50 protein-coding genes (2 of these 50 running past the window's edge) are annotated in these 55,816 nt (G+C 71.1%); 21 read left to right on the forward strand and 29 right to left on the reverse strand.

Annotated features, from left to right (window positions below; genetic code table 11):
• The 7 genes from CRP50_RS16690 to CRP50_RS25230 all read right to left on the reverse strand — a co-directional run.
• On the reverse strand, nt 1–836 hold the 5' portion of the coding sequence (locus CRP50_RS16690) for an FAD-binding oxidoreductase (protein WP_097280308.1). Its footprint begins 31 nt before the window's first position; 836 of the gene's 867 nt are visible here — the first part of the coding sequence; its start codon is at nt 834–836; the stop codon falls past the left edge of the window.
• 66 nt (nt 837–902) lie between these two features.
• The gene (locus tag CRP50_RS16695; RefSeq protein ID WP_097280309.1) at nt 903–1,718 is read right to left on the reverse strand and encodes an inositol monophosphatase family protein; all 816 of its coding nucleotides are present in this window, start codon (nt 1,716–1,718) and stop codon (nt 903–905) included.
• Nucleotides 1,719–1,917: 199 nt separating this feature from the next.
• Nucleotides 1,918–2,229 (reverse strand): cupin domain-containing protein, encoded by a 312-nt coding sequence (locus tag CRP50_RS16700; protein ID WP_097280406.1) that lies wholly within the window; start codon nt 2,227–2,229, stop codon nt 1,918–1,920.
• 41 nt (nt 2,230–2,270) lie between these two features.
• Nucleotides 2,271–2,861: a GNAT family N-acetyltransferase gene (locus tag CRP50_RS16705; RefSeq protein WP_097280310.1), complete on the reverse strand. Its 591-nt coding sequence runs from the start codon at nt 2,859–2,861 to the stop codon at nt 2,271–2,273.
• Complete coding sequence (locus CRP50_RS25225; protein ID WP_097280311.1) at nt 2,858–4,069, reverse strand: hypothetical protein; 1,212 nt, start codon at nt 4,067–4,069, stop codon at nt 2,858–2,860. The genes CRP50_RS16705 and CRP50_RS25225 overlap by 4 nt, the downstream gene beginning before the upstream one ends.
• Before the next feature lie 112 nt (nt 4,070–4,181).
• Complete coding sequence (locus CRP50_RS16715; protein ID WP_097280312.1) at nt 4,182–4,787, reverse strand: DUF4870 family protein; 606 nt, start codon at nt 4,785–4,787, stop codon at nt 4,182–4,184.
• A gap of 70 nt (nt 4,788–4,857) precedes the next feature.
• Nucleotides 4,858–5,151 carry a hypothetical protein gene (locus tag CRP50_RS25230; protein WP_141415183.1) on the reverse strand — a complete coding sequence of 98 codons (294 nt, stop codon included), beginning with the start codon at nt 5,149–5,151 and terminating at the stop codon, nt 4,858–4,860.
• Between the two features lie 516 nt (nt 5,152–5,667).
• Between CRP50_RS25230 and CRP50_RS16725 the strand changes: the two genes are divergently transcribed.
• The 3 genes from CRP50_RS16725 to CRP50_RS16735 are packed head-to-tail and all read left to right on the forward strand — an operon-like array spanning nt 5,668 to nt 9,046.
• A complete protein-coding gene (locus CRP50_RS16725; RefSeq protein ID WP_217992063.1) occupies nt 5,668–6,189 on the forward strand; it encodes a molybdopterin-dependent oxidoreductase in 522 nt (173 codons plus the stop codon).
• Nucleotides 6,186–7,982, forward strand: coding sequence for a sensor histidine kinase (locus CRP50_RS16730; protein ID WP_176525223.1), 1,797 nt, complete (start codon nt 6,186–6,188; stop codon nt 7,980–7,982). Before CRP50_RS16725 ends, CRP50_RS16730 begins: the two co-directional genes overlap by 4 nt.
• Nucleotides 7,979–9,046 carry a response regulator gene (locus tag CRP50_RS16735; protein ID WP_097280315.1) on the forward strand — a complete coding sequence of 356 codons (1,068 nt, stop codon included), beginning with the start codon at nt 7,979–7,981 and terminating at the stop codon, nt 9,044–9,046. The genes CRP50_RS16730 and CRP50_RS16735 overlap by 4 nt, the downstream gene beginning before the upstream one ends.
• 13 nt (nt 9,047–9,059) lie before the next feature.
• On the opposite strand, the gene CRP50_RS26370 is transcribed toward CRP50_RS16735, so the two are convergent.
• The 3 genes from CRP50_RS26370 to CRP50_RS16750 all read right to left on the reverse strand — a co-directional run bounded on the left by CRP50_RS26370 (nt 9,060) and on the right by CRP50_RS16750 (nt 11,319).
• On the reverse strand, nt 9,060–9,848 hold the full coding sequence (locus tag CRP50_RS26370; protein WP_097280316.1) for a DnaJ domain-containing protein: 789 nt from the start codon (nt 9,846–9,848) through the stop codon (nt 9,060–9,062).
• A gap of 5 nt (nt 9,849–9,853) precedes the next feature.
• Complete coding sequence (locus CRP50_RS16745; protein ID WP_097280317.1) at nt 9,854–10,576, reverse strand: hypothetical protein; 723 nt, start codon at nt 10,574–10,576, stop codon at nt 9,854–9,856.
• Between the two features lie 71 nt (nt 10,577–10,647).
• Nucleotides 10,648–11,319: a trimeric intracellular cation channel family protein gene (locus tag CRP50_RS16750; protein WP_097280318.1), complete on the reverse strand. Its 672-nt coding sequence runs from the start codon at nt 11,317–11,319 to the stop codon at nt 10,648–10,650.
• A 167-nt stretch (nt 11,320–11,486) separates the two neighbouring features.
• Between CRP50_RS16750 and CRP50_RS16755 the strand changes: the two genes are divergently transcribed.
• The 5 genes from CRP50_RS16755 (at nt 11,487) to CRP50_RS16775 (ending at nt 16,015) form a co-directional block, all read left to right on the forward strand.
• Nucleotides 11,487–12,659 carry an ABC transporter substrate-binding protein gene (locus CRP50_RS16755; protein WP_097280319.1) on the forward strand — a complete coding sequence of 391 codons (1,173 nt, stop codon included), beginning with the start codon at nt 11,487–11,489 and terminating at the stop codon, nt 12,657–12,659.
• Between the two features lie 63 nt (nt 12,660–12,722).
• Nucleotides 12,723–13,607, forward strand: coding sequence for a branched-chain amino acid ABC transporter permease (locus tag CRP50_RS16760; RefSeq protein ID WP_097280320.1), 885 nt, complete (start codon nt 12,723–12,725; stop codon nt 13,605–13,607).
• The gene (locus tag CRP50_RS16765; protein WP_097280321.1) at nt 13,607–14,599 is read left to right on the forward strand and encodes a branched-chain amino acid ABC transporter permease; all 993 of its coding nucleotides are present in this window, start codon (nt 13,607–13,609) and stop codon (nt 14,597–14,599) included. Before CRP50_RS16760 ends, CRP50_RS16765 begins: the two co-directional genes overlap by 1 nt.
• Entirely contained in the window at nt 14,583–15,329 is a 747-nt protein-coding gene (locus CRP50_RS16770) for an ABC transporter ATP-binding protein (protein WP_097280322.1), read from the forward strand. The genes CRP50_RS16765 and CRP50_RS16770 overlap by 17 nt, the downstream gene beginning before the upstream one ends.
• The gene (locus CRP50_RS16775) at nt 15,323–16,015 is read left to right on the forward strand and encodes an ABC transporter ATP-binding protein (protein WP_097280323.1); all 693 of its coding nucleotides are present in this window, start codon (nt 15,323–15,325) and stop codon (nt 16,013–16,015) included. Before CRP50_RS16770 ends, CRP50_RS16775 begins: the two co-directional genes overlap by 7 nt.
• Here the strand turns inward: CRP50_RS16775 and CRP50_RS16780 are convergent.
• Both CRP50_RS16780 and CRP50_RS16785 read right to left on the reverse strand, forming a co-directional pair.
• Nucleotides 16,000–16,683 carry a potassium channel family protein gene (locus CRP50_RS16780; protein WP_097280324.1) on the reverse strand — a complete coding sequence of 228 codons (684 nt, stop codon included), beginning with the start codon at nt 16,681–16,683 and terminating at the stop codon, nt 16,000–16,002. The two genes, CRP50_RS16775 and CRP50_RS16780, sit on opposite strands and share 16 nt — an antisense overlap.
• Nucleotides 16,684–16,686: 3 nt before the next feature.
• Nucleotides 16,687–18,156, reverse strand: coding sequence for a TrkH family potassium uptake protein (locus CRP50_RS16785; protein WP_176525224.1), 1,470 nt, complete (start codon nt 18,154–18,156; stop codon nt 16,687–16,689).
• A 117-nt stretch (nt 18,157–18,273) separates the two neighbouring features.
• On the opposite strand from CRP50_RS16785, the gene CRP50_RS16790 reads away from it, so the two are divergent.
• Nucleotides 18,274–18,792: a D-glycero-alpha-D-manno-heptose-1,7-bisphosphate 7-phosphatase gene (locus tag CRP50_RS16790; RefSeq protein ID WP_097280326.1), complete on the forward strand. Its 519-nt coding sequence runs from the start codon at nt 18,274–18,276 to the stop codon at nt 18,790–18,792.
• Here CRP50_RS16790 and cowN read toward each other — a convergent pair.
• The 8 genes from cowN to CRP50_RS16830 form a co-directional block, all read right to left on the reverse strand.
• Nucleotides 18,789–19,094 carry a N(2)-fixation sustaining protein CowN gene (gene cowN / locus CRP50_RS16795; protein WP_097280327.1) on the reverse strand — a complete coding sequence of 102 codons (306 nt, stop codon included), beginning with the start codon at nt 19,092–19,094 and terminating at the stop codon, nt 18,789–18,791. The genes CRP50_RS16790 and cowN overlap by 4 nt on opposite strands.
• Before the next feature lie 142 nt (nt 19,095–19,236).
• Nucleotides 19,237–19,935 (reverse strand): PAS domain-containing transcriptional regulator, encoded by a 699-nt coding sequence (locus CRP50_RS16800; protein WP_097280328.1) that lies wholly within the window; start codon nt 19,933–19,935, stop codon nt 19,237–19,239.
• Between the two features lie 85 nt (nt 19,936–20,020).
• Nucleotides 20,021–21,355: an RsmB/NOP family class I SAM-dependent RNA methyltransferase gene (locus tag CRP50_RS16805; RefSeq protein WP_097280329.1), complete on the reverse strand. Its 1,335-nt coding sequence runs from the start codon at nt 21,353–21,355 to the stop codon at nt 20,021–20,023.
• A 113-nt stretch (nt 21,356–21,468) separates the two neighbouring features.
• Complete coding sequence (gene guaB / locus CRP50_RS16810; RefSeq protein WP_097280330.1) at nt 21,469–22,932, reverse strand: IMP dehydrogenase; 1,464 nt, start codon at nt 22,930–22,932, stop codon at nt 21,469–21,471.
• 148 nt (nt 22,933–23,080) lie between these two features.
• On the reverse strand, nt 23,081–23,881 hold the full coding sequence (locus CRP50_RS16815) for a heme ABC transporter ATP-binding protein (RefSeq protein ID WP_245913507.1): 801 nt from the start codon (nt 23,879–23,881) through the stop codon (nt 23,081–23,083).
• Nucleotides 23,878–24,942, reverse strand: coding sequence for a FecCD family ABC transporter permease (locus CRP50_RS16820; protein ID WP_097280332.1), 1,065 nt, complete (start codon nt 24,940–24,942; stop codon nt 23,878–23,880). Before CRP50_RS16820 ends, CRP50_RS16815 begins: the two co-directional genes overlap by 4 nt.
• The gene (locus CRP50_RS16825; protein ID WP_097280333.1) at nt 24,939–25,865 is read right to left on the reverse strand and encodes a heme/hemin ABC transporter substrate-binding protein; all 927 of its coding nucleotides are present in this window, start codon (nt 25,863–25,865) and stop codon (nt 24,939–24,941) included. Before CRP50_RS16825 ends, CRP50_RS16820 begins: the two co-directional genes overlap by 4 nt.
• Complete coding sequence (locus CRP50_RS16830; RefSeq protein WP_176525225.1) at nt 25,862–26,947, reverse strand: hemin-degrading factor; 1,086 nt, start codon at nt 26,945–26,947, stop codon at nt 25,862–25,864. The genes CRP50_RS16825 and CRP50_RS16830 overlap by 4 nt, the downstream gene beginning before the upstream one ends.
• Before the next feature lie 170 nt (nt 26,948–27,117).
• On the opposite strand from CRP50_RS16830, the gene CRP50_RS16835 reads away from it, so the two are divergent.
• Nucleotides 27,118–29,163 (forward strand): TonB-dependent hemoglobin/transferrin/lactoferrin family receptor, encoded by a 2,046-nt coding sequence (locus CRP50_RS16835; protein ID WP_097280335.1) that lies wholly within the window; start codon nt 27,118–27,120, stop codon nt 29,161–29,163.
• 84 nt (nt 29,164–29,247) lie between these two features.
• Here CRP50_RS16835 and CRP50_RS16840 read toward each other — a convergent pair whose 3' ends face one another.
• From CRP50_RS16840 to CRP50_RS16850, 3 genes are all read right to left on the reverse strand, one after another.
• Nucleotides 29,248–30,609 carry a TRAP transporter large permease gene (locus tag CRP50_RS16840; RefSeq protein WP_097280336.1) on the reverse strand — a complete coding sequence of 454 codons (1,362 nt, stop codon included), beginning with the start codon at nt 30,607–30,609 and terminating at the stop codon, nt 29,248–29,250.
• A gap of 21 nt (nt 30,610–30,630) precedes the next feature.
• On the reverse strand, nt 30,631–31,221 hold the full coding sequence (locus CRP50_RS16845; RefSeq protein ID WP_097280337.1) for a TRAP transporter small permease subunit: 591 nt from the start codon (nt 31,219–31,221) through the stop codon (nt 30,631–30,633).
• Between the two features lie 132 nt (nt 31,222–31,353).
• Nucleotides 31,354–32,436 (reverse strand): TRAP transporter substrate-binding protein, encoded by a 1,083-nt coding sequence (locus tag CRP50_RS16850; RefSeq protein ID WP_097280338.1) that lies wholly within the window; start codon nt 32,434–32,436, stop codon nt 31,354–31,356.
• Between the two features lie 489 nt (nt 32,437–32,925).
• Between CRP50_RS16850 and CRP50_RS16855 the strand changes: the two genes are divergently transcribed.
• Nucleotides 32,926–34,089 (forward strand): ATP-binding protein, encoded by a 1,164-nt coding sequence (locus CRP50_RS16855; RefSeq protein WP_176525226.1) that lies wholly within the window; start codon nt 32,926–32,928, stop codon nt 34,087–34,089.
• 317 nt (nt 34,090–34,406) lie between these two features.
• On the forward strand, nt 34,407–35,882 hold the full coding sequence (locus CRP50_RS26375; protein WP_097280340.1) for a methyl-accepting chemotaxis protein: 1,476 nt from the start codon (nt 34,407–34,409) through the stop codon (nt 35,880–35,882).
• A 22-nt stretch (nt 35,883–35,904) separates the two neighbouring features.
• On the opposite strand, the gene CRP50_RS16865 is transcribed toward CRP50_RS26375, so the two are convergent.
• The 4 genes from CRP50_RS16865 to CRP50_RS16880 all read right to left on the reverse strand — a co-directional run bounded on the left by CRP50_RS16865 (nt 35,905) and on the right by CRP50_RS16880 (nt 42,288).
• Nucleotides 35,905–37,791 (reverse strand): PTS fructose-like transporter subunit IIB, encoded by a 1,887-nt coding sequence (locus CRP50_RS16865; protein WP_097280341.1) that lies wholly within the window; start codon nt 37,789–37,791, stop codon nt 35,905–35,907.
• 26 nt (nt 37,792–37,817) lie between these two features.
• Nucleotides 37,818–38,780, reverse strand: a complete 963-nt coding sequence (gene pfkB, locus CRP50_RS16870; protein ID WP_097280342.1) for a 1-phosphofructokinase — start codon at nt 38,778–38,780, stop codon at nt 37,818–37,820.
• 17 nt (nt 38,781–38,797) lie between these two features.
• The gene (ptsP, locus tag CRP50_RS16875) at nt 38,798–41,320 is read right to left on the reverse strand and encodes a phosphoenolpyruvate--protein phosphotransferase (protein ID WP_097280343.1); all 2,523 of its coding nucleotides are present in this window, start codon (nt 41,318–41,320) and stop codon (nt 38,798–38,800) included.
• A 191-nt stretch (nt 41,321–41,511) separates the two neighbouring features.
• Nucleotides 41,512–42,288, reverse strand: a complete 777-nt coding sequence (locus CRP50_RS16880; protein ID WP_097280344.1) for a hypothetical protein — start codon at nt 42,286–42,288, stop codon at nt 41,512–41,514.
• 213 nt (nt 42,289–42,501) lie between these two features.
• Between CRP50_RS16880 and CRP50_RS16885 the strand changes: the two genes are divergently transcribed.
• Nucleotides 42,502–43,923, forward strand: coding sequence for a cytochrome ubiquinol oxidase subunit I (locus CRP50_RS16885; RefSeq protein WP_097280345.1), 1,422 nt, complete (start codon nt 42,502–42,504; stop codon nt 43,921–43,923).
• A gap of 16 nt (nt 43,924–43,939) precedes the next feature.
• Nucleotides 43,940–44,953 (forward strand): cytochrome d ubiquinol oxidase subunit II, encoded by a 1,014-nt coding sequence (locus CRP50_RS16890; protein ID WP_245913508.1) that lies wholly within the window; start codon nt 43,940–43,942, stop codon nt 44,951–44,953.
• Between the two features lie 44 nt (nt 44,954–44,997).
• On the opposite strand, the gene CRP50_RS16895 is transcribed toward CRP50_RS16890, so the two are convergent.
• Entirely contained in the window at nt 44,998–46,704 is a 1,707-nt protein-coding gene (locus CRP50_RS16895) for an AMP-binding protein (RefSeq protein WP_281257943.1), read from the reverse strand.
• 191 nt (nt 46,705–46,895) lie between these two features.
• Here CRP50_RS16895 and CRP50_RS16900 point away from each other — a divergent pair, with 191 nt between their 5' ends.
• Nucleotides 46,896–47,342: a GNAT family N-acetyltransferase gene (locus CRP50_RS16900; protein WP_097280346.1), complete on the forward strand. Its 447-nt coding sequence runs from the start codon at nt 46,896–46,898 to the stop codon at nt 47,340–47,342.
• A gap of 31 nt (nt 47,343–47,373) precedes the next feature.
• Here CRP50_RS16900 and CRP50_RS16905 read toward each other — a convergent pair whose 3' ends face one another.
• Nucleotides 47,374–50,226 (reverse strand): cache and HAMP domain-containing protein, encoded by a 2,853-nt coding sequence (locus CRP50_RS16905; protein WP_097280347.1) that lies wholly within the window; start codon nt 50,224–50,226, stop codon nt 47,374–47,376.
• Nucleotides 50,227–50,662: 436 nt separating this feature from the next.
• Between CRP50_RS16905 and paaA the strand changes: the two genes are divergently transcribed.
• From paaA to CRP50_RS16935, 6 genes are all read left to right on the forward strand, one after another.
• Nucleotides 50,663–51,631 carry a 1,2-phenylacetyl-CoA epoxidase subunit PaaA gene (gene paaA, locus CRP50_RS16910; RefSeq protein WP_097280348.1) on the forward strand — a complete coding sequence of 323 codons (969 nt, stop codon included), beginning with the start codon at nt 50,663–50,665 and terminating at the stop codon, nt 51,629–51,631.
• A 52-nt stretch (nt 51,632–51,683) separates the two neighbouring features.
• Nucleotides 51,684–51,971 (forward strand): 1,2-phenylacetyl-CoA epoxidase subunit PaaB, encoded by a 288-nt coding sequence (paaB, locus tag CRP50_RS16915; RefSeq protein WP_097280349.1) that lies wholly within the window; start codon nt 51,684–51,686, stop codon nt 51,969–51,971.
• 14 nt (nt 51,972–51,985) lie between these two features.
• Nucleotides 51,986–52,750, forward strand: a complete 765-nt coding sequence (gene paaC, locus CRP50_RS16920; RefSeq protein ID WP_097280350.1) for a 1,2-phenylacetyl-CoA epoxidase subunit PaaC — start codon at nt 51,986–51,988, stop codon at nt 52,748–52,750.
• Nucleotides 52,751–52,757: 7 nt separating this feature from the next.
• The gene (gene paaD, locus CRP50_RS16925) at nt 52,758–53,255 is read left to right on the forward strand and encodes a 1,2-phenylacetyl-CoA epoxidase subunit PaaD (RefSeq protein ID WP_097280351.1); all 498 of its coding nucleotides are present in this window, start codon (nt 52,758–52,760) and stop codon (nt 53,253–53,255) included.
• Nucleotides 53,256–53,272: 17 nt separating this feature from the next.
• Nucleotides 53,273–54,346 (forward strand): 1,2-phenylacetyl-CoA epoxidase subunit PaaE, encoded by a 1,074-nt coding sequence (gene paaE / locus CRP50_RS16930; protein WP_097280352.1) that lies wholly within the window; start codon nt 53,273–53,275, stop codon nt 54,344–54,346.
• 381 nt (nt 54,347–54,727) lie between these two features.
• A protein-coding gene (locus CRP50_RS16935) for an FAD-dependent oxidoreductase (RefSeq protein ID WP_097280353.1) crosses the window boundary here: on the forward strand, nt 54,728–55,816 show its 5' portion. Its footprint extends 543 nt past the window's final position; 1,089 of the gene's 1,632 nt are visible here — the first part of the coding sequence; its start codon is at nt 54,728–54,730; its stop codon lies beyond the right edge, outside the window.

The raw sequence follows: 55,816 nt of genomic DNA on the forward strand, positions 1-55,816 counted from the left end.
CCCAGCCCGCCGAGGCGCGCCGCCGCCGTCTCCACCATGCCGGTGTTGCCGCAGGCATAGGCGGTGGTGTCGGCGGGCGCGAGGCTGTGGCGGGCGATCACCGCCTCGATCAGGGCATCGGCCCGGCCGCGGGCGCCGCGCCAGCCGGCGTTGCGGGGCTCGTCGGGACGGCTGACGGTGGGAATATAGGTCAACAGGCCGGGATGCGCCGCCGCCAGGGCCGACAATTCCTCATTGTACCCGAACTCGTCGGCGTAACTGGCCCCATGCACCAGCACCACCCGCAGATCCGTGCGCCCGCGGCGGACGGCGTCGCGCAGGATGCTGACGAAGGGGTTCACGCCGGTCACCGTCGCCAGCATGAGGTGACGCTTGGCCCCCGTGTCGAGGGCGATGCCGCCCTTGGGGTCGCCGGCGATGCCGATGGCCGCCCCCGGCCGCAGGCCGCGCAGGCGGGCCGACATGCGGCCGCCCGGCACCAGCTCCACTAAGAACTCGAGCGCCGGCTCGTGCGGGGCGGAGACCATGGTGTAGCGCCGCCGCGTGCCCTCCAGCTCCAGCCGCACCGACTGGCCGGGGGCGTAGGAAAAGCCCGACGGCTTGGCGACCGTGAAGCGCCGCAGGTCGGGCGTCGGGGCGTCGAGGGTCAGCACCGTGCCCGGTGCGGCGCCGGTCGGCGCTGCGGCGGCCGGACGCGGCTCCGAAGCCGCCGGGCGGGCCACGGGGGCGACGCGGCGGGCCGTCAGGCGGCGGCGCGCGGCGATGCGGCGGCGCTCCACCCACAGCAGCAGGTCGCGCAAGGACAGGTCGTCGGGAAGAATGGGCGGGCCTCTCATGACGCGGATGCCGGCGGACGATACCGCCCTAACAACCCGTGAGGCGGGTGGATCGTTGCGCCGCCCCTACTCCGCCGCGCACCGCAGCTCCACCGCCTCGGGATCGCCGAGGATCAGGGCGTGCTTCCAGGTGCCGAGGTCGCCCGCGAAGCGGCTGAAGGGGTGCCAGCGGCCATCGCCGTCGCGCCAGCGGACGACGCCGCCGGCCGCCAGCACCAGCGGAATGCCGCCGGCCACGTCCCACAGGTTCGGCGTCTCGAAGCGGGAGACGCGCAACAGCCCGGCCGCCACGAAGGCGCAGTCCACCGCCGCCGAGCCGGTCTTGCGGGAATCCCACGGCAGGGCGCCACGCGCCAGCGGCCGCGGCTCGCCCGCCAGCCGCCGGCGCAGGCCGAGGCCCGAGCGCGTCGTCGGGTCTTCCTTCTCGAAGCGCAAGGGGCCGCCGCGGCGGGCGTGGTAGACGCCGGGCCGCAGGGCGTGGGTGGAGGCGCACCACACGGCGCCGCACACCGGCACGCCGTCGTGCAGCACCCCGATCGAGGCGGCGAACAGCGGGAAGCCGTTGACGAAGCTGGCGGTGCCGTCGATGGGGTCGAGCGCCCAGGCGACGGAATGGCTGCCGCCGCCCGGCTCGGCCACTTCCTCGCCGATGATGCGGTGGGTCGGGAAGCGGTCGGCGAGGCGGGCGCGCAGCATGATCTCGACGGTGCGGTCCACCTCCGACACCGGGTCGAGGCCGGCCATCTGGTTCTCGGCGTCGCCCTTGTAGCGGACGCTCAGGGTCTGGCCGAACATGGTCGAGGCCTCCGCCCCCGCCACGCGGGCGAGGTCCACGGCCAGCAGTTCGATCTCGCGCAGTTCGGGGTCGGTCAGGCCGGTCATGCGGTCTCTCCTTCTCCGTCGGGCATGAGGATCCCGATGCCGCGGGCGAGGGCCGCCGTCACCGTCGCCGGATGGGGCGGCGGCGGCAGGACGTCGCCGGCCGAGACTTTGGCCTTGCCGGCCTTCGCGTTGTGTGCAGAAGGAGCGTCGTCATGCCGGAAGCAACAGCGCAGGCAGGGGCGCGGTTGCCGCGGTGCGATCAGCGGCGGAAGTTGACCTCGATCAGCACCGTCGCCGTTTCGAACACCGCCGCGTGCCAGGTACCGGCGCCGATGTGCAGCACGGTGCCGGGGCGCAGGGCGACGGTGCCCTCGGCGGTGGTCAGGCGGCCCGTGCCCTCCAGCACCAGGACGAACTGCTCGTGCGGGTGTTCGTGCCGGTCGGCGGTGGTGCCGGCGGGGATTTCGACGCGCTTCAGGTCGCCGCCCTCGCCGGCGATGAGCATGCGACGGACGCCGCCCGCGACGTCGGCGGGAAGCTCGTCCCAATGGTAGGTGCGGCAGGCGGACATGGGCGGCGGCTCCTCGGGCGCGAGGGGATGGCGGGCCGCGATCATGACACGTCGGCGCCGGCCGCGTCAGCCACCGGCGAGGCCGGGCTCGCCCTTCGCGTGCGCCGACCGAACCCCGCCGGCAGCACCAGCCGCAGGCGGCGGCCGAGCGGCGTCACCTCCACCACCACCGCATGGCGGCGCCACCCGGCCTTGGCGAAGGCACGCAGCGAGGCGCGGTTGCTGTGCCAGACGCGGGCATAGAGGCGGTCGAAGCCGCGCCGCGCCATCTCGTGCCGGGCGAAGGCGACGAGCTGCGGCGCGATGCCTCGGCCGCGCGCCTCGGCGCGAGTCTCCAGGCTGATGAGCTTGGCCTCGGCCGGGCCGAGGGGCCAGAAGTTGCGGTCGCGGCGGTAGCGTTCGCCGTACCACACCCAGCACCACGCCAGCCGCCGGCCGTCCTCGCGCCACTCGAAGCCGATGGCGTCGGGGCCGGCGTAGCCTGAGCCCGCCGCCGGCGCCTCGGGCGTGGAATAGACGCCGAGATGGTCCGCCGCCGCCCCGTCGGGCGGCGCGGCGCCGGCGCAGTCGACGGCCAGGACGACGAAGACCTGGTAGTCGCCGAGCAGGGCGCGGGCGAGGCGGCGGATCACGGCAGCGGGTCCTTCCCGAGGGGCGCCACCGGCGTCGCCCGGTCGGCGGCGCGGGCCGGCGTCAGGCGGTCGAGCAGGTAGGCGAGCGTCGTCACCGGCCAGGTCGGGCGCCACGTCTCCTCCCGCCACGCCACCAGCCCGGCGGCGGTCTCGGCCAGGGTGGCGGCGCTGGAGCGCAGCGGATAGTCGAGCGGGTCCTGGCGCCCCTGCAGGCGCCGCAGGGCCGCCTTCACCAGCGCCTGCTTGCCGGTCGCCCAGCCGGACGCGAGGCGCAGGCGGTCGTCGCGCAGGGCGGGCACGAAGGACGCCAGCAGGTGGCGCGGCTCGTCGTAGCCGAGGGCGAAGACCTTGCCCGTGGTGCCGCCGAGGCGCCCGTTCATCTCCAGGAACCAGGGGCGCCCGTCGGCGTCCTCGATGAACTCGAAGTGGAAGCAGCCGGTGACGCCGATGGCTTCGGCGAAGCGGCGGCAGCCCGCTGCCAGGGCGGGGTCGAGGGCGGTGGCGCCCATGCGCAGGGTGACGCCCTCGAACTTGCGGTCGACGCGGAAGGCGGCGAGCGCGAAGACCTCTCCCGTCGCCGCCGCCCGCGCCCCGTGCACCACCAGGTTCGGGCCGACGATCAGCCGCTGCGCCACCAGCGGCCGGTCGAGCCGCCGCAGGCCGGACAGTACCGCCGCCAGCTCCGCCGGCGTGTGCAGCAGCAGGGCCTTGAAGTCGGGCGCCACGGTGGCCGGGTCGTCGGGGCGCAGCACCAGGGGGAAGGCCTCGGGCGGCAGGACGGTGTCGCGGGAGACGGCCATGGTGGGCAGCACCGGCAGGCCGCTCGCCGCCGCCATGTCGGTCTGCACCGCCTTGGAGGCGAGCCGCGCCAGCGCGTCGGGCGGCGCCACCCAGGGCGCGGCCGGCAGGGTGCCGGCGGCATGCAGGCGGTGCAGCCAGCCGGCCAGGCTTTCGGACAGGCAGGTGATGCCGTCGGCGCCGTGCTCCCGCAGCGCCGCCGCCAGCCGCGCCGCCCCGGCGGGGGTTCCGGCCAGGTCCGGCGGCAGGGTGACGGTGCGCGCCGCGACCCGCTGCCCCAGCGGCAGCGGCCGGTCGCCCAGGTGGACGAACAGCACCGGCAGCCCGAGCCGCCGCCAGCTGCGCAGGCAGGCGATCTGCGCCGGTCCGTAAGGCCCGATGAGGGCCGGCCGCGTCGTCGTCTCGGTCATGGCCGTCCGTCCGTTGTCCGCTTCCGCAGCATGACGGCGGCGGCGGCGGCCGGATAGTCGACCAGAAGGCGCGACGCGGGCCGGGCGGCGTAGTGCGGACGGCGCAGCCGGCTTACGGCGGCGGTTCGCCGCGCGGCCCCGGGCGCTCCGCCCCGCCGCCGCCGAACAGCCAGCTCTGCGGCTCGGGCACCGGCTCGCCACGGCCGGCCCAGGTCATGCCCTTGACGGCCCGGATGACGATCCAGAAGGCCCACAGCACGAGGATGAGGAACCCGACGTAGGCGTAGCTCAGCAGCGCGCCGATGACCACGGCGGCCAGCGACCCCCAGAACGTGCCGATCTGGAAGGTGTAGTGGCTGGCTTCCACGGCCGTCGCCCGGCGGCGCTCCAGGCCGGCCCAGACGGCGCCGGCGGCGGTGACGATCGGGATGAAGACGCCGATCAGGTACAGCACGTAGATACACGTCACCGCGCGCGACACGCCGCCGTAGACGGGGCGCCCGACGTGCGGCCCATGGGCGTCGCGCGGCGAGGTCGGCAGCGGCCGGTCGGCCGGCGGCGGGGGATGATGGTCTGGCCCCGGGCCCGTATAGCCGCCGCCCGCAGCCGGGTCGGCGTGCGGACCGTGGGCATCACGGGGCTCGGGGGGTGGATCGCGGTCGTCCCGCTGTTCGGGCGGCACGCGATCCGACGGCGGACGACGGTCGTCCTGCGGCATGCGGACCCTCCTGGGTCGTGTGGTCACTCCCAGGACCAACACTCGCGGAGGGGCAGCGGTTGGCGGCGCCTTACGCGCGCCGCACCGTCGGCAAGGCGTCGAGCAGCTTCAAAAGCGCCGGCGGCACCGGCTCGTCGAGGATGTCCCGGCCGAGGTTGCGGAGAGCGATGTCGAGGGAATCCCGGCCGTCGCCGGGTCCTTCCAGCGCCGAGGCTTCGGCCTCGCGGCTGCTACGATGGTCGTGGAGGATCATGCCGAACGTTCTGTTCCCTGCGTCTTCCGGTGTGGATCGCACCCATGAGGATGCTCCGGAGGCATTAGAACCGTGGGACCGAAGGATGGTCAACGCCTCGTTGAACAGCATGCACAAAAAAGGCACCCGCCGCGTTCGTCCGCGGCGGGCTCAGGTGCTTCGTTGACGCGAAGGGGAAGAGAGAGAGTGCCGCCGTCTGCCGGGTGAAGGTGGCGGGTCGCCGGCAGACGGCGGACTTACCGACGACGGTGGGTCCACGCGGGGGGCGGGCACCGTCGGCGGATTCCTCGGCGGGTAGACCGGCTTCGCCCCGTTTCCCCCTGGACGAAGCCGATCCCCCGAACCCGAAGCCGCCGTGATGGGCGCGGCGGCGCCGGACATCTGAACCTCGAAGCCGTCTCTGGTCGGCGTCGATGAACCCAATCTGCCAAGGCGACGGGGCATCGGCCCCGTTCGGATGAACAGGCGGCGCGATTATTTTTCGTCGCGCTCGCGCCGACGGGATGGCGGGAGAAGCCCCGGCGGGCGCTTGCAAGTCTCTACTACTGGTTCCATAATCGCCGCCGTTTTCCAGCCTTTCGATCGGCCGCCGCCCTGCCCAGGCCGGCCCTGCAGGAGGTCGTGCGCGTGCGCAGTGCGGTGTTCGCCCTGATGGTGCTGATCGGCGTCGCGGCCGCGGCCCTTCCCTCCGCCCCCTCTTCCGCCGCCGGGCCGCTGCCGCAGCCGTCGGGGGCGCCGCTGCTGACGGTCGACGGCGCCATCGACGCCACCAACCGCGACGGCAAGGCGGTGTTCGACCGCGCCATGCTGGAGCGACTCGGCATGCACGCGCTGCGCACTGGCACCACCTGGACCGACGGGGTCAATACCTTCGAGGGGGTGCTGGCACGCGACGTGATGGCGGCGGTGGGGGCGCGCGGCGATACCGTCATCGCCATCGCCATCAACGACTACCGCATCGACATTCCGGTCAGCGACTTCAGCGACTACGACGTGCTGTTCGCCCTGCGCATGGACGGCAAGGACCTGACGGCGCGCGACAAGGGACCGCTGTGGATCGTGTACCCGCGCGACGACCACGCCGAACTGCAGGACGGCCGCAGGGATCATCGATGGGTATGGCAACTGAACGCCCTGCGGGTCGAGTGACCGCCGCACCCGGACGCTGGACCTACCTGCTGTCGCTGGCGGCGGTGGTGGTCTTCGTCGTCAGCATCGTCGTGTCGGGCGCCCGCCTCGCCGAGATGGAGCAGGACATCGCGCGCGGAGTGCCGGAAAACCTGGTGTGGATGGCCGCCCAGGCGCAGTTCGAGGCGGTGCGACTGGCCGACGCCGTCGGCCGCCATGCCGCCGGCGACCCGGAGGTGGACGCCGAGGTCCTGCGCACCCGTTTCGATGTCCTGCTCAGCCGCATCGACATCCTGCACCAGGGCAAGCCGGGCGAGTACCTGCTCGAATTGGGCGAAGGCTCGGCCGTGGCGGCCGTGCTGCGCGACGCCACCGCCATCGAGGCGCGGGTCGGAGAGGCCTTGCTCGGGGTGCCGACCGCCGCCGAGGCGCTGCGCCACCAGGCCCACGGGCTCGCCATGACCCTGCGCGACATGACCAACCGCGTCATGCTGGCCGATCGCTCCCGCTCCCTCGAACTGGCCGACCGGCGCCGGCAGGTGATGCTGGAACTGCTGGCCTACGGCGTCGGCATCCTGGCCAGCGGCACGGTGCTCGCCCTCAGCCTGCTGCGCGGCCTGCGCCACCGCGCCGCCGCCGAGGCCGAACTGGCCCGCCACCGCGACCATCTGGAAGACATGGTGGCCGCCCGCACCGCCGACGTGCTGGCGGCGGAGGAACGGCTGGTGTCGGCCATCGACACCGCGCCGGACGGCTTCGCCGCCTACGGCCCCGACGGCCGGCTGGTGCACGCCAACGGCGGCATCCAGACCCTGCTGCCGGCCCGCCGCGGCCTGTTCGCCGCCGGCGCCCGTCTGTCGGTCCTGGCGGCCGAGCTGGCGGCGTTGGGGGTGCCGGGACTCATCGAGGCGCACGACGACACCGACGTCGACGTCCGCCTGCCCGAGGACCGCTGGTGCCGCGTCTCCATCCGCCGCATGCCCGACGGCGGCACCGTCGTGCGCGTCGCCGACGTCACCCCCTACATCCACGCCACCCAGGCGCTGGAACAGGCGCTGGCGCGGGCGCAGGGGCTGACCGACCTCTACCGCAGCTTCGTGTCCATGGTGTCGCACCAGTTCCGCACGCCCATGGCCATCATCGACGCCGCCGCCCAGCGCCTGCTGCGCCGCGCCGACTCCATCCCGCCCGAGGAACTGCGCGACCGCGCCGGCAAGATCCGCTCCGCCGTGCTGCGCCTGACGGCGCTCATGGACAGCACGCTCAACGCCGCCCGCCTGGACGCCGGCGAACTGGCGGTGGAGCCGCAGCCGAGCGACCTCGCCGCCCTCTTGCGCTTCGTCGCCGAACGGCAGCGGGAGATCGCGCCGGACCGCGCCGTGGTGGTGGATCTGGCCGGCCTGCCGGCGCTGGTGCGCATGGACGCCACCATGATGGAACAGGCGCTCGCCAACCTGGTGTCCAACGCCGTGAAGTATTCCGCCGCGCCGACGGCGGTGGAGATCCGCGCCGTCGCCGTCGGCACGGACGTCACCGTGTCGGTGCGCGACCACGGCGTCGGCATTCCGTCCGACGAGCTGCCGCGCCTGTTCGAGCGCTTCTTCCGCGCCCGCACCGCCAGCGGCATCGCCGGCACGGGCATCGGGCTCGCTTTCGCGCGCCACATCGTGCGGCTGCACGGCGGCGACATCACAGTGGAGTCCCGGGAGGGCGAGGGCTCCACCTTCACCGTGCGCCTGCCGGGGGCCGCGGTCGCACCGGCCCCCGCCACCGCGGGCGCGCCGGGACATCTGCAGGGGGTAGACGGGGAATGACCAAGAAGATCCTGTGCGTCGAGGACGAACCGGGCCTGCGCGCCGACATCGCCGACGAGTTGCGCGACGCCGGCTACGACGTGACCGAGGCGGGCGACGGGTATGCCGCCCTGGCGGCGCTGGAGACCCTGACGCCCGACATCGTGCTGTGCGACATCACCATGCCGGGCCTGTCGGGCTACGACGTACTGAACGAGGTGCGCGCCCGCCGCCCCGACCTCGCCGACATGCCCTTCGTGTTCCTGACCGCACTGGCGGGGCGCGCCGACGTCATCGCCGGCAAGCGGGCGGGCGCCGACGACTACCTCACCAAGCCCATCGACTTCGACGTCATGCTGGCGACCATCGAGTCGCGCCTCGGCCAGGTCGAGCGCATGCGCGAGAAGCAGAAGAGCGAGACCGAGAAGGCCCAGGAAGCCTTCGAGGCACTGATGGAAAAATCCGCCCGCATCACCTTCGAGGTGGCGACGGAGGCGTTCAACCGCGTCTCGCTCGGCATGTTCCTGCTGGATTCGGAGCGGCGCGTCGTCTTCGCCAACCAGACCGGCCGCGCCATCCTGGACGAGCAGGACGGCCTGCTGCTGTCGGGCGGCCTGCTGCGCGGGGCGACGCCGAAGGAGACCAACCAGCTGAAGGCCCTGGTGGACGAAGCCCTGGCCGCCGCCCAGCGCGGCGCCGCCCCCGGCGACGGCGAGGGCGGCGTCGCCCTGCCGCGGCCCTCCGGCGCGCGGTCGCTGGTCACCCTCGTCTGCCCGCTGCAGCGCCCGGCCGACGCCGGACCGGACCAGCCGGCGGTGGTGGTCTTCGTGTCCGACCCCGAGCGCAAGCCGCGCATCCCGACCGACCTGCTGGCCCGCCTCTACGGCCTGACGCCGGCCGAGACGCGCCTCGCGGTGGCGCTGGCGGAGGGTCAGCGGCTGGACGAGATCGCCGAGAACTTCGGCGTGGCGCGCACCACCATCGCCTTCCACCTGCGCAGCCTGTTCCGCAAGACCGACACCAACCGGCAGGCCGACCTGGTGGCCCTGTTCACCGGCAACCCGGTGACGCTCGGGACGGAGTGAGGGGCGGGCGCCCCTATTCCCCCAGCAGGACCTTCTTCGCCTCGTTGAGCTTGGCGGCCATCCACGACGAGCCGCCGTGGTCGGGGTGCATCTGGCGCATGAGGCGGCGGTAGGCGCTCTTGATTTCGGCGGCGTCGGCACCTTCGGTCAGGCCGAGGATCTTCAGCGCGTCGCCCCGGGTCATGGGGCCGTCGTCGGGCGGCGGGGCGTCCTGAGCACCACTGCCGCCGGCCGCCCGCCAGTCGGGATCGGCGCGGTCGAGCCAGGCTTCGTAGATGCGGGCGGAGTCGGCGTCGGCCTGCACCTGGCGCCACAGGTCGAGGCGTTCCTCGGGCGACAGGCTGTCCAGCTCCCGCCCGAGGTAGGGGCCTTGCAGCACCCGGCCGGCCATGGCGCCGGTGTCGTGGTCGAGGGTCATGCTGAGCCACGCGGTCATCACGTCCGACGCCTGCCCGCGCGCCCGGCCCGAGCCGCCGCCCGGCATACCGAAGCCGAAGCCGCCGCCGCCGGGGGTCGAAAACCCGCCCGGCCCGCCGAACAGGCCGGAGCGGCGCAGCAGGTGGCCGAGGAACAGCAGCCGCAGGATCTTGCCCGCCCACGGCGCCAGGCCCGCCAGCAGCGCCAGCGCCCAGCCGAGCCGGCCGGTCGCCGCCAGGGCGACGACGCCGAGCAGCAGCAGCACCACCGCGGCCCGCTTCAGGCCGCGGATGATGTCGCGCGGCTGGGCGTTCACGTACCACTGGCCGAGCAGCAGGAAGGCCACCAGCAGGCCGACGCCGAGGATCACCGCACCGAGCAGCATCGGCCTCAGCCCCCCATCTGGTGGGTGATCTGCAGGACCGTGCGGCTGCCCGAGCGGCGGCCGTAGTCCATGAGCGCCTTGCGGCCGCCGGCAGCGAACACCGCCACCGCCTCCAGCAGGTCGCGCAACTCGCGCGGGGCGTTGACGTCGAACCGGCAGCAGGCGCCGCCCGACAGCTTGGCAGCCTGGCGGAAGATGTCGTAGGCCGCCATGTCCGGCCCCTCGTGGAACAGGAAGGCAGGCAGGCCGTTCAGGCCCATCTCGCCGGCCAGGTGGCAGATCTCGTCGGGGTTCTCCTCCAGGCAGTCGCCGACGAAGACCAGCGCCGCCACCTTGCGCTCGCGGGTCTGGTTGAGGGCATGGCGGAGGACGCGGGCGATCTGGGTGTGGCCGCCGACGCAGGACACCTTGCTCATGCGGCGCAGCAGGTCGTCGCCGTCGGTCAGCCAGGGCGTCGCCTTGAACTCGCCGAAGCCGCGGTAGAAGGCGACCTGCATCTCCAGCCCGCCGAGCCCGGCGGCGACCGAGAACATCTCCATCTGCAGCCGGCTCGCCTGCGCCCAGGTGGGCTGGCGGCTGGCGGTGGCATCGAGGGCGAACAGCAGGCGCCCCTTCTGCCCCGCCTTGGGCTGCGGTGCCGGAGTCGCGGCGACGCGCTTCAGGAAGGCGTCGACGCCGGACCCGGTGGTCCGCGGCGCTGGCGTGTGCATGTCGTCGTCTGCGGTCATGGCGTCGTCCCGGCCGTCTGCGTTCCGTTCAGATAGGGCGGCGGAGCCTCCGCTTCCACCATGTCGGGGCGTCACTCGCGCCATTTCGGCGGGCCGTCCAGGGGTTTGTCGGGGCGGCGGTAGTGCGGCAGCGACCAGCCGCGCAGGATCGCCAGGGCGCGGACGGTGAAGGTGAGGGCGAAGGCGGCGAGCGCCTGCACCTCGCGCGGCGCCCCCAGTTCCTGCAGCACCACGAACAGCGATCCGCCGGCCAGGGCGGCGGTGGCATAGATCTCCTTGCGCAGCATGAGCGGGCTCTCGCCGCACAGGATGTCGCGCACGACGCCGCCGAAGGCCGCCGTCATGATGCCCATGGCGATGGCGACCGACGGCGCGGCGCCGGCCGCCAGGGCCTTCTGCGTGCCGGTGACGGTGAACAGCGCCATGCCGAGGGCGTCGGCCCACACCAGCGCCTTGTAGCGGCTGTCGAGCAGGCGGGCGAGCCAGAACACCGGCAGGGCGGCGACGATGCAGGTGATGAGGTAATGCGGCTTGGCCACCCAGAACACCGGCAGGCCGAGCACCAGGTCGCGAATCGTCCCGCCGCCCACCGCCGTCGCGACGCCGAGCACGATGAAGCCGAAGGGGTCCATCTCCTTGCGCGCCGCCGTCAGCGCGCCCGAGATGGCGAAGACGGCCACCCCCAGCACTTCCAGGACGGCGATGAGGCCTTGCAGGGCGACGGCGGACGGCAGCTCGGGCATGGGGGAGACTCGGACGGTGACGGGGTCTTCGACAATGCCCTCTCGCACCGCCGGGTGGAAGCCCGTGCAGGCCGCAGACTTCCGTCATCCCGCTGAAATCGTTTTCAACCTAGCGCTAGACTCGGGTACAACTGGAGAAGAACAAGGAACCGGGAGGTCTTTCGCCGATGCTGAAACACTCCGTCGTCGCGGCTGCTGCCGCCGCCGTTCTCGCCGCCGCCGCCGGCTCCGCCCTGGCGGCCGATCCGGTGAAGATCGGCATGGTCACCACGCTGTCGACCGGCGCCGGCTACCTGGGCGACCACGTCCGCAAGGGCTTCGAGCTGGCGCTGGAACAGGGCGGCGTCGCCGACCGGGTGCAGTTGCTGGTGGAAGACGACGGGCTCGAGCCGGCCAACGCCACCCAGCTGACCGAGCGCATGGTGGAACGCGACGGCGTGAAGATCATGACCGGCTCCATCTTCTCCAACGTCGCCATGGCGACCATCCCGAAGCTGGTGCGCAACTACGACATCCTCTACGTCAGCCCCAACGCCGGGCCGGCGCCGCTGGCCGGCAAGGGCTGCCACCCGCGCTACTTCAACACCGCCTACCAGAACGACAATTTCGCCGAGGTGATGGGCGACTACGCCAACAAGCAGGGCTACAAGCGCGTCTACCTGATGGCCCCCAACTACCAGGCGGGCAAGGACTCGGTCGGCGGCTTCAAGCGCATGTTCAAGGGCGAGGTCGCCGGCGAGGTCTACACCAAGCTCGGCCAGACCGATTACGCGGCGGAAATCGCCGAACTGCGCGACGCCAACCCCGACGCCGTCTACTTCTTCTATCCCGGCGGCATGGGCATCAACTTCATGAAGCAGTTCGCCCAGGCCGGCCTCGCCGACAAGGTGGTGGCGCTCGGCCCGGCATTCTCCTTCGACGACACGCTGCTCGACGCCGTCGGTGACGCGGCACTCGGCTTCTACAACGGCTCCCAGTGGTCGCCGGACCTGGACAACGCCGCCAACAAGACGTTCGTCGAGGGCTACAAGGCCAAGTACAACGAGTACCCGACCCTCTACGCCGCCCAGGGCTACGACACCGCCAACGCCATCGTCGCCGCCCTGAAGCAGACCGACTGGTCCACCGACGACCTGGACAAGCTGGCCGCCGCCATGAAGAAGGCCGACTTCCAGGCCGTGCGCGGCGACTTCAAGTTCGGCAACAACAACCACCCGATCCAGGACGTCTACGTCCGTCAGGTGGTGAAGGACGACAGCGGCAACATCACCAACCGCGTCTCCACCAAGGGCTTCGAGGACCACGTCGACGCCTATGCCGCCGAATGCGACATGAAGTGAGCATGACGGCCCCCTGCCGGCCGGCCCCTCGCGGGATCGGCCGGCGGCGCCGGTGATGCCGCCATGCTGCTTTTCCTCGAACAACTCCTCAACGGCGTCCAGCTGTCGGTGACGCTGCTGCTCATGGCCTCGGGCCTGACGCTGGTGTTCGGCATCATGAACCTGCTGAACCTGGCGCACGGTTCGCTGTTCATGGCCGGCGCCTACGTCGCCGCCTGGACCACCGGCGTCACCGGATCGTGGCTGCTCGGCCTCGTCGCCGGCGCCGGGGCGGCCTTCGTCACCGGCGTCGCCATCGAGCTGGTGGTCATGCGCCGGCTCTACACCCGCGACCACCTGGACCAGGTGCTGGCGACCTTCGGCCTGATCCTGTTCTTCAACGAGCTGGTGCGCCTGATCTGGGGCATCCGACCCATGCGGCTGGACGTGCCGGAGGCGCTCAACGGCTTCGTCGAGATCGTGCCCGGCGCCCCCTACCCCGTCTACCGCCTCGCGGTCATCGCCGCCGGCGCGCTGGTCATGCTCGGCCTGGCGTGGCTGGTGCAGGGCACGCGGGTCGGCATGCGCATCCGCGCCGGATCGGTGGACCGCGAGATGATTGGCGCGCTCGGCGTCGACATCGGCCGGCTCTACACGCTGGTCTTCGCCCTCGGCGCCCTGCTGGCGGGGCTGGCCGGCGTGCTGGCGGGGCCGTTCCTCGCCATCCAGTCGGGCATGGGCGAACCCATCCTCATTCTCGCCTTCGTGGTGGTGGTGATCGGCGGCATCGGATCCCTGAAGGGCGCCGTCGCCGGCTCGCTGCTGGTCGGCATCACCGACACGCTGGGCCGCGTCTACCTGCCCAAGGTGAGCGATGCCGGCACGGCGCTGTCGTCCATGCTCATCTTCCTGGTCATGGCGGTGGTGCTGGCGCTGTTCCCGACCGGCCTTTACGGACGGAAGCCCTGATGCGCGCAGTTCTCCGCGACGCCCTGCCCTTCGCCGTGCTGGCGGCCGCACCCGTCGCGGCGACCCTGGCCGGCGCCGACTGGCTGGTGCCGGTGTTCACCCGCATGGCCGTCTTCGCGCTGGCCGCCATGGCGCTCGACTTCATCCTCGGCGTCGGCGGCATGGTGAGCCTCGGCCATGCCGCCTTCTTCGCGCTCGGCGGCTACGTGGTCGGCATCGGCTCGCACCACGCCTACGACGGCAGCCCGACGCCGTTCTTCGGCCTGCCCGGCTGGAACGATCTGCTGATAAGCCTGCCGCTCGCCTTCGTGGTCGGCGCCGTGATCGCCCTGCCCTTCGGCTGGGTGTCGCTGCGCACCCGCGGCGCCTACTTCATCATGATCACCCTGGCGCTGGCGCAGATGGTCTATTACGGCCTCGTCGGCCTGACGTCCTACGGCGGCGACGACGGCATATCCATGTGGTGGGGCCACAACACGCTGGCCGGCTTCGAGACGGCCGACCGCATCGTCCTGCACTTCCTCTGCCTCGCGCTGCTGGTGGTCGCCTTCGTGGTGCTGAAGCGCCTGCGCGCCGCTCCCTTCGGCCGGGTGCTCGACGGCGCCCGCCAGAACGAGGCACGCATGCGGGCGCTCGGCTACCGGCCTCTGGCCTATCAGGTGGGCGCCTTCGCCGTCTCGGGCGGCATCGTCGCCGTCGCCGGGGCGCTCATGGCCAACGTCGACGAGTTCGTCTCGCCCGGCATGGGCCACTGGACCATTTCCGGCGAGCTTCTGGTCATCGTCATCCTGGGCGGCATCGGCAGCCTGTCGGGCGCGGTGTGGGGCGCCGTCGTCCTGCTCGGCCTGGAAGAGGGCCTGCGGGAGATCACCGAGCACTGGCCCATCATCCTCGGCCCGCTGCTGGTGGTGATCGTGCTGTTCGCGCGCGGCGGCATCGCCGGCCTGGTGGCGCGCCTCGGCAAGGGAGGCGGCCGTGCTGGAAGCCCGTGACCTGCGCAAGAGCTTCGGCGCCATCGTCGCCACCGACGGCCTGTCGCTGACCGTCGAGCATGGCCGCATCCACGCCCTCATCGGCCCCAACGGCGCCGGCAAGTCGACGGCGCTGGCCCAGCTCGGCGGCTCGCTGACGCCCGACGAGGGGCAGGTCCTGCTCGACGGCCGCCCCATCGGCGGACTGGACGAGGCGTCGCGGGCGCGGCTCGGCATCGCCCGGTCGTTCCAGATTTCCGCCCTGTTCCCCGAAATGACGGCGCGCGAGAGCGTCGCCATGGCGGTCATGGCCGCCCGGCCCCACCATGCCCGCTTCTGGCGCCCCGCCGCCACCGACCGCGGCCTGACCGACCCGGCGCAAGCGGCGCTCGACCGCCTCGGCATCGGCCACCTCGCCCATACCCGCGCCGGTCAGCTCGCCCACGGCCAGCGGCGCCTGCTGGAAATGGCCATGGCGCTGGCCTGCCGGCCGCGCGTGCTGCTGCTGGACGAACCCATGGCCGGCCTCGGCGCCACCGAGACCCGCAGCCTGACCGAGGTCATCCGCGGCCTGAGGCCCGACATGGCGATCCTGCTGGTGGAGCACGACATGGACGTGGTGTTCGAACTGGCCGACGTGGTGACCGTGCTGGTCGACGGCCGCGTCATCGCCAGCGGCCCGCCCGCCGCCATCCGCGACGATCCGGAGGTGCGCCGCGCCTACCTGAGCGAGGGGGACGAGGCATGCTGATCGAAGCCGCCGGCCTGTGCGCCGGCTACGGCGACGCCCGCGTGCTGCACGGCGTCGACCTGAGCGTCGGCGAAGGCGAGATCGTCGCCCTGCTCGGCCGCAACGGCATGGGCAAGACCACCACCGTCAAGGCGCTCATGGGCCTGCTGCCGGCCATGGCGGGGCGCATCCACATGGGCGGCACCGACGTCACCGCCCTGCCCGCCCACCGCCGCGCCCGCCTCGGCCTCGGCCTGGTGCCGGAGGGGCGGCGGGTGTTCCCGACCCTGACGGTCGAGGAGAACCTGCGTGCCACCGCCGTGCCCGGCGGCCGCTGGAGCCTGCCCGACGTCTACGCCCTGTTCCCCCGCCTCGCCGAGCGCCGCAGCAACTTCGGCAACCAGCTGTCGGGCGGCGAGCAGCAGATGCTCGCCATCGGCCGGGCGCTGCTCACCGATCCGCGCGTGCTGATCCTCGACGAGGCGACCGAGGGGCTCGCGCCCGTCATCCGCCGCGAGATCTGGGCGACGCTCGCCCGCCTGAAGGACGAGGGCCAGGCCATCCTGCTCGCCGACAGCCGCCTGCAGGCGATCCTGGCGCTGGCCGACCGGGCGGTGATCCTGACCAAGGGCGAGATCGCCTGGACCGGCGCCACCGCCGCCCTGCAGGCCGACGCCGAGTTGCAGCGCCGTCACCTGGCGGTCTGACGCTCCTCCCGCCGGCGCACGTGGCGCGGCGGGAAGCGCTGGCGCAGGTCGGTCAGGTGCTCGGCCCGCGTCACCAGCAGCACCCGGTCGCCCGGCCGCAGCCGCGTGTCCGGCTCGCACAGGCGGGCATCGTCGCCGTGCTGCGCGACGATGGGCCGCGTGCCCGCCGGCAGGTCGAGGTCGCCGCAGCGCCGGCCGGTCTCCTCCGTCACCTCGAAGGAGAAGAACCGCACATTGCCGCCAACGAACCCGGCGAGGTCGGCATCGGCGCCGCAGGTGACCAGGTCGACCACGTGGCGCGCCATGGTGCGGGTGGGCAGCAGCACGTCCTCCAGCCCCAGTTCCTCGCAGATGGGCAGGAACCCGGCGTCGCGGATGGCCGGCACCACCCGCTTGAAGCCGAGCGAGCGGCCGACCAGGGCGGCCAGCAGGTTGTCGTCGTCGTCGTCGGACAGGCAGACCAGCACGTCCGATCTCTCCGGCTGGGCGTCGCGCAGCACGTCGGGGTGGCTGCCGCTGCCGTGCAGGAAGCCGGCGTCGAGGCCTTCGGCGATCTCGTCGATGCGCTCCCGCCGCTTTTCCACCAGCACCACGTCGTGGCCGCGGTCCAGCAGCATGCGGGCGATGGCGAGGGCGAGGTCGCTCGCGCCCATGAGGACGACGCGCATGGATCAGCCTCCCTTCCAGGTGTGGGGCATGAAGACCACGAGCAGCGCCAGGAACTCCATGCGCCCGAGCAGCATGCAGGCGGCGAGCACCATCTTCACCGCCGTCGTGGCGTCCGGTCCGGCGACGCCGGCGCTGAGGCCGACGGTGGAGGTGGCCGACACCGCCTCGAACAGCGCCGGCAGGGGCGGCACGGCCAGGGCGGTCAGAAGGCCCCAGGCGACGGTGACCGTCGCCACGTAGAGGCACACCACCAGGAGCGCCGAGGTGATGGTCGCCGGGTCCACCGGCTTGCCGCGCAGGCGCGGCGGCGCCACCGCATGCTCGGGCAGCGAAGTTTCCAGCAGGGCGCGCCGCACCACCACCAGCAGCACCAGGAAGCGCGCCACCTTGATGCCGCCGCCGGTGGAGCCCATGTCAGCGCCGACCATCATCTGGCCGATGAGCACCACTTGCGTCGCCGGCGCGAAAGCGGTGGCCGGCACGATGGAAAAGCCGGTGGTCGACTGGGCGCTGGCCGAGGCGAAGGCGACGGTGCCGACCAGGCTCCAGTCTATGCTGCCGAGGCCGCCGGTGCGGGCGCTCACTTCCGTCAGCAGGGCCAGCAGGGCGCCGGCGACGATGAGCGCGATCAGCATTTGCGCCTCGCGGTCGCGCAGCAGGTGGCGCCAGCCGTCCTCGGCCAGCCGGTACCAGAACAGCAGCGACACCGCCCCGGCGACCGAGAAGACGATGGCCAGCGCCTGCGCCGTCGGGTTCCAGCCGGCGAGGCTCGACGGCTGGGTGGCGAAGCCGGCGGTGGAAACGGCCGTCAGCCCGTTCATCAGGCCCTGCCGCCACGAGCCGGTGGCCGCCCACAATACGGCGATGCACAGCACCGTAAGGGCGACGTAGATGACCAGCACCCGCATGGCGCGGGACCGGGTCGAGCCCAGGAAGTCCTGCCGCGCCGCCTCCTGATTGCCGAGCCGCACCGCCAGCCCGCCCGGCCGCACGGTCAGCGCCAGGGCCAGCACCAGGATGGCGAGGCCGCCGTACCACTGCCCCCACGACCGCACGAACTGCACGGCGACGCCGCGGTCGTCGATGTTGCCGAAGGTGGAGAGGCCCGTCGAGGTGATGGCCGACACCGCCTCGAACACCGCCGAACCGGGCGGGATGCCGGGCGGCATGAGCGGCCAGACCAGCGCCGCGCTGGCCAGCAGGAAGCACAGGGCGGCGATCACCAGCGCCTCGTTGCGCCGCACGTCGGGGCCGGGGCTCGGCCAGCGGCGGCGCGCCACCGCCCACTGCAGCAGGATGACCGCCACCGACAGGGCGCAGCGCCCGGCCGTGCGCCAATCCGCCGCCAGCAGCGCCACCGGGATCGGCACCCCCGGCGCCAGAAGCAGCGACGGCGCGAACTCCCCCAGCGCGCCGAGCACGACGGCGGGGCGAATGGGCCGGGCCAGCGTCGCCGCGCCCTTGGTCGGCATGAAGCCTCGCATCCGTCCGTGGTGGAACCCTTCGCGTCTGCAACGGAAGGCAGGCTTGCGCGGTTGCCGCCGCGGCAGCTAGAACCGGAGGTCCCGCCAGCAGAGAGCGCCGCCCCCATGCCGCCGACCGACCCCCGCCGCCCCGCCGCCTTCCTCGACCGCGACGGCGTGCTGAACGTCGACCACGGCTACGTGCACCGCTGGGAGGACTGGGAGTGGATGCCGGGCGCGCCTGAGGCGGTGCGCCTGTTCAACGAGGCGGGTTGGTTGGTCTTCGTCGTCACCAATCAGTCGGGCATCGCGCGCGGCATGTACAATGTGGCGGCCATGCAGGCCCTGCACGACCGCGTCGGCCAGGATCTGGCGGAGATCGGCGCCCACGTCGACGCCTGGGAGTTCTGCCCCCACCTGAAGACCGGCAGCGTACCGGACTTCGCCGTCGACTGCTCCTGCCGCAAGCCGAAGCCTGGTATGATCCTGCGCCTGCTGGAGACCTGGCCGGTGGACCGCGCCCGCAGCCTGCTCATCGGCGACAAGCAGCGCGACCTCGACGCCGCCGCCGCCGCCGGCATCGCGGGGCACCTCTACACCGAGGGCGATCTGGCGGCGGTGGTGCGGCGGCTTCTGGCGGCCTAGCAGCACTCGTTCTCGATCCGCTCCAGCAGGGCGACGCCCTCGTCGTCGTCGTATTGCTCGAACAGCTCGTAGAGGATGCCGACGCGGGCGCAGACCAGGCATAGGCCGTCGAACTTGCGTTCGTGGACGTCATCGGCGGCCTGAACCTCGGCGCGGAACTTCTCCCAGAAGGCGTTGGTCTTGGCCGGGTCGTCGATGTGGTGGAAGACCCGCGCCAGCAGCTTGGCCGTGTTGCCCTCGCAGTCGATGCCGGAGAAGCTGACGTAGCGGTCGGTGGCGGTGGTGTCGGTGGTCGTGCTCATGGTGCCGCGATCCCTGATGAGGCGGTGTCCGGGGCGGGGGCCACGAGCACCTTACGGGCCGCCCGACGCCTGACAAGACACCGCCGCACGACCGGCGCACCCGCTGCGCGAGCGACCGCCCGCCGGCACGAACGGCGGCGGCTCACACCGCCAGCACGTCCTTCAGGGCCGCCACCCGCGACCGGCTGACCGGCACCGCCTGCCCCTCCGGGCGCGCCAGCACCAGCTCCGCCCCCGTCTCCCGCCGCCGGAACCCGCCGACGTGGCGCAGGTTGACCAGATAACTGCGATGCGGCCGGAAGAAGACGGCCGGATCGAGCCGCCGTTCCAGGTCGGCGAGCGGCAAGGTGCAGAAATGACTACCACCGGCCGCATGGACCCGGCTGTAGTGGCCCTCGGCCTGGATGAAGAAGGCCGCTTCCGGATCGAGGAACAGGGTGATGCCGCCGCTCTCCACCGGCAGCTTCAGCAGGAAGCGCCCCGGCTGCGGGTCGGTCGGCCGCAGACCCGCCGCGTCGTCGTCCAGCCCGTGCAGCACAACCACGAACCCCGCCTCGCCGCCTGCCAGCGGGCAGACCCGCACGTGGATGGTGCGGCCGGGATAGGGGACCATCATGGAGGCCGCCGCCTCACGCGCCTGCTGCGCCTGGGCGAGCAGCAGCTCGACGCGGGCGCGCGCCTCGCCGGGGTGCATGTCGAGCAGCGGGCGCCCGACCAGCCGCTCCGGCGCGACGCGCAGGAGCGTCGCCACCGACCCGCTCACCGACCGCACGGTCAGGTCGGCGGCCAGCACGATGGCACCGATCTCGGTGGTCTTCAGACGGTAGGCGAAATCACTCACGGTGCGGCCCCCTGCCCTGCCCGGCGCGACGCCGCCATCATGGGCGGCGCCGGGCGCGAAGGGAAGCCCTACCGACCGTGTGGACTCAAGCCGTGCGTTCCAGCACCGCGACGAAGAAGCCGTCGGTGTCGTCGCGGCACGGCGTCAGGCGCAGCGTCTCGCCGTCGCCCGGACAGGTGGGGGAGCCGATGACCTCGGCCCACACCTCACCGACCGACTTGAGGCGGAACGTCTCGGCGTGCTGCGCCAGGAAGGCGTCGATCTGCCCGCGGTTCTCCTCGGGCAGCACCGAGCAGGTGGCGTAGACCAACCGGCCGCCCGGCTTCACGAGGCGGGCGGCGCTTTGCAGGATGCTCGCCTGGCGGCCCTTCAGGTCCTCCAGATGCTCGGCGGTCAGGCGCCAGCGGGCATCGGGGTTGCGGCGCCAGGTGCCGGTGCCGGTGCAGGGCGCATCGGCCAGCACGCGATCGTAGGTGCGGGCCTGGCGCTTCACCCACTTGTCCTGCTCGCTCGACAGCACCCGGCGCGTCACATTGTGGGCGCCGGCCCGCTTCAGGCGCACGGCGGAGCGTTCCAGCCGCCCCTCGGACACATCGCAGGCCACCAGCCGACCCTTGTTCGCCATGGCGGCGGCGAGCCCGAGGGTCTTGCCGCCGGCCCCGGCGCAGAAGTCCACCACGGCCATGCCGGGGCGGGCGTCGGTGAGCAGGGCGACCAGCTGCGAGCCTTCGTCCTGCACCTCCACCAGTCCATCATTGAACAGTTTGAGGCCGCCCAGGTTCACCCGGCCCGACCGCACCCGCAGGCCGAGCGGCGACAGGCGTGTCGGCTCCACCCGCACGCCCTCGGCCTCCAGGGCGGCGGCGGCGGTGGCGCGGTCGGTCTTCAGGGTGTTGACGCGCAGGTCGACCGGCGCCTCGTCGAGCATGGCGGACAGTTCGCGCTCGGCCTCCTCGCCATACAGGCCGGCGAAGCGGCTCCAGATCCAGTCCGGCACCTCGAAGCGCACCGCCGGCGGCATGTCCTTGGACCACTGCGGGCGGCCCTGGATGGCGCGGGCGATGGCCATTTCGCTGTTGGACAGGCGGTCCGGGCAGTGGCGGTCGCTGGTGAACAGGCCGATGAGGTCCTCGTCGGCCTTCAGGTGGTCGGTGATCATCAGATCGGCGAGCACCCGGTGGCGCGCCGTCAGCTTGATGTCGCGGCCGGTGCGCATGGCGCCCCAATGCAGCCACCACGTCAGCTTGGCCCAGCGCCGCAGCACGCCCCACACGCGGTCGGAAATGGCGCGGCGGTCCTTGGACCCGATGAAGCGGCGGTCGCGGAAATAGGCGGATGCCGTCCCGTCCGCCGGCCGCGGCACGGCCTCGATCTCGGCCAGCAGTTCGATGGCGGCTTGCAGGCGGGCGGCGTTGTGCATGAAAGGGGAACCGTTTCGACAAAAGGAGATGGAAGGCGGGATGTAGGGCATCCCGCCCGCGCCGTCACGCCCCCGCACCGGGCGGGGCATGACGGACGATGCTCATACGCCGCTCAGGTGCTGATGCGGTAGTTGGGCGCTTCGGCGGTGATGGCGACGTCGTGGACGTGGCTTTCGCGCAGGCCGGCGTTGGTGATGCGGCGGAAGTTGCAGTTGCGCTGCATGTCGTGGACCGTCCCGTTGCCGGTGTAGCCCATGGCCGCCTTCAGACCGCCGAGCAGCTGGTGGATGATGCCGCTGACCGGACCCTTGTAGGGAACGCGGCCCTCGATGCCTTCCGGCACCAGCTTCAGGTTGTCGCGCACTTCCTGCTGGAAGTAGCGGTCGGCCGAGCCGCGCGCCATGGCGCCGACGGACCCCATGCCGCGATAGGCCTTGTAGCTGCGGCCCTGGTAGAGCACCACCTCGCCCGGCGCCTCGTCGGTGCCGGCCAGCAGCGAGCCCACCATGCAGCAGTCGGCGCCGGCGGCGATGGCCTTGGCGAAGTCGCCCGAGAACTTGATGCCGCCGTCGGCGATGACCGGCACGTCGTGCTTGCGGGCTTCCGCCACCACTTCCAGGATGGCCGACAGCTGCGGCACGCCCACACCGGCGACGATGCGGGTGGTGCAGATGGAGCCGGGGCCGATGCCCACCTTCACGGCGTCCACGCCGGCCTCGATCAGCGCCTTGGCGCCTTCGGGCGTCGCGATGTTGCCGGCGATGATCTGGGCGGTGTTGGAGGCCTGCTTGATGGTGCGCACGGCATCGATGACGCCGCGCGAATGGCCGTGGGCGGTATCCACCACCACCACGTCGACGCCGGCGGCGATGAGCGCCTCGGCCCGCGTGATGCCGTCCTTGCCGACGCCGGTGGCGGCGGCGACGCGCAGGCGGCCGCTGGCGTCCTTGCAGGCGTTCGGGTAGGTGGTGGCCTTCTCGATGTCCTTCACGGTCACCAGGCCGATGCAGCGGTAGGCCTCGTCGACCACCAGCAGCTTCTCGATGCGGTACTTGTGCAGCAGGCGCTTGGCTTCGTCGCGGGTCACGCCCTCACGCACGGTCACCAGGTTCTCGTGGGTCATGAGGCTGGAGACGGGCTGCGCCATGTCGCTGGCGAAGCGGACATCGCGGTTGGTGAGGATGCCGACCAGCTTCTCGCTGCCGCGCTCCACCACCGGGATGCCCGAGATGCGGTTGTCGGCCATCATCTGCAGGGCGTCGGCGAGGCTGGCGTCGGGGGTGATGGTCAGGGGGTTGACCACCATGCCGGACTCGAAGCGCTTGACGCGGCGGACTTCCTCGGCCTGGACCTCGATGTCCATGTTCTTGTGGATCACCCCGATGCCGCCGTTCTGCGCCATGGCGATGGCGAGCTGGTTTTCCGTCACCGTGTCCATGGCGGCGGACACCAGCGGAATGTTCAGCTCCACCCCGCGGGTCAGGCGGGTGCGGGTGTCGGCTTCGGCGGGAAGCACGCTGGATGCCGCGGGCACCAGCAGCACGTCGTCGAAGGTCAGGGCTTCGGGGAAGATCATGGCACCTCTCCAGGGGGACGACTCAAGGTGCGCGCCAATATACACAGAAACACCCCCGCCTCAAGCAACTGGAAAATGATCTGTCAAGCGTTTCGCGCAGGGCTGCCGGCACGCAATGAAACACCGGCGGCGGCGGCGGGCGGCGCGGTCAGGCGGCGGTCGCCGGCTCGCTGACGGCGACATGGCCGCCGGTGACGGGGTCGGCCAGCAGACGCACGCGGCAGCGGTAGGTGGCGCTCAGGTGCGCCTCGGTGAGCACCGCCGCCGCCGATCCGCCGGCCAGCAGCCGGCCGTCCCGCAGCAGGAGGGCGTCGTCGCCGTAGCGCAGCGCCAGGGTCATGGCGTGCAGCACGGCCACCACCGCGACGCCGTCCGCCGCCACCCGGCGGGCGACGGCCATCACCGCGTGCTGGTGGGCCGGATCGAGCGCCGCCGTCGGTTCGTCGAGCAGCAGGACGGCCTCGTCGCGCACCGCCGGCGGCGGTAACTGGGCCAGGGCGCGGGCGAGGCTGACCCGCTGCCGCTCGCCGCCCGACAGGCTGGCGACGACGCGGTCGGCGAGGTGTCCGATCTCCGCCTGCTCCAGGGCTTCGGCCACCACCCGGGCATCCTGCGCCGCCGAGGACTGCCGGCGGTGCGGCGCCCGCCCGAGCGCCACCACTTCGGCGACGCGCAGCGGCAGGGGGCGGGTCTGCTGCGGCATGACCGCGCGGCGCCGGGCGAGGTCGCCGGGCCGCCAGGCGGTGAGCGGCAGGCCGGCGAAGGTCGCGGAGCCGGCGGTGGGGGCCAGGTCGCCGGCCATCAGGCGCAGCAGCGTCGACTTGCCGGCACCGTTGGCGCCGAGGATCACCGTCACCCGGCCGGGGCGCGGGGCGCAGGTCACGTCCTCCACCAGGGCCTTGCCGCGCAGGCGCAGGCTGACGCGGTCGAGGTGCAGGGTCATGCTCATGCCCAGTCCCCCCGGCGCCGCGCCACGATCAGCAGGCCGACGAAGAACGGTCCGCCGACGCCCGCCAGCACCAGCCCCACCGGCATTTCCGCCGGCAGCACCACGGTCCGCGCCACCAGGTCGGCGAGGCACACCATGGCCGACCCCAGCAGGGCGGCGCCCGGCAGCACCAGCCGATGGTCGGAGCCGCCGAGCAGCCGCACCAGATGCGGCGCCACCAGCCCGACGAACGCCACCGGCCCGGCGGCCGCCACCGAGGCGCCGACGCCGATGGCGACCAGCACCACCGCCACGGCCTTCAGGCGGTCGACGGCGACGCCCAGGTGGAACGCCTCCGCCTCGCCGAGCAGCATGAGATTGAGCGGCCGCCACAGCAGCACCCCGCCGAGCGTCGACACCAACATGAGCGTCAGCGCGGGCGTGAGCGTGCCCGGCGCGGCACTGCCGAGGCTGCCCATGCTCCACATGGACAGCTGGCGCAATTGCTGGTCGTCGCTGAGGTAGCTCATGAGCCCGACCACGGCACTGGCGACGGCGTTGAGGGCGATGCCCGCCAGCAGCATGCCGGCCACCGAGGTGCGGCCGTTGCCCTGGGCCAGGGCATAGACGGCCGCCGTGGTGACGAGGCCGCCGAGGAACGCCGCCACGGGCATCTGCCAGGCGCGCGGCAGGGGGAGCAGCGTGCCCGCCACCTCCGTCAGCACGATGGTCACGGCGACCGCCGCCGCCGCGCCCGCCGACACGCCGATGAGGCTGGGATCGGCCAGCGGGTTGCGGAACAGCGCCTGCATGACGGCGCCGCCGACCCCGAGCGTCGCCCCGACACAACAGGCGAGCAGCACGCGCGGCACGCGGATCACTTCCAGCACCGCCTGGGCCGCCGGGTCGACCGGGTCGCTCTCGACCAGACCCACCCAGTCGCCGAACACCGCGGCGACGTCGGCCAGTCCGAGGGTCACGCCGCCGAACAGCACCGCTGCCACCGCACTGACGGCGGCGACACCGGCGAGCAGGGGCAGCAGGCGGGTCGGTTGCCGCAGCAGGGTGTCGCCCAGGATCATCGCGGCGCCCCCGCGGTCGCGGTTCCGAAAGCCTCCGCGAGCCGCCGCGCCGCCTCGGGCATACGCGGCCCGAGGCCCTGGAGCAGCGCCGACGGTACCGCGACCACCGGCCGTGCCGCGATGTCCGCCAGCGGTGCCAGCACCGGCTGCGCCAGCAGGCCGGCCTTGCCGCCCAGCATCTCCAGCGTGCGCTCGGACACGATCAGCCCGGCTGGGGCCGCCGCCAGCAGCGCCTCGGTGGAGATCTGCTTCCATCCCGTGGCGGCGGCGAAGGCATTGCGCAGGCCGGCCGCCTCGATGAGGGCGTGAATGGGCGTGTCGCGCCCCGCCGCCATGGGCGCGCCGCCGTGGCCGATGAGCAGGAACAGGACGGCCGGCGCATCGGGCGCCGGCGCCGTCGGCAGCCGCGCCACGTCGGCCCGCAGCGCGGCGACCAGCTCCGCCCCGGCGGCGGGCGTGTCCAGGATGGCGGCGATGCGCCCGATGACGTCCTCCAGCGCCGCCAGATCGTTGGCGGGCGGCAGGCGCAGCACGGGCACGCCGGCCGCCGCCACCTGCGCCAGCACCTCGTCGGGGCCGGCGTCGTTCTGCGCGATCACCAGGTCGGGGCCCGGCGACAGCAGGCCCTCGCCGCCCAGCGCCCGCAGGTACCCGACGCGCGGCAGGCCCTCGTAGACGGCGGGATAGGTGGTCGTCGAATCGACGGCGACCACCGTGTCCGCCTTGCCGAGGCCGGCGATGATCTCGGACACCGGGCCGCCGATGCTGACGACGCGCGCCGGCGCCGTCACGCCAACGGTATGCCCGGCGGCATCGACGGCGGTGCCGGCGGCGACCGGCGACGACAGCCCGCCCGCCACCAGGGCGACGAAGGCGAGGGTGACGGCATGGCGCTGCAGCCCGGGACGGAGGACAGCCATCATGCGGCCGCCGTCCGCCCGCCTTCCGGAAGGCGCGGCAGCGTTTCCAGCACCGCCCGCCAGGCGTCGCTCTCCGGCACACCGGCGGGACGCACGCCATAGAGGATGGCGAAGTTCCGGCCGTCGGCGTCGTAGAGTTCGAGCGCCGTCACCACGCCGTCGGCCTGCGGCTTGCGGACCACCCAGGCGGTGGCGGTGGCGGCGGTGACGACGTGCAGGTTGAAGCCGGGGTCGAGCACGTTGGTCCAGCCGCGCATCTCGACGATCTTCTTCACCGGGCCGCTGTGGATCTGCACGCAGCCGCGGTTGCCGACGAAGACCATGATGGGAACGGCCTGATCGGCCGCCAGGGTCAGGGTGCGCGACAGGGCGTCCGGCGTGACTTCCTCGGCGAACTCGGGGCCGATGAGGCGCAGCGCCTGGTGCCGCGACGCGCCCGCATCCTTCAGCAGCCGCCGGAAATCGTGGACGTCCTGAAGGTCGCGCCACCCGGTGCGCAGCACCTCCATGTCCACCGCGTCGTCGGGTGGCGGCAGGTCGCGGGCGGGCGCCGGGTCGAGGGTCAGCAGGGCCGGCCCCGCCTCGGCGTCGTGGAACCGCCCGCACAGGGCGTCGAAGGCCGCCGCGTCGGTGTTGGCGGTCCGGTAGATCTTGATGACGGCATCACCGTGGACGTCGAAGATCTGAAGGCTGCGGCGCTCGCCGTGCAGCCCCGTCGTGGTGACGTCGAAGCCGCTGTGCCAGACCGACAGGAACAGGCGCAGGTCGACGGCGTCGTTCAGCACCAGCATGGCGCCGCCCATTCCCCGCACGTTGCCGAAGCAGCCGGTCTTTTCGTGGACGGCGTGATCGTTGCGGGTCAGGACCATGACCTCGCCGACCTCCGGCAGGGCGTGGATCAGCTCGGCCCAGCGCCCCCCCTCCAGACGCCGCACGCCGGTCGCCGGCGATCCTGCCGCGACCAGTTGCGCCTCCGGATGGCCGAGGCTCGCGGCCAGGTCGCGCGGCCGCTGCTCGGCCGTGCCGGCGTGAACGGAAGACCAGGCCTCACTCAAGGCCGCGAGGCTGGCGGGGTGCATGGTCATGGTCGCACTTCTCCTGTGGCAGTTCCAGGCGCCGGCGGGCACGGCTTCGACGGCCGGCGCGGCGCCTCCTGCATTCGACATACTGCGAATGAGAATGCGTTGCAATTGCGAATTTGCGCGCTATCAATAGGGGCAGTGTTGTCCGACATTGCGTGAAGGAGCAGGAGGATATGCCCGCTTTCAGGACCCTTTTGGCCGGAAGCACCGCCGTCGCCTTGGTGCTGGCGCTGCCGGTAATGGCCGAGGCCGAGGAGGCCGCCGCACCGGCGTCCATCGTGCTGGACCCGGTGATGGTATCGGCCGAACGCACCGAAAAGCGCCCGGTCGACTCGCTGGCACCGGTTTCGGTGCGGACTTCCAACGACTTCGCCCGCTTCCAGCCCCTGTCGGCGGGGGATCTGCTGGACGGTGTTCCCGGCGTCACCACATCCGTCTCGGCGGTCAGCGGCCCCGGCACCAAGATCGGCATCCGCGGCATGGAGAACTTCGGCCGCGTCAACGTCATGGTCGACGGCGCCCGGCAGAACTTCCAGCGCTCCAGCCACGGCGAGAACACCATGGTGTTCATCGATCCCGAACTGATCGGTCAGGTGGACGTGGTGCGCGGGCCGTCGGCGGCCATCTACGGCTCGGGCGCCGTCGGCGGCGTCGTGAACTTCCGCACCAAGGACGCCGCCGACCTGCTGCGGCCCGGTGAAACCTTCGGGGCCTCCCTCACCGGCACGGTCGGCACCAACGGCGACGGCCGTCGCGGCACCGCCACCGCCTATGGCGCCGTCGACTGGGCCGACGTGGTCGTGTCCACCTCCCTCGGCCGGCTGGAAGACTACGAGGACGGCGACGGCACCAAGGTGGTGAACTCGGGCTGGGACCAGCAGAGCGCCCTCGCCAAGCTGACCCTGACACCCAACGACTCGCATATGTTGCGAGTGAGTCTCATTCACAATAAGTTCGACTTCGAGAGCGGCACCGCCACCGTCGACGACCTGACGACCACCGCCAACACGGTCACCGGCACCTACCACTTCACGCCGGAAGACACGCCGCTGGTCGACCTGACCGTCAACGCCTACTACACGACCACCGAGCAGGAAGAAACCCGCATCAGCGGCTCGCCGCTCGGCCGCGAAACCCGGCTGGAGGTGGAAACGCCGGGCTTCGACGTGTTCAACACCTCGCGCTTCGACCTCGGCGGCACGGGGCACGCGCTCACCGTCGGCGTCGACGGCTTCCAGGACACGGTGGAGGCGACGCGCGCCGGCGGCCCGCTCGAATTCACCCCGGCCGGCGAACGGCGCGTCCTCGGCGCCTTCATCCAGGACGAGATCGCCCTCACCGACCGCTGGTCGCTGGTCGGCGCCCTGCGGTTCGACGACTATACGCTGGAAAGCGGCGCCCTCGAGTCCTCCGACAACGCCGTGTCGCCCAAGGTCACGCTGGGCTACGAGCTGCTCGACGGCATCACCGCCTACGGGTCGTGGGCCAACGCCTTCCGTGCGCCGTCCATCACCGAGACGCTCATCAACGGCAGCCACCCGCCGCCGGCGTCCTTCCGCTTCGTTCCCAATCCGAACCTCCAGCCGGAGACGGCGGAGAACTGGGAAGTCGGCCTCAACGTCGCCCAGGACGACCTGTTCCTGCCGCAGGACAAGCTGCGCCTGAAGGCGTCGGTGTACCAGGCGAGCGTCGACGACTACATCGCGGAGTACTTCAATCTGGTGATGGGCCGCTTCGGGCCGAACTTCGCCGCCTCCACCTACGGCTACGAGAACATCCCGGAAGCGCACCTGCGCGGCGGCGAGCTGGAACTGTCCTACGACGCCGGCTTTGCCTACGCGGGCCTGTCGCTGAGCCGCGCCCGCGGCAAGAACGCCGAGACCGGCGAACGCCTGCAGAGCGGGCTCGGCGATCACGCCACCCTCACCATCGGCGCCCGCGACCGCGACAACGGCCTCGACTTCGGCTGGCGCTTCACCGGCCGGCGCGACCTGGACGTCGCCCTGCCGGACGACCCGACCGACGCCGCCGACGATCCCGCCGGCGGCTACCTGCTGCACACCGCATACGTCAGCTACACGCCGCCGCAGCTCGACGACGCCGTCACCCTGCGCCTGACCGTGGACAACATCTTCGACACCACCTACCAGACCACGCTGGCAAACCAGGAGGCGGAACCCGGCCGCACCGTGCTCGTCAGCGGCACCATCCGGTTCTGATCGCCCGACGGCGGCGGCCGTAATGAAGACACCCCTCTCCGCGCCGGCGGAGAGGGGTGTCGTCGTCTTCGGCGTTCCGATGGGTCAGCGGGCGTACATCATGCCCGGCAGCCAGAGGATCAGATCCTCCCACAGGAAGACCGCGGCAAGAACGAGCAGCTGCACGATCACGAAGGGAATCACGCCCCTGTAGATGTGCCCGATGGTGATGCCGGGTGGCGCCACTCCCTTCAGATAGAACAGCGAGAAGCCGACGGGTGGCGTCAGGAAGCTGGTCTGCAGGCAGACGGCGAACATCACCGTGAACCAGGTCAGGTCGTAGCCCAGATCCTTCACCACCGGGGCCACCAGCGGCAGGATGATCAGGCTGATTTCCAGCCAGTCCAGGAAGAAGCCGGCGAGGAAGGCGATGAACAGGATGAACATCACCACGCCCCACGGCGGGAACGGCAGGCCCTTCAGCAGGTCGCCGATGAACTCGTCGCCGCCGAGCGAGCGCATGACCAGCGCGAAGGCCGTGGCACCGAGGAAGATACCGAAGATGAAAGCGGTGGTCAGCGCCGTCTCGCGGCACACCTGACGCACCACGTTCATGTCGAGGCGGCGGTTGGCGAGCGCCAGGATCGTCGCGCCCAGCGCACCGATGCCCGAGGCCTCCGTCGGCGTCGCGATGCCGAAGAAGATGGTGCCGAGCACGGCAAGGATGAGGCCGAAGGGCGGCAGCACCGCCAGCACAGTCTCCCACACGTCGTGCCAACCGATGCGCTCGTGATGCGGCGGCGCCGGCGCGGCCGAGGGGTTCACGAAGCCGACGATCACCACATAGACGATGTAGGAGACGCCGAGCAGCAGGCCCGGGATGATGGCGCCCATGAACAGGTCGCCCACCGGCAGCGACAGCTGGTCGGCCATGATGACCAGCATGATCGACGGCGGGATGAGGATGCCGAGGGTGCCCGACGACGCCACCACGCCGGTCGACAGCGTCTTGGCGTAGTTCTTCTCCATCATGATCGGCAGCGCCAGCATGGACAGCAGCACCACCGAGGCACCGACGATGCCGGTGGAGGCCGCCAGCAGCACGCCGATGACGATGACGGTGATGGCGAGGCCGCCGCGCAGGCCGCCGAACAGCTTGGCGAAGCTCTTCATCAGGCGTTCGGCGACGCCGGAGCGGTCGAGCATCAGGCCCATGAAGACGAACATGGGCAACGACACCAGCACCCAGTTCGACATCTGGGCATAGATGCGGTCGACGATGACCGCGAAATCCGACCAGCTGTCGAGGAAGTAGGTGTCGATGTCGAACCAGTTCAGCAGCGCGAACGAGATGACGGTGAAGAGAAAGGAGATGCCGCCCAGGATCCACGCCAGCGGGAAGCCGGTGAAGATCAGGCCGATGAAGCTGAGCAGCAGGATGATGACGACGATTTCATACTGTTCCACGATGGTTCCCCCGTGCCCTGCTCATTCTTTCGGCCAGATCGGGCGCGGCACGCCGAACAGCATGGCGGTGCAGCGCAGCAGGCGAGCCACCGCGGCCAGGATCAGCAGCAGGAACCCCCAGAAGATGAAGGACTTCAGGATCCAGCGGTACGGCAGGCCGCCCGGCGCGGCGGAGCGCTCGTTCTGGATGAAGCTCGTCTCGATGTAGGGGATCGACTGCAGAAGGATCGTCACCAGGAACGGCAGCAGCATGAACACCAGGCCGAACAGCTCGATCCAGGCCCGCTTCTTCGGCCGAAGACGCTCGGCCACCACGTCGACGCGCACGTGCCGGTCCTCGACCATGCAATACGACAGGCCGAGGATGAAGCCGATGGCGTAGATGTGCCATTGCAGCTCTTCGAGCTGAATGGACCCCATGTTGAAGAAGTATCGCAGGACCACCTGAAGGACGATGACCGCCACCAGGATGACCCAGATCCAGCTGGTCACCCGCCCGACCCAGCGCACGAAGCGGTCCAGCACGTTGGACGGCGCGGTGCGCGGCAGGGCGAAGTCGGCCGGCAGGTCGTCGCCGGGCGCTTCAGGGCGGTCCACGGGCTGTGCGCTCATGGATGCTCCGTCTTGTTCAGAAATAAGGGCGTCGGCGCCCTCGTCCGGAAAAGGGCGGGGACTGTCGGGCCCCCGCCCCGCAGGAAGGTCGGAAACGCGGGCCGGCGCCGGGCCGGCCCGCCCATCGGCCGCTTACTGCTGCGACTGGCGCCAGTCGCGCGGCAGGTAGCCCATGCGGTGCCACTGGGCGTTCTCGTCCATGAAGGCCTGCATGCTCTCGTAGACGCGCTTGAAGTCGGCGTCCTTGGCCGAGTAGTCGGCCAGCACTTCGTCGGAGGCCTTCTTCAGAGCCCGCAGAACGTCTTCCGGCATCTCGACGACCTTGGCGCCGTGCTCTTCCTGCAGGCGCTTCAGGGCGGCGCCCTGGGTGCCTTCGGCGCGGGCGATGGACTTGGCGACGCCGGCGATGCAGGCGGTGCGCATCATGGCCTGCTGCTCTTCGGCCAGGGCGTCCCACTTCGCCTTGTTGACGTAGAGGAACTGGTTGGTGGACGGCTGGTGCCAGCCCGGCAGGTGGTAGTAGTTGACCACCTTGTAGAAGCCCAGCTGCTCGTCGACCACCGGCAGGGAGAACTCGGTGGCGTCGATGACGCCCTTCTCGAGCGCCTCGAACAGCTCGGAGCCCGGCAGCAGGGTGACGGAGGCACCCAGCTTCTGCAGGATCTCGCCGCCCAGGCCCGCGAAGCGGATCTTCAGGCCCTTGATCTGGTCCAGGTTCTCGATCGGGAAGCGGAACCAGCCGGCGGCCTCGGGGCTGATGGAGCCGCAGTACAGCGGCACGATGTTATGGGGAGCGTAGATCTCCTCCATCATCTGCTGGCCGCCCTTTTCGAGCATCCACGCGGCGTACTGCGCCGGTTCCATGCCGAACGGCACGGCGCCGTAGAGGGCGGAGGCCGGCAGCTTGCCGATCTCGTAGCCGGCCCAGACGTAGCCGGAGTCGACCTTGCCGGCGGAGACGGCCTCGAACACCTCGGTGCCCTTGACCAGCTTGCCCGGCTCGAAGACTTCCAGGTTGATCTTGTTGCCGGACATGGCCTTCAGCTGCTCGGCCACCCACGGGCCGGTGTCGGCCAGCGCGGGAAGGGTCGAGGGAAAGCCCATGGTCATCTGCCAGCGCACGCGCTCCTGCGCCTGCGCGCCGGTGACGAGACCGGCGGTCAGAACGCCGGCCACGCCGAGGGCGACCGCGTGCTTCGTTACTCGCTTGAGCATATGTAACCTCCCTGGGGTCGAGTTCATGCCGGCCGTTGGCCGGCCAGTCTCAAAACTTCTTTACGGGCCGTTGCGCCCTGAAGCGCCGGCTCTTTACCGTACTTGCGCGCTCAGGCTATCCAATGATCGGGAGAGGCACAAGCGCCGTATGCACGGCGTAAGGGAATTGCGCACGAAAGAGCCTTGTAACCAAAGAGCATTGCGGGGCGGCGGCGGCCCGTCGTCTTCATCTGGACCCTGACCGGCCGCACGAAAAGCCCTCCGTCGGCTGCTTTTGCCGTCGCAATGCGAGTCGGCGCGACTTTTCTGCATGGTCGGTCGCACGAGAGCCGAAATCTATTCCTGAAGGCATAAGCGGACACCCGGCGCCCTCCGGCAGAGGTCGTAGACCAGCGGGATCCTGTTGACGCCGCCCGCGGAAAGGTTCAAGACCGCAATGTGTATGCGGGCTTCCTCCGCCGCCCGGCGGTGAGCCCGGAGGAGGTCCAGGTGCAGGCCATCACAATCCTGCTGGTGGAGGACAATCCCGCCGACGCGCGGTTCGTCCAGCTTATGCTCGCCGAGGGCACGACGGCCCGTTACGTCGTCACCGAGGCCTCCAGCCTCGCCGCGGCCCGAGCGCATCTCGCCGCCCATGTGCCCGACGTGGTGCTGCTCGACATGCACCTGCCCGACAGCCGCGGCATGCCGACGGTCGAAGCCGTCGTCGCCCTGTGCCCGGAGACGCCCGTGGTGGTGCTCACCGGCCTCGACGACGAGGAGATCGGCATGGAGGCCATCCGCGCCGGCGCCCAGGACTTCCTGGTCAAGGGCTTCACCGACGGCACGCTGGTCCGCCGCGTCATCGCCCATGCCATCGAACGGCGGCGCATCGGCGTCGAGCTGGAACACGCCCACGCCGAACTGGCGCGCTCCAACGCCGAGAAGGACCGCTTCTTCTCCATCATCGCCCACGACCTGAAGAGCCCGTTCAACGCGCTGCTCGGCTTTTCGGAAGTGCTGCTGGCGCGGGCGCCGGCCATGCCGCCGCAGCAGGTGCTGGAATACGTGCAGATCATCCACGACAGCGGCAAGGCGGCCTACGAACTGCTGGAGAACCTGCTGGAGTGGTCGCGCCTGCAACTCGGCCGCATGGAGATCCGGCCCGAGCCCGTGTCCCTCGCCCGCCTCGCCGACCGGGTGACCACCCTGCACCGGCTGGCGGCGGAGGAGAAGGGCATCACCCTGCGCCACCGTGTCGACGGATACCACGTGCTGGCCGATCCGGCGGTGGTCGACACCATCCTGCGCAACCTGGTGGGCAACGCGGTGAAGTTCACCGAACCCGGCGGCACCGTCGCCATCACGGCCGCCCCGGCCCCGGACGCGCCGGGTCGCATCGCCCTCACGGTCACCGACACCGGCGTCGGCATGAGCGCCGCCAGGGTGGCGGAGCTGTTCCACATCGACCGCCCCATCTCCACCGCCGGCACCCGCGGCGAGAAGGGCACCGGCCTCGGCCTCGTGCTGTGCGCCGAACTGGCGGCCAAGTCGGGCGGCCGCATCACCGTCGACAGCACCCCCGGCGCCGGCACCCGCTTCCACGTCCTGCTGCCGGCGGCGGAGGTGGCCGAGGTGGCCTGGCGGGCGGAGCAGGAGGAGGCCGTGGCCTGAGGCGACTGGTCGGCCTGACAACGCCTCGGCGCATGGAGCGAGGACGGCCGACGCCAGCGCCGCCGTGGATGGCCGGATCAAGTCCGGGCATGACAATTTTTTCTTCCTCCCAGTAACTTGGCACGCCCGGCCTCCGGGACCTCCGAGCCGGGCATTCACGGCTCCCCGAGCGGCCGCCGTGGAGGAAGGAGGCCGAACCGGCATTCTTGCCACAGGGATCATTCGGATATAATTGGCCTGATTTCGGTATCCGAAAGATCCAACACAGCGATCCGTGCGTAAAGATAATCCCCAGACCAAACCCGAGGATCCCCCGCATGTTCCGGAGCCCCCGCCCATCCGCGGCCGCGAAATACGCCGCCCTGAGCGCCACCCACGCGATGATCGAGTTCACGCCGACCGGCGAAGTTCTCGACGCCAATGGGGCGTTCCTCGACCTCATGGGCTACCGGCTGGAGGACGTGCGGGGCCGTCACCACAGCCTGTTCGTCGCCCCCGAGGATCGGACTTCGGAGACCTACGCGGCCTTCTGGCGCGATCTCGCCGCCGGCCGGCACTTCACGTCGGAGTACAAGCGGCTGCGCAAGGACGGGCACGAGGTGTGGATCCAGGGCACCTACCTGCCCATCCGCGACCGCCGCGGCGCCGTCGCGAGCGTGCTGAAGATCGCCAGCGACATCACCGACCGCAAGCGCCGCAGCGCCGACTTCGAGGGTCAGGTCACCGCCATCGGCCAGTCCCAGGCGGTGATCCACTTCACCATGGACGGCACGATCCTGGAGGCCAACGACAACTTCCTCGCGGCCATGGGCTACCGCGCCGACGAGATCGTCGGCAAGCACCACAGCCTGTTCATGGCCCGCGACGACCGCACCGGCAGCTACGACGCCTTCTGGCGCGAGCTGCAGGCCGGCAAGGCCATGATCGGCGAGGTCCGCCGCGTCACCAAGTCCGGGCGCGACATCTGGCTGCAGGCCTCCTACACCCCCATCCGCGACATGAACGGCCGGCTGTTCAAGGTGGTGAAGTATGCCACCGACATCACCGCCGCCGTCCACGAGCGCCGCGAGCGGCAGGAGATCCAGCGCGTCATCGACGGCGAGCTGAACGGCATCGCCGACGCCGTCGCCGGCGCCGCCGGTCAGGCCTCGGCCGCCGCCTCGGCGTCGGACGAGACCACCTCCACCGTCCAGGCCGTCGCCGCCGGAACCGAGCAGCTGGCCGCGTCCATCCAGGAGATCAGCCACCAGGTCACCCAGGCGCTGGACGTCTCGCGCCGTGCCGTGGCGCAGGCCGAGCGCAGCACCGGCATCGTCGGCGGCCTCGCCACCGCCGCCGCCCGCATCGACGAAGTGGTCAAGCTCATCAACGACATCGCCAGCCAGACCAACCTGCTGGCGCTCAACGCCACCATCGAGGCGGCGCGGGCCGGCGATCTCGGCAAGGGCTTCGCGGTGGTCGCCAACGAGGTGAAGAGCCTCGCCAAGCAGACCTCGACGGCGACGGAGGAAATCGCCGGTCAGGTGGCCGCCGTGCAACAGGCGACGGAAGGGGTCGTCGCCGCCATCCGCGACATGAGCGGTACCATCGACCTGCTGAACGAGATTTCCGGCAACATCTCGGCGGCGGTCGAGGAACAGTCGGCGGTCACCCGCGACATTTCGCAGAACATGCAGGTCGCCGCCGACGGCGTGCACCGCATCTCGGCCAGCGTGCGCGACATCGCCGCGGCGTCGGAGCAGATCGACGACGCCACCGCCAAGGTGCGACGGTACTCGGCGAAGGTGGCCTGACCGGGCGGGATCGGGCCGGCGGCTACGGCGCCTTGGGGGCCGTTTCCGCCGGCACCTGCACGTGGTCGAGGGGGCGCTTGACCGCCGCCACCAGCCCGGCCGTCACCAGCGTGCCGACGACGATGGCGACGATGTACATGCCCAGGTTCCCGACGGCATTGGGGATGCCGAGCACGAAGATGCCGCCGTGCGGCGCCCGCAGCGTGCAGCCGAAGAACATGGAGAGTGCGCCGGTCACCGCGCTGCCGGCCATGATGCAGGGGATCACCCGCACCGGGTCCTTGGCGGCGAAGGGGATGGCGCCTTCGGTGATGAAGCAGATGCCGAGCACGCCGGCCGCCTTGCCGGCCTCCTGCTCCTCGGCGTTGAACTTGCGGCGGGCGATGAAGGTGGCGAGCGCGAGGCCGAGCGGCGGCGTCATGCCGGCGGCCATGGTCGCCGCCATGGGTCCGAAGGTGTCGGAGCCCAGCAGTCCGACCGAGAAGGTATAGGCCGCCTTGTTCACCGGCCCGCCCATGTCGAAGGCCATCATGGCACCCAGCAGCACGCCGAGCAGCACGGCATTGGTCCCCGACAGGCCGTTCAGCCAGGCCGTCAGCCCGTCCATGATCGCTTTCACCGGCGCGCCCACCACGTAGATCATCAGAAGCCCGGTGATGCCGCCGGCGATCAGCGGGATGATGAGCACCGGCTTCAGCCCTTCCAGGGTCTGCGGCAGCGGCAGGCGGTCGCGCAGGAACAGCGACACGTAGCCGGCGATGAACCCGGCGATGATGCCGCCGAGGAAGCCGGCCCCCAGCTGGCTCGCCAGCATGCCGCCGATGAGGCCCGGCGCGATGCCCGGCCGGTCGGCGATGGAATAGGCGATGAAGCCGGCCAGGATCGGCACCATGAGCGCGAAGGCCGCGCCGCCGCCGATCTGCATGAGGGCGGCGGGGATGGTCCCTTCCTGCTCGAAGGCGTCGATGCCCCAGACGAAGGAGAGCGCGATGAGCAGCCCGCCCGCCACCACCAGCGGCAGCATGTAGGACACGCCCGTCAGCAGGTGCTTGTAGGGCCCGGCCCGCTGGGCGCTGAGCTGCTGCTTGGCGCGCTGCACCTCCTGCTGGTAGCCGGGCGACCCGGCGGCCCCGGTGGCCGCCCCGGCCGCCCCCTCGCCCGCCGTCTTGCCGGCGGGGGTGGCGAGCGCCTGTTCGATGACGGCGCGGCCGTTCTTCAGGGCGGCGGCGGTGGAGGTCATGACCATGGCCTTGCCGGCGAAGCGGTCCGTCGCGACGTTCATGTCGGCGGCGATGACCACGGCGTCGGCGTCGCGGATGTCCTCGTCGGTGAGCTGGTTCTTGGCACCGACCGACCCTTGCGTCTCCACCTTCATGGCGTGGCCCATCTCCAGCGCCGCCTTGCGCAGGCTTTCGGCCGCCATGAAGGTATGGGCGATGCCCGTCGGGCAGGCGGTGATGGCGACCAGCCGCTTGCCGCCGGCAGGGGCCGCCGGCACCGGCTCGGGCACGGCACCGCGCTCAGCCCGGGCCTCCGCCCGCGCCTCGTCGGCCGGCGGCGGGGGTGGCGGCGGAGCGGCAGTCGCGCGGCCGGAGGATGCGGGCGCCTGTCGCCCCAGCGCCGCCTCGATCACCGCCCGCGGGTCGCGAATGGCGGCGGCGGTGGAAGTGCTGTGGATGGGCTTGCCGCCGAACCGCTCCGTCGGGACGGTGGTGTCGGCGGCGAGGATGACCACGTCGGCCGCCTCGATCTGGTCGAAGGTGAGTTCCGAGCCCGCCCCGGCGGAGCCGCGCGTCTCGACGGCGATGTCGTGGCCGAGCAGGCTCGCCTGCTTCTTCAGCGCCTCGGCGGCCATGAAGGTGTGGGCGATGCCCGTCGGGCAGGCGGTGACGGCGACGATCCGGGCCATTCCGGGGCTCCTTCGGACGGACGGGTTCAGCGCGGCAGCGGGGTGATGCGCACGTCGGACATGCGGGCCTCCACCTCCGCCGGCGGCGGCAGGCGGGGCCCGAGGGTGGTGAGGGCGGCGGCGGAGAAGGCGGTGGCGAGGCGGGCGCGGTCGGCCAGCGACAGCCCGCGCAAGAGGCCGAGCACGAGCCCCGCCACCATGGCGTCCCCCGCCCCGACCGTGGAGGCGACGGCGACGGACAGCGGCGCGGCGTGCACGGCCTCGCCGGGCTCCACCAGCACCGCGCCCTCGCCGCCCAGCGACACGACGACGGAGCCGACGCCGCGGTCCATGAGGTCGCGGGCGGCGGCGGCCACCTCGGCGGGGTCGTCGCCGACCCGTCCGACCAGTTCGCGCAGCTCGTGGATGTTGGGCTTGATGAGCGCCGGGCCGGCGCCGACGCCGTGGCGCAGCGGCGCCCCGCTGGCGTCCAGGATGACCTTCCGGCCGCGCCCCTTCAGGCGGGCGATCAGGCGGGCGTAGACGTCGTCCTCCACCCCCGCCGGCACCGAGCCGGACAACACGAAGACCTCGTGATCGGCGGCGAGGGCGTCGAGGGTGGCGCCCACCTCTTCCAGGGCGGCCGGCGTCGCCGTCGGGCCGGGGAAGTTGAGGTCGGTGACCGCCGCCTCGCCCGCCGCCGCCTCGTCGATGAGCTTGACGTTGGTGCGGGTGCGCCCCGCCAGGCCGATGAAGCGGTCGGCGATGCCCTTTTGCGCGAACAGGTCGGCGAAGGGCCGCGCGTTCTCCAGCCCCATGAGGCCGGTGACGCTCACCCCGACGCCGAAGTCGGCCAGGAAGCTCGCCACGTTGACGCCCTTGCCGCCCGGGTCGGCGCGGTCCCAGGCGATGCGGTTGACGCGCCCCGGCCGGAAGTCGCGCATGCCGGCGGTCAGGTCGATGGCGGGGTTGAGGGTGACGGTGCAGACGCGGACGGTGCGGTCGGGCATGGCGTGGTCCTTTCCGCTCATGCCAGCCGGCGCACGTCGGCGGCGGTGCGGCAGGCGAGCGCCGCCTCGGCCAGCTCGCGGCACTCGCCGTAGGACAGGCCGCGGATCTGCGCCTTCAACCCGGCGACGGCCGGCGGGCTCACCGACAGCTCGTCGACGCCGAGGCCGATGAGGATGGGGGCCGCCACCCGCTCCGCCGCCATGTTGCCGCACACGCCGACCCAGCAGCCGTGCGGATGGGCGGCATCGACCACGGCGCGGATGAGGCGCAGCACGCTCGGGTGCAGGCCGTCGGCCTTGCGGGTGAGCGTCGGGTGCAGGCGGTCTATGGCGAGGGTGTACTGCGTCAGGTCGTTGGTGCCGATGGAGAAGAAGTCGACCTCGCGGGCGAACTCCGGCGCCATGAGGGCGGCCGAGGGCACCTCCACCATGATGCCCACCTCCACGCGCGGCGCGCCGATCTCGGCCCGCGCTTCCTCCAGCATGGCCTTGGCCTCGCGGAATTCCTCCAGCGTGCCGATCATGGGGAACATGACCTTCACCGCCCCTTCCGGGGCCCGCGTCGCCGCCCGCATGATGGCGCGCAGCTGGCTGCGGAACAGCTCGGGCTTGGCGAGCGCGAGGCGGATGCCGCGCAGGCCGAGGAAGGGGTTGTCCTCCGGCGGCATGGGCAGGAAGGGAATGTCCTTGTCGCCGCCGATGTCGAGGGTGCGCACCACCAGCGGCAGGCCGTTCAGCGCCTCCACCATGCGGGTCAGTTCGGCGGCCTGCTCGTCCTCGGTGGGGGCTTCCTCGCGGCCGAGGAACAGGAACTCGGTGCGCAGCAAGCCGACACCTTCCGCCCCCGCCTCGACGGCCCGCGCCGCCTCGTCGGTGCGGCCGATGTTGGCGACCACCTCGATGCGCTCGCCGTCCGTCGTGAAGGCGGGCTTGTAGGCAGCGGCCTTGGCGTCCTGCGCGGCGGCGCGGCGCTCGTCGCGGGCGTCCTCGGCCTTGCGGCGGTCGTCGGCGTCGGGGGCGACCAGAAGGAGGCCGTGGTCGCCGTCGAGCACCACCTCCGTCCCGTCGTCCACAGCATCGATCTCGTGCCCGAGCGACACGACGGCCGGGATGTCCAGCGAGCGGGCGAGGATGGCCGAGTGGCTGTTGGGGCCGCCGGCGGTGAGCGCGATGCCGAGCACCCTGGCGGTATCCAGGTTGGCGGTGTCGGACGGCGCGAGGTCTTCCGCCGCCAGGATCACCGGATGGTCGGGCATGGGCGCCGGGCTGAGCACGCCGGTCTGCCCGGCCAGGATGCGCAGCACGCGGGCGCCGACGTCGCGCATGTCGTTGGCGCGTTCCTTCAGGGTCGCGTCGGACAGCTCGGCCATTTCCGCGGCGCGGCGGTCGGTGACGATCTGCCACGCCCGCCCGGCGGACTGGCCGCCGTCGATGAGCGCCTTGGCCTCGGCCGCCAGGTCGGGATCGTCGAGGAATTCCTGGTGGGCGAGGAAGATGGCCGCCTGCTTGGACCCCGCCCGCGCCGCCACCGCCGCATGCAGCGCCTGCAACTGGTGGCGCGCCTCCGCCATGGCCGCTTCCAGCGAGGCGGTCTCGCGCGAGGCGCCGCGGCTCTCGTCGCGGATCAGCACGTCCGGCCGGGCGAGACGATGCAACGGGCCGATGGCGAGACCCGGCGAGGCCGCCACGCCCTTGCGCACGTCGCCCGCGAAGTCGACGGCCGGCGCCGGACCGCGCCTGGCCGCCCCGGCGGTGCCTTCGTCGGGCAGGTCGTCGCCGGCGTCGTCTTCCTCGAGCCCCGCCCGCACCGCCTCGGCCAGCGCGCGCACGGCGGCCTTGGCGTCGCCGCCGTCGGCGAGGATGCGGATGGTGGACCCGCTCTCGACCCCGAGGGTGAGCAGCGAGGCGAGGCTCTTGGCGTTGGCGACCTTGGCGCCGTGGGCGACCCGCACGTCGGCGGAAAACTGCTTGGCGAGCCCGGCGAAGACCGCCGCCGGCCGGGCATGCAGGCCGTGGTGACCGCTGACCGTCACGTCCTCCCGCACCGGATAGGCGGCATAGCGGTCGAGGTCGCCGCTTCCGCCGCCCGCCGCCGGGGCGGAAGCCTGGTCGCGGTCGCGGTTGAGGATGTCGAGCACGTCCTGCGGATCGCCGGTGGCGGCGAGCCGTCGGGCCGCCGCCTCGTCCTGCAGCACGTCGGTCAGGTTGGCGAGCACCTGGATGTGTTCGTCGGATTTGGCGGCGATGCCGACGGCGATATGCACCACCTCGCCGTCGCTCCAGGTCACGCCCTGCGGGAACTGGGCGACGCAGATGGCGGTGTCGCGGATCATGCCGCCGTCGCCGCGCAGGCCGTGCGGAATGGCGATGCCGTTGCCGAGGTAGGTGGCCGTCTGCTGCTCGCGCTTCAGCATGCTGTCGGCATAGGCCGGGTCTACCTTCCCGGCATCGGCCAGGATGGCGGCGGTCTTGCGGATGGCGTCGGCCTTGTCGGTGGCCGTCATGCCGAGGACCACCATGTCCTTGGACAGGCGTAGCATGGCCGCTTCCCTTCCTCCCGGAGCCGCTCGCCCGGCGGCATTCAGGTTATGGCGGTTGAGAAAGGGTACCAAAATAGCCGCGCCGGTTTAACCCCTTCTCCCGGCGCATCTCCCGAAAGTCGATGCGCGCGTGGAGAAACGGTGGCCTGCGTCCGCCGGTTGCGGCAGGAGGGCGCGGGGAAGCCGCCCGCTCAGACGCCGCAGGCGGCGAGGTCGAGCATGAAGCGGTCGAAGCGCTTCTGGTCGAAGTCGTCCAACGCCGAGTGCAGATGCGCCCGTTCCGCCGGCGGCAGGTCGTGCAGCGGCGCGAACAGGGCCTGGAACAGGGTGCAGAACTCGGCCTTGCCGAAGGGCGCCGGCGCCTCGTTGCCGAGGGGCTTGGGCACCGGGATGAACATGTGGGCGCCGAGGCTGATGGACGACGGGTGGTACTGCATCAGCTTGACGAACCACTCGCGGCGGGCGTCGAAGTTCTTGAAGGCCTTGGCGATGGTCCACAGCACCTTGGCCTGGATGGCGCGCGCGTCGGGGTGGGCGTAGAAGGTGTCCCACTCGAAGTCCTCGCCCTTCTCCAGCTTCAGCACCTGCACGATGTCGGCGCAGGCCTCGGCGTAATGCTCCAGCTGCTCGCCGAGCGACAGCTGCAGGAAGTGGAACAGGTTGGGCAGGAGGGAGCGGTCGAGCCGCTCTTCGTTGAACAGTTGCGCCAGCGGGTGGACCATGAGGCGGCCGAGCGCGTTGCGCCGCATCTCCAGGCGCGAGTCCTTCTCGATCGCCTCCACCAGGTGGTCGTAGGCGTGGCCGTAGAAGGCGTCGAACTCGGGGTTCGACTTCAGCGCCTCGGCGACGGAGCGCAGCGTCGCGACCTCCACCGTGCCGCCCTTGGCCTTGGCGAGCACGCTCGCCACCAGGGCATCGAGGATCTGCCCGGTCATCCGCCGCAGGTACTTTTCGCCGGAATGGCTCATTGCGCGACCCTTCGATCCATGCGCCCACAGGCTTACGCCCTTGGTGCGATAGTGCCCGGAATCGGTCGGACTTGGAAGCGTGACACGCAAGCGCTGCAGCCCGCGGGAAGACAGCCCGATCATCTGCAACCGCCGCGAAATATCCCGCGTTGCGGCAAGGGAGTTCCGACCCTCCGAAGCCGTCGCCGTTTCTCACTGCCCCGGGGAGATCCCATGGACTTCGACCCCCTGCTGCTGTCGCGCATCCAGTTCGGCTTCGTGGTGTCGTTCCACATCCTGTTCCCGGCCTTCACCATCGGCCTGTCGGCCTATATCGCGCTGCTCGAAGTCCTGCACATGATCACCCGCAACGACGTGTGGGGGCGGCTGTCGCGGTTCTGGATCAAGATCTTCGGCGTGTCTTTCGGCATGGGCGTGGTGTCGGGCATCGTCATGTCCTACCAGTTCGGCATGAACTGGAGCCGGTTCTCGGAAAAGACCGGCAACGTGCTCGGCCCGCTGCTGACCTACGAGGTCCTGACGGCCTTCTTCCTGGAGGCGACCTTCCTCGGCATCCTGTTGCTCGGGCGGCGCAGGGTGTCGCAGGGCATGTTCACCATCGCCGCCATCACGGTGGCGCTCGGCACGCTGGCGTCGAGCTTCTGGATCCTCGCCGCCAACTCGTGGATGCACACCCCGGCCGGCTACGAGATCCTGCCCGACGGCAGTTTCGCGGTCACCGACTGGTGGGCGGCGATCTTCAATCCCTCCTTCCCCTACCGCCTGACCCACATGGTGACGGCGGCCATGCTGACCACCGGCTTCTGCGTCATGGCGGTGTCGGCGTGGAAGCTGCGGCGCGGCGAGGCGGTGGTGGAAAGCCGCACCATGATGTCCATGACCCTGTGGCTGCTGCTGATCCTGGCACCGGCCCAGGTGGTCATCGGCGATCTGCACGGCCTCAACACCCTGGAGCACCAGCCGTCCAAGCTGGCCGCCATCGAAGGCCACTTCGAGACCAACCGCGACGGCGAGGCCATGGGGCTCAGCCTGCTCGGCTGGCCCGACATGGACGCCGGCGAGATACGCTGGAACCTGGAAATCCCCTATGCCGGCAGCATCCTGCTCACCCACAGCCTCACCGGCGAGGTGGCGGGGCTCGACCAGGTCGCGCGCGAGGACTGGCCGACGGTGCCCTACGTCTACTTCGGCTTCCGCCTCATGGTCGGCATCGGGCTGCTGATGGTGTTCATGGCGCTGGCCGGCAACCTGCTGCGCCTGCGCCGCGGCGGGCCGTGGGGCGCCGGGTGGTATCTGGCGCTGTCGCAGTGGTGCCTGCCCATCGGCTTCGTCGCCATCCTGGCCGGCTGGGTGGTGACCGAGCACGGCCGCCAGCCGTGGGTGGTCTATGGCCTCATGCGCACCGCCGACGCCGTGACGCCGAGCCTGTCGGGCGGCGACGTGGTGTTCAGCTTCGCCCTGTTCATCGCCGCCTATGCGGTCATCTTCCCGGCCGGCATCTGGTTCATCCGCAAGCTGATCGTCAAGGGTCCGCCGACCGAGCTGGAACCCGCCGGCCCCGGGCCGACCATCGGCATGAAGCAGCCCGCCGCGCGGGCCGCCCACGGCGCCGATGCCCCCGAAACGGGCACCTGAGAAGGACACGCACGCCATGGAGATGCCCACCGCCGTCGACCTGACGCTCATCGCCGCCGCCATCCTGGCGCTCGGGGTGTTCATGTACGTGCTGCTGGACGGCTTCGACCTGGGGGTCGGGTTGCTCTATCCCCTGGCGCCGTCGGAGCATTCGCGCGACCTGATGATGGACTCGGTCGCGCCCGTGTGGGACGGCAACGAGACCTGGCTGGTGCTCGGCGGCACCGCCCTGCTGGCGGCCTTTCCGCTCGCCTATGCGGTGCTGCTGCCGGCCTTCTACATCCCGCTCATGCTCATGCTGATCGGGCTGATCTTCCGCGGCGTGTGCTTCGAGTTCCGCGCCCAAGGCGGGCCGAGCAAAGGGTGGTGGTCGGTGGGCTTCTTCGCCGGCTCGCTGCTCGCCACCTTCGCGCAGGGCCTGGTGCTCGGCACCTTCGTGCAGGGGGTGGAGGTGGAGGGGCGCCAGTTCGCCGGCGACCCGCTGGCCTGGGTGTCGCCCTTCAGCTTCCTGTGCGCCGCCGGGCTGATCTGCGGCTACGCCCTGCTCGGCGCCGGCTGGACCATCCTGAAGACGGAAGGCATCACCCGCGACTGGGCGTGGGAGCTGGTGGCGCCGCTGACGGTGATGGTGGTGGCGGCGGCGGTCGGCGTGTCGGTGTGGACGCCGTTCCTGCACGAGTGGATCGTGCAGCGCTGGTTCGAGTGGCCGCGCATCCTGTTCGTCGCCCCGGCGCCGGTGATCGGCGCCCTGCTCGCCGGACTGCTGCTGCGGGTGTCGCGCACCCACGACGACCGGGTGCCGTTCTTCGCGACGGTCGGGCTGTTCCTGTCGAGCTACTACGGCCTCGGCGTGACGCTGTGGCCCTACGTCATCCCGCCCGACATCACCATCTACGACGCCGCCAGCGCGCCGTCGGCGCAGGGCTTCGTGCTGGTCGGGCTCGGCATCCTGGTGCCCATCACCATCGGCTACACGGTCTATTCGTACTGGGTGTTCCGCGGCAAGGTGACGGGCGACGCCCACTACTAGGGGCGCCGCCCTGCCCTACCCTGCCCGATGCCGGGCGATGGCCGTTACGCCGTCTTCTCTTCCGCCAGGCCCAGTTCCTCCGCCAGCTGCTTGCGCATGACGAACTTCTGGATCTTGCCCGTGACGGTCATAGGGAACTCGTCGACGAAGCGGATGTACTTGGGGATCTTGTAGTGGGCGATCTGCCCCTTGCAGAACTCGCGGATCTCGTCCTCCGTCACCTCGTGTCCTTCGCGGACGCGGATGCAGGCGCAGAGTTCCTCGCCGTACTTCTTGTCGGGCACGCCGATGACCTGTACGTCGTTGACGGCCGGATGGCGATAGAGGAATTCCTCCACCTCGCGCGGATAGATGTTCTCGCCGCCGCGGATGACCAGGTCCTTGATGCGGCCGACGATGTTGCAATAGCCCTCGTCGTCGATCACCGCCAGGTCGCCGGTGTGCATCCAGCCGGCGGAGTCGATGGCCTCGGCCGTCTTCTCCTCGTCGCCCCAGTAGCCGAGCATCACCGAATAGCCGCGGGTGCAGAGTTCACCCGCCGTGCCGCGCGGCACGATGCGGCCGTCCAGGTCGACGATCTTCACTTCGATGTGCGGCTGCACCCGGCCGACCGTGGACACCCGCTTCTCCAGGGCGTCGTCGACGGCCGACTGGAAGCTGACGGGGCTGGTCTCCGTCATGCCGTAGGCGATGGTCACCTGCTCCATGTTGAGGTCGCGGATGACCCGCTTCATCACCTCGATGGGACACGGGCTGCCGGCCATGATGCCGGTGCGCAGGCTCGACAGGTCGAAGCGCTTGAACTCCGGGTGGTCGAGCTGGGCGATGAACATGGTCGGCACGCCGTAGAGGCCGGTGCACTTCTCGCGCTCCACCACCTCCAGCACCGCCAGCGGATCGAAGGCCTCCGACGGGTAGACCATGGTGGCGCCGTGGGTGACGCAGCCCAGGTTGCCCATGACCATGCCGAAGCAGTGGTACAGCGGCACCGGAATGCACAGGCGGTCGCCGTGCTGCAGGCGGATGGCCTCGCCGACGAAGAAGCCGTTGTTCAGGATGTTGTGGTGGGTCAGCGTCGCGCCCTTGGGGAAGCCCGTGGTGCCGCTGGTGAACTGGATGTTGATGGGGTCGTCGAACTGCAGCCTGCCCGCCAGCTCCGCCACCCGCTTGCGCGCCGCGTCGTCGGCCGCCTCGGCGATCTGGTGGAAGGCGTACATGCCGTGGATGTGCTCGTGCCCGATGTGCGCCACCACCTTCAGCTCGGGCAGGCGCGCCGCCTTCAGGTCGCCCGGCGAGCAGCGGTCCAGCTCCGGCGCCAGGGTGCGGATCATCTCGACGTAGTTGGACGACTTGAAGCTGTCGGCCAGGACGAGGCCCTTGCAGCCCACCTTGGTGAGCGCGTACTCCAGCTCGGCCAGGCGGTAGCTCGGGTTGATGTTGACCAGCACGAGGCCGGCCTTGGCCGTGGCAAACTGCGTCAGGCACCATTCGGCGTTGTTGGGCGACCAGATGCCGATGCGGTCGCCGGGCTGCAAGCCCAGGGCGAGCAGGCCCGCCGCAACCTCGTCCACCCGCCGCTTCAGCTCGGCGTAGGTCCAGCGCACGCCCTGGTGGCGCACCACCAGCGCCTCCGTGTCCGGCCAGCGAGCCGCCGCCTTATCGAAGTGCTGCCCGATGGTATCCCCGATCAGGGGCACGCTGCTGGTGCCGCTGACGTAGCTGGGGCTGGCCGTGGCCGTCATCTCGCTCATGGCGAAACATCTCCTCCCGTCTTATTAGGTCCGCCCCCTTTCCGGGGTGACGGCGGGAGAGCCTAGCGCGACCTTGCCGTTTACGTAAACGTCAATGTGATCGGCCGAAGGGCGTAGCGCGAAGCGGCTCTTGCCTGCGGCGCTCCCAGCCCTGAATCTGCGGGCGGAGACCGCCTGCCTCAAGGACCACCATGACCGTGCGCGCCGAAGACCTCACCGTGACGCTGACCGACGCCCCCGCCGCCGCCGACATCGCGGCACTGCACCGCGGGCTGGAGACCTTCAACACCCGCGTCAGCCCGCCCTACGACCGCCGCGAGTTGTGCCTGTTCGCCCGCCGCCCCGACGGCACCGTCGCCGCCGGCCTGACGGGGTGGACGCAGTGGAGCTGGCTCTACGTGGATTACCTGTGGCTGGACGAGTCCCTGCGCGGCGGCGGCCTCGGCGGCGATCTGCTGGCGCGGGCGGAGGCCGAGGCGGTGGCGCGCGGCTGCCGCTGGGCCCGTCTCTATACGTACGATTTCCAGGCGCCGTCGTTCTACGAGCGCAAGGGATACAGCCAGTGGGGCGTGCTGGAGGACTTCCCGCCCGGCCACCGCCAGATCTGGTTCCGCAAGGATCTGGTGCCGACGGACTGAGCGTCCGCCGGCACCCCTGCCCCCCTTACTCCTACTCCGCCGCCAGCGCCCGCACCCGGGCGAGCGCCGCATCCACCGAGCGCGGCGTGATGGGCAGCGGCAGCATGGCGATGCCCATGCGGGCGAGGCGCGCCGTCACGTCGGCGGCGGCCGGGTCGGTCACCGCCAGCACCTGCACCCCGATGGAGGTGGCGGACAGGCGCGTCAGGCGCTCGATGGCGTCGACGCCCATCACCGGCACCACCACCAGGTCGCCCGCCTCCACCGACTCGGCCAGCGCCGCGGCGGCCGGCTCCACGGCGAGGGCGTGCTTGGCCAGGATGGCGGTCAGCAGGGCCTGGGTCGTGCGGTCGAAGCCGGCGACCAGGGCGCGGCGCCGCGTTTCGGGCTCGTCCCGCGTCGGCATGACCTTGGGCAGCTTCACGGGCACCGTCAGCGTGAAGCGGCTGCCGCCGCCCGGCCGGCGCTCCGCCGTCAGGTTGCCGCCCATGCGCAGCGCCAGGTCGCGGGCGATGGCGAGGCCGAGACCGAAGCCGCCGTACTTGCGGTCGAGGCCGTTCTGGCCCTGAGTGAAGGGCTCGAACAGCGCCTCCACCGGACCCTCGGGCAGGCCGATGCCGGTGTCTTCCACCATCACCGCCAGGGTCGCCGCCGAGCTGTCGCCGGCGGACAGTTCCAGGTCGGCCACCACGGCGACGGAGCCGCGTTCGGTATACTTCAGGGCGTTGCCGATCAGATTGGTCACCACCTGCCCGATGCGCGCCGCCGGCGCCAGCGCCCGCATGCCCAGCGCCGGCCCCGGCAGCAGGGCGAGCCGCAGGCCGCGTTCCTCCGCCTGCGGCCGGAACGAGGCGATGATGTCGTCGAGCAGGGCCGAGGGCACGAAGGGCCGCTCGTCGAGCGGAAGGATGCCGGTGTCGATGGCCGACATGGTCAGCAGGTCCTCGACGAGGCCGAGCAGATCCTCGCCCGAGCGGCCGATCATGGCGACGCTGTCGCGCAGGGTGGCGGCGTCCCTCTCGCCGCGGCACACGTCGGCGAGGCCGATGATGCCGTTGAGCGGCGTGCGCAGCTCGTGGCTGACCTTGGCGAGGAATTCGGACTTGAGTCGCGCCGCCTCGAGCGCCCGGTCGCGGGCCTCGGCGATCTGGCGGCGGGCTTCTTCCAGCACCGTGACGTCGAGCAGCACGCACAGGACGCCGCTGTCGCCGCCGTGGGCCAGCCGCGCGAAGCGGCCGCGGAAGCGGCGGGCGGGCTCGCCCAGGGTGAGCGCGATCTCGCCTTCCTCGGCGTCGGCGCCGGCCACCGCCAGCGCGTCGTGCACCGCCGCGTGGCCGTATTCGGCGACCAGGGCGTCGTAGGCGCTGTTGTGGGCGATGACGAGGTCGGGGTCGCCGGGATGATAGAGCACCACCGGCGCCGGCAGGTTCTCGATGAGGGCGCGGCGGAAGGCGTCGGACTCTTCCAGCGAGCGCGAGGTGGCGACCAGCCGCTCGGTCTTGTCGCCCAGGTCGGCGCCCATGTCGACCACGGCGCGGGCCACGTCGCGGACCTCGACGATGCCCGACTCCGGCATGGACTGGCGGAAATCGCCGCGGGCGATGGCACCGGCCGCCTGCACCACCGCTTCCAGCGGCTGCGCCAGGCTGGCGGCATGGCGGCGGGCGGCGAACCACAGCGCGGTGAAGAAGGCGCCGTAGAACACCACCAGCGCCGCCACCATGGCATAGCCCAGGCGGTCGAAGCGATCGCCGACGGCGACGGCAGAGGCGAACAGGTCGGCCTCCGGCACGAAGACGATGAGGTGCCAGTCCGTCGCCGGCACCGCCTGCCACGATACGAGGTGCGTGCCACCGACCAGATCGGCGGCGCCCAGGCCCTCGCCGCTCATGACCGGCAGGTCGCGCAGGCCGTCGATGCGGGCCAGCGAGAAGTCCTCGGGCTTGAAGGTATTGGCGCGGATCGCCTCGTCGTAGCTGTGGCCGCCCACCTCGTGCAGGCCGAGCGCCTCCTCGGCGGCCGGCGGCATGGCGAGGATGGTGCCGTCGCGCCCGACCAGCACGGCATAGCCGCCCCAGGGGGTGCGGATGTCGAGGATGCGGCGGACGATGGTGTCGATGGTGATGTCGAGGCCGACCACGCCTTCCAGGAAGTCGCCCTTGTAGACCGGCGCGATGGCCGAGATCAGCCAGCCCTGCCCCGCCGGGTCGACGTAGGCGTCGGTCCAGGTCACGCCGCGGCCGGGGTTATGGGAGGCGTCGGCCTCGTAATAGAAATTGAAGCTCGGGATGTCGAGCTTCGGGGCGTACTGCTCCAGCGTGTCGAAGAACGGATAGATGCGGTTGTAGCTGTCCCAGGTGTTGTAATAGGTCTGCACCACCAGGGGGTTGGCCAACTTGACGTCGCGCAGGATGGGGTCGAGGGCGGCCAGCCGCACCGCCTTGTCCTGCATCGCCGGCGTCACCGGCACGACGCCGGAATAGAAGCCGGCGCCGCGGCCGACGTCGGCGGTGGTGTAGTAGACGACGCCCGTCGGATCGAAGGCGAAGCGCGCCGCCTCGTCCGCCGGCACCGGCGGGGGCACGGGGGCGGCATGCAGCGCCTCGGTCTGGCGGCGCATGACGTCGGTCAGGTCCGCCACCGCCGACAGCCGCTCGTCCACCGCCGCCGCGTTCAGCCGCGCCACCTCGGCCAGCGACTGCTCCGCCGTCTCGCGGATGGACGCGATGTTGGCGTCCTTGGTCAGCATGTTGGTGGTGAAGTAGGCCGCGACCAGCAGCAGCTCCACCGCCAGCAGCGGCACCAGCGCCGTGCGGGCATAGGACGCCCAGATCCAGCGGAACAGCGTCTTCGGCGACGGCGAGGCGGCGGTGGCGGGCGACATGGCGGCTTCCCGAGCGGTGGGCGGAGCGGCGGTCGCCCCGACGGCATGCGCCATTGGTAGCAAGTGGGGTGCCAGATCGAGAAGACGCGGCGACTCGGCGGATTTAGCCACCGGGAGGCCCGCGCCGCTGCGATCGCGTCGCATCCTGCGTGGCGTGTCGCAGCCGCCGTTCGCGTCGTGCGAGGGGGCGCGCCGCCGCATGCGACGATACCCCTATTGCGCTACTGGTTTTGTCGACTTTGCGGATAGCGCCGTATCGCATTGCACCCAACGGAGATCGGCAGTTTCTCGCCATTCCAAGCCGTGAAGCCGCCGTTTTGCCGTCCCTATCCCCGATAAAAGCGTTACAGTTTTATCTAGCGACATGGCAAAAAGTGCATTACATTCGGCTCAGCAAACACCGGCCGGCCGAAGACCGGCAACGACGGGAGGTGACATGGTGATGAAGGATGCTCTGTCGGGCCCCGATCCCCGCGAGGCGGCGTTCCAGGCGACCGTCGACTCCGAGGGCAAGATCGAGCCCAAGGACTGGATGCCCGAGGCCTACCGCAAGACGCTGATCCGTCAGATCTCGCAGCACGCCCATTCCGAGATCATCGGCATGCAGCCGGAAGGCAACTGGATCGGCCGGGCGCCGACGCTCCGCCGCAAGGTGGCGCTGGTCGCCAAGGTGCAGGACGAGGCGGGCCACGGCCTCTACCTCTACAGCGCCGCCGAGACGCTGGGCGCCTCGCGCGACGACATGGTCGACGCCCTCATCGACGGCCGCGCCAAGTATTCCACCATCTTCAACTACCCGACGCTGACCTGGGCCGACATCGGCACCATCGGCTGGCTGGTGGACGGCGCCGCCATCATCAACCAGGTGGCGCTGTGCCGCACCTCCTACGGGCCCTATGCCCGCGCCATGGTGCGCATCTGCAAGGAAGAAAGCTTCCACCAGCGCCAGGGCTACGAGATCCTGGTCGACCTGTGCCAGGGCACGGCCGAGCAGAAGCGGATGGCCCAGGAATCGCTGAACCGCTGGTGGTGGCCGGCGCTGATGATGTTCGGCCCGTCCGACGACAACAGCCCCAACTCCGCCCAGTCCATGGCGTGGAAGATCAAGCGCCTGTCCAACGACGAGCTGCGCCAGCGCTTCGTCGACCAGTCGGTGCCGCAGGCCGAATACCTGGGCCTGACCATCCCCGACCCGGACCTGAAGTGGAACGCGGAGCGCGGCCACTACGACTTCGGCGAGGTGCCGTGGGACGAGTTCATGGAGGTGCTGAAGGGCAACGGCCCGTGCAACCGCCAGCGCATGGAAGCCCGCCGCAAGGCCCGCGACGACGGCGCCTGGGTGCGCGAGGCGGCCCTCGCCCATGCCGCCAAGCGCGCCGCCCGCGCCGAGAAGTCCGCCGCCTGAGAGAACATGGGCCGCCGCCCGCAGCGCCGGCGGCCGCGAGGAGCCTGAGGAAATGACCAAGCAGCAGTGGCCGCTCTGGGAAGTGTTCGTCCGCAGCAAGGCGGGCCTGTCCCACAAGCACGCCGGCAGCGTGCACGCCGCCGACGCCAAGATGGCGCTGGAAAACGCCCGCGACCTCTACACCCGGCGCGGCGAAGGCACGTCCCTCTGGGTGGTGCCGGCCGACGCCATCGTCGCCAGCGCGCCCGAAGACAAGGGCGCCCTGTTCGACCCGGCGGACGACAAGGTCTACCGCCACCCCACCTTCTACAAGATCCCCGACGACGTCGGGCACATGTGAGGGGCGGCGGGGCGATGACCACGGTTTCCAACGACGACCTGTTCGCCTATGCCCTGCGGCTCGGCGACGACAGCCTGATCCTCGGCCAGCGCCTGGGCGAGTGGTGCGCCAAGAGCCCGGAGATGGAGCTGGATATCGCGCTCATGAACACGGCGCTCGACGTGCTCGGCCGGGCGCGGGGCTTCCTCACCTACGCCGGACAGGTGGAGGGCAATGGCCGCGACGAGGACGCGCTCGCCTTCCTGCGCGACGTCGAGGCCTTCGGCAACGTGCTGCTGGTGGAACAGCCCAACGGCAATTTCGCCGACACCATCGCGCGCCAGTTCCTGTTCGATGCCTTCGACCTGCCGTTCATGGAGGCGCTCGCCGCCTCCGCCGACGAGACGCTGTCGGCCATCGCCGCCAAAGCGGTGAAGGAGACGGCCTATCACCTGCGGTTCTCGCGCGAATGGACCATCCGCCTCGGCGACGGGACGGAGGAAAGCCACGCCCGCATGCAGGCCGCGGTGAACGAGATGTGGCCCTACGTCCACGAACTGTTCGAGATGGACGCGGTGGAGGAGCGCCTGTGCGCCGCCGGCGTCGCCGTCGACCGCGCCGCCCTGCGCGACCGCTTCGAACGGACCGTCGCCGACACGCTGGCCGAGGCCACCCTGACCCGCCCCGAGACCTCGTGGCGCCCCGTCGGCGGCCGGCATGGCCGCCACACGGAACAGTTCGGCCATCTGCTGGCGGAGATGCAGTGGATGCAGCGGGCCTATCCCGGCTGCACGTGGTGACGCCGCCATGACCGACGATCCCGCACGCCGCGCCTGGCAGGCCCTGGAGGAGGTGCACGACCCCGAGATCCCGCACGTTTCCATCGTCGACCTCGGCATCGTGCGCGGGGTGACGGCGGCGGCCGACGGATCGCGGGTGGAGGCGGCTTTGAGCCCCACCTACTCCGGCTGCCCGGCGGTGTCGGTGATCGAGCTGGACGCCGAGACGGCCCTGCGGGCGGCGGGCTTCGCCGAGGTGGTGATCCGCCGCCAGATGGCGCCGGCCTGGACCACCGACTGGATCACCGAGCGCGGGCGCGAGCGCCTGAAGGCCGCCGGCATCGCGCCGCCCGACGCGGCCGGCGCCGGCAAGGCCGCCCTGCTCGGCCGGCCGGCGCAGGTCGCCTGCCCGCAGTGCGGATCGCCCCATACGGAACAGCTGTCGGAGTTCGGCTCGACCGCGTGCAAGGCGCTGTGGCGCTGCCGCGACTGCCTGGAGCCCTTCGACTACTTCAAATGCATCTGAACAGGACGGACCGTTCGATGGCCACTCACTTCCACCCGCTCACCGTGTCCGACGTGCGGCACGAGACCGACGACTGCGTCTCCATCCGCTTCGCGGTGCCCGAAGACCTGCGCGAGTCCTTCCGCTTCCAGCACGGGCAGTACCTGACGCTGCGCACCACCATCGACGGCGAGGAAGTGCGCCGCAGCTATTCCATCTGCGCCGGCGTGCCCGACGCGGAGTTGCGCGTGGCGGTCAAGAGCGTGCCGGGCGGCCGCTTCTCCACCTGGGCCAACCAGGCCCTGAAGCCCGGCGACGTGATCGAGGTGATGCAGCCCGCCGGGCGCTTCACCACCCCCATCGAGCCGGACGCCGCCAAGACCTACGTGCTGTTCGCCGCCGGCAGCGGCATCACGCCCATCATCTCCATCGCCCGCACGGTGCTGGCGCTGGAGCCCCACTCGAACGTCACCCTGTTCTACGGCAACCGCAAGGGCAGCGCGATCATCTTCCGCGAGGAGGTGGAGGACCTGAAGAACCGCTTCATGCAGCGGTTCCGGGTGTTCCACGTGCTGTCGCGCGACGTCCAGCAGGTGGACCTGCTGCGCGGCCGCCTCGACCGCGCCAAGGTGGAGACGCTGCTCGACGCGCTGGTGCAGGTGGACACGGTCGACCATGTCTTCGTCTGCGGCCCCGAGGGCATGACGGACGACGTGCGCGCAGCACTCGCCGACCGCGGCGTGCCGCCCGAGAAGGTGCATTTCGAGCTGTTCGGCGTGCCCGGCCAGGGCAAGGCCGCCAACCGCAACGACGAGCCGGCGCGCATCACCGGCGAGACCAGCACGGTCACGGTGACCCTGGACGGCCTTGCCACCCGCTTCCCCATGGACCGCGGCCTGACGGTGCTGGACGCCGGCCGCGAGGCCGGGCTCGACCTGCCCTACGCCTGCAAGGGCGGCGTCTGCGCCACCTGCCGCTGCAAGGTGGTCGAGGGCGAGGTGGAGATGGAGGTGAACTACGGCCTGGAACCGTCGGAGGTGGCCGCCGGCTACGTCCTGTCGTGCCAGAGCCGCCCGAAGACGGACACGGTGGTGGTGGACTTCGACGCCTGAGGGGCCGATGGACGGCGACAGAGGGCTTGCGACGGGAACGACACCGGTGGGCGTCAGGCGCCGCCCGTCCCCTTCTCCGTCATGCCCGGCCTCCGAGCCGGGTTTCCACGGCGTGCACGACGTCCGCCGTGGAGAACGCGGCCAAGCGACCGGCGCCGGTGACGCCGTGGATGGCCGGATCAAGTCCGGCCATGACAATTTCTTGAGTTGTTTCAATACTTTGTCATGCCCGGCCTCCGAGCCGGGCATCCACGGCGTGCACGCCGCCAACCGTGGCGACAGGCGTCCCCTCTCCCCCCTTGAACGCCGGCACCTCCGCGGATAGTATCAAATGAAACTGTTACAAGAAAAACTATCCAAATCCGAACGGGGAAGCGTCCAATGCTCAGCACGTACCAATACCCGGAGTATGCCTACGTTCCACCCGCCGCCCTGAAGGCCGGCGGCACCGAGAAGCGGCCGGCGGTCGTCATCGGGGCCGGGCCGGTGGGGCTGACCGCCGCCCTCGACCTCGCCGCGCACGGGGTGCCGGTGGTGGTGCTCGACGACAACAATACCGTCTCCATCGGCTCGCGCGCCGTGTGCTACGCCAAGCGGGCGCTGGAGGTGTGGGACCGCCTCGGCTGCGCCGGCCCCATGGTCGACAAGGGCGTGCGCTGGAAGATCGGCAAGGTGTTCCGCGACGAGGATCTGGTCTACCAGTTCGACCTGCTGCCCGAGCCGGACCACAAGATGCCGGCCTTCATCAACCTCCAGCAGTACTACCTGGAAGAGACGCTGGTGGACCGCGCCCAGGCGCTCGGCGAGCTGGTGGACCTGCGGTGGAAGAACCGCGTCACCGCGCTCGACAGCCGCGACGACGGCGTCACCCTGACGGTGGAGACGCCCGACGGCCCCTACACCCTGGAGGCCGACTGGGTGATCGCCTGCGACGGCGCCAAGTCCGACGTGCGCGGCATGATCGGCGCCCGCTTCGACGGCCAGGCCTTCAACGACCGCTTCCTCATCGCCGACGTGGTGATGAAGGCCGACTTCCCGACCGAACGCTGGTTCTGGTTCGACCCGCCCTTCCACCGCAATCAGAGCGTCCTCCTGCACAAGCAGGCCGACGACGTCTGGCGCATCGACTTCCAGCTCGGCTGGGACGCCGACCCCGAGGAGGAGAAGAAGCCCGAGAAGGTGCTGCCGCGCCTGAAGGCGATGCTCGGCGAAGACACCGACTTCGAGCTGGAATGGGTGAGCGTCTACCAGTTCAACTGCCGCCGCATGGACAAGTTCCGCCACGGCCGCCTGTTCTTCGCCGGCGATGCCGCCCATCAGGTGAGCCCCTTCGGCGCCCGCGGCGCCAATTCCGGCGTGCAGGACACCGACAACCTGGCCTGGAAGCTCGGCCTCGTCGTGGCCGGCAAGGCGCCGGAAAGCCTGCTCGACACCTACGACGACGAGCGGGTTCTGGCGGCCGACGACAAC

This window comes from Caenispirillum bisanense, from assembly GCF_900230255.1.
GTDB classification, from domain to species: domain Bacteria; phylum Pseudomonadota; class Alphaproteobacteria; order Rhodospirillales; family Rhodospirillaceae; genus Caenispirillum; species Caenispirillum bisanense_A.

Excerpts from the sequence above, each read along its gene's own strand:
- CRP50_RS16695 (WP_097280309.1), bottom strand. The coding sequence starts at position 1,718 with ATGACCGGCCTGACCGACCCCGAACTGCGCGAGATCGAACTGCTGGCC.
- CRP50_RS16700 (WP_097280406.1), bottom strand. The coding sequence starts at position 2,229 with ATGTCCGCCTGCCGCACCTACCATTGGGACGAGCTTCCCGCCGACGTC.
- CRP50_RS25225 (WP_097280311.1), bottom strand. The coding sequence starts at position 4,069 with ATGACCGAGACGACGACGCGGCCGGCCCTCATCGGGCCTTACGGACCG.
- CRP50_RS16715 (WP_097280312.1), bottom strand. The coding sequence starts at position 4,787 with ATGCCGCAGGACGACCGTCGTCCGCCGTCGGATCGCGTGCCGCCCGAA.
- CRP50_RS25230 (WP_141415183.1), bottom strand. The coding sequence starts at position 5,151 with ATGCTGTTCAACGAGGCGTTGACCATCCTTCGGTCCCACGGTTCTAAT.
- CRP50_RS16735 (WP_097280315.1), top strand. The coding sequence starts at position 7,979 with ATGACCAAGAAGATCCTGTGCGTCGAGGACGAACCGGGCCTGCGCGCC.
- CRP50_RS26370 (WP_097280316.1), bottom strand. The coding sequence starts at position 9,848 with ATGCTGCTCGGTGCGGTGATCCTCGGCGTCGGCCTGCTGGTGGCCTTC.
- CRP50_RS16745 (WP_097280317.1), bottom strand. The coding sequence starts at position 10,576 with ATGACCGCAGACGACGACATGCACACGCCAGCGCCGCGGACCACCGGG.
- CRP50_RS16750 (WP_097280318.1), bottom strand. The coding sequence starts at position 11,319 with ATGCCCGAGCTGCCGTCCGCCGTCGCCCTGCAAGGCCTCATCGCCGTC.
- CRP50_RS16755 (WP_097280319.1), top strand. The coding sequence starts at position 11,487 with ATGCTGAAACACTCCGTCGTCGCGGCTGCTGCCGCCGCCGTTCTCGCC.
- CRP50_RS16760 (WP_097280320.1), top strand. The coding sequence starts at position 12,723 with ATGCTGCTTTTCCTCGAACAACTCCTCAACGGCGTCCAGCTGTCGGTG.
- CRP50_RS16765 (WP_097280321.1), top strand. The coding sequence starts at position 13,607 with ATGCGCGCAGTTCTCCGCGACGCCCTGCCCTTCGCCGTGCTGGCGGCC.
- CRP50_RS16775 (WP_097280323.1), top strand. The coding sequence starts at position 15,323 with ATGCTGATCGAAGCCGCCGGCCTGTGCGCCGGCTACGGCGACGCCCGC.
- CRP50_RS16780 (WP_097280324.1), bottom strand. The coding sequence starts at position 16,683 with ATGCGCGTCGTCCTCATGGGCGCGAGCGACCTCGCCCTCGCCATCGCC.
- CRP50_RS16785 (WP_176525224.1), bottom strand. The coding sequence starts at position 18,156 with ATGCCGACCAAGGGCGCGGCGACGCTGGCCCGGCCCATTCGCCCCGCC.
- CRP50_RS16790 (WP_097280326.1), top strand. The coding sequence starts at position 18,274 with ATGCCGCCGACCGACCCCCGCCGCCCCGCCGCCTTCCTCGACCGCGAC.
- cowN (WP_097280327.1), bottom strand. The coding sequence starts at position 19,094 with ATGAGCACGACCACCGACACCACCGCCACCGACCGCTACGTCAGCTTC.
- CRP50_RS16805 (WP_097280329.1), bottom strand. The coding sequence starts at position 21,355 with ATGCACAACGCCGCCCGCCTGCAAGCCGCCATCGAACTGCTGGCCGAG.
- guaB (WP_097280330.1), bottom strand. The coding sequence starts at position 22,932 with ATGATCTTCCCCGAAGCCCTGACCTTCGACGACGTGCTGCTGGTGCCC.
- CRP50_RS16815 (WP_245913507.1), bottom strand. The coding sequence starts at position 23,881 with ATGAGCATGACCCTGCACCTCGACCGCGTCAGCCTGCGCCTGCGCGGC.
- CRP50_RS16820 (WP_097280332.1), bottom strand. The coding sequence starts at position 24,942 with ATGATCCTGGGCGACACCCTGCTGCGGCAACCGACCCGCCTGCTGCCC.
- CRP50_RS16825 (WP_097280333.1), bottom strand. The coding sequence starts at position 25,865 with ATGATGGCTGTCCTCCGTCCCGGGCTGCAGCGCCATGCCGTCACCCTC.
- CRP50_RS16830 (WP_176525225.1), bottom strand. The coding sequence starts at position 26,947 with ATGACCATGCACCCCGCCAGCCTCGCGGCCTTGAGTGAGGCCTGGTCT.
- CRP50_RS16835 (WP_097280335.1), top strand. The coding sequence starts at position 27,118 with ATGCCCGCTTTCAGGACCCTTTTGGCCGGAAGCACCGCCGTCGCCTTG.
- CRP50_RS16845 (WP_097280337.1), bottom strand. The coding sequence starts at position 31,221 with ATGAGCGCACAGCCCGTGGACCGCCCTGAAGCGCCCGGCGACGACCTG.
- CRP50_RS16850 (WP_097280338.1), bottom strand. The coding sequence starts at position 32,436 with ATGCTCAAGCGAGTAACGAAGCACGCGGTCGCCCTCGGCGTGGCCGGC.
- CRP50_RS26375 (WP_097280340.1), top strand. The coding sequence starts at position 34,407 with ATGTTCCGGAGCCCCCGCCCATCCGCGGCCGCGAAATACGCCGCCCTG.
- CRP50_RS16865 (WP_097280341.1), bottom strand. The coding sequence starts at position 37,791 with ATGGCCCGGATCGTCGCCGTCACCGCCTGCCCGACGGGCATCGCCCAC.
- pfkB (WP_097280342.1), bottom strand. The coding sequence starts at position 38,780 with ATGCCCGACCGCACCGTCCGCGTCTGCACCGTCACCCTCAACCCCGCC.
- ptsP (WP_097280343.1), bottom strand. The coding sequence starts at position 41,320 with ATGCTACGCCTGTCCAAGGACATGGTGGTCCTCGGCATGACGGCCACC.
- CRP50_RS16880 (WP_097280344.1), bottom strand. The coding sequence starts at position 42,288 with ATGAGCCATTCCGGCGAAAAGTACCTGCGGCGGATGACCGGGCAGATC.
- CRP50_RS16885 (WP_097280345.1), top strand. The coding sequence starts at position 42,502 with ATGGACTTCGACCCCCTGCTGCTGTCGCGCATCCAGTTCGGCTTCGTG.
- CRP50_RS16890 (WP_245913508.1), top strand. The coding sequence starts at position 43,940 with ATGGAGATGCCCACCGCCGTCGACCTGACGCTCATCGCCGCCGCCATC.
- CRP50_RS16895 (WP_281257943.1), bottom strand. The coding sequence starts at position 46,704 with ATGAGCGAGATGACGGCCACGGCCAGCCCCAGCTACGTCAGCGGCACC.
- CRP50_RS16900 (WP_097280346.1), top strand. The coding sequence starts at position 46,896 with ATGACCGTGCGCGCCGAAGACCTCACCGTGACGCTGACCGACGCCCCC.
- CRP50_RS16905 (WP_097280347.1), bottom strand. The coding sequence starts at position 50,226 with ATGTCGCCCGCCACCGCCGCCTCGCCGTCGCCGAAGACGCTGTTCCGC.
- paaA (WP_097280348.1), top strand. The coding sequence starts at position 50,663 with ATGGTGATGAAGGATGCTCTGTCGGGCCCCGATCCCCGCGAGGCGGCG.
- paaB (WP_097280349.1), top strand. The coding sequence starts at position 51,684 with ATGACCAAGCAGCAGTGGCCGCTCTGGGAAGTGTTCGTCCGCAGCAAG.
- paaC (WP_097280350.1), top strand. The coding sequence starts at position 51,986 with ATGACCACGGTTTCCAACGACGACCTGTTCGCCTATGCCCTGCGGCTC.
- paaD (WP_097280351.1), top strand. The coding sequence starts at position 52,758 with ATGACCGACGATCCCGCACGCCGCGCCTGGCAGGCCCTGGAGGAGGTG.
- paaE (WP_097280352.1), top strand. The coding sequence starts at position 53,273 with ATGGCCACTCACTTCCACCCGCTCACCGTGTCCGACGTGCGGCACGAG.